Annotated in this window: 56 protein-coding genes and 4 pseudogenes (2 of these 60 cut by a window edge); 28 read left to right on the top strand and 32 right to left on the bottom strand. The window is 51.2% G+C overall.

The genetic code is table 11. From position 1 onward, the window contains the following. The 3 genes in view from GF617_RS03755 to GF617_RS03745 are tightly spaced (at most 36 nt apart) and all read right to left on the bottom strand, a layout consistent with a single transcriptional unit that may run on beyond the window. On the bottom strand, positions 1–272 hold the start of the coding sequence (locus tag GF617_RS03755; protein WP_375289536.1) for an ABC transporter substrate-binding protein. 1,258 nt of this gene lie to the left of the window's left edge; only the first 272 of its 1,530 coding nucleotides appear in the window; it begins with the start codon at positions 270–272; its stop codon lies off the left edge, out of view. Between the two features lie 36 nt (positions 273–308). Then, positions 309–884 (bottom strand): D-alanyl-D-alanine dipeptidase, encoded by a 576-nt coding sequence (ddpX, locus tag GF617_RS03750; protein ID WP_203451085.1) that lies wholly within the window; start codon positions 882–884, stop codon positions 309–311. 11 nt (positions 885–895) lie between these two features. Beyond that, a complete protein-coding gene (locus tag GF617_RS03745; protein ID WP_203451084.1) occupies positions 896–1,750 on the bottom strand; it encodes a MurR/RpiR family transcriptional regulator in 855 nt (284 codons plus the stop codon). A 266-nt stretch (positions 1,751–2,016) separates the two neighbouring features. Here GF617_RS03745 and GF617_RS03740 point away from each other — a divergent pair, with 266 nt between their 5' ends. The 11 genes and pseudogenes from GF617_RS03740 (at position 2,017) to dsbG (ending at position 15,155) form a co-directional block, all read left to right on the top strand. Further along, positions 2,017–3,513 carry a carboxylesterase gene (locus tag GF617_RS03740; protein ID WP_203451083.1) on the top strand — a complete coding sequence of 499 codons (1,497 nt, stop codon included), beginning with the start codon at positions 2,017–2,019 and terminating at the stop codon, positions 3,511–3,513. 132 nt (positions 3,514–3,645) lie between these two features. Further along, positions 3,646–4,860: pseudogene (locus GF617_RS03735) on the top strand (diguanylate phosphodiesterase). Between the two features lie 112 nt (positions 4,861–4,972). Then, positions 4,973–5,878 carry an aminoimidazole riboside kinase gene (locus tag GF617_RS03730; protein ID WP_181623528.1) on the top strand — a complete coding sequence of 302 codons (906 nt, stop codon included), beginning with the start codon at positions 4,973–4,975 and terminating at the stop codon, positions 5,876–5,878. A gap of 175 nt (positions 5,879–6,053) precedes the next feature. Continuing rightward, positions 6,054–7,571, top strand: coding sequence for a carbohydrate porin (locus GF617_RS03725; RefSeq protein ID WP_181623527.1), 1,518 nt, complete (start codon positions 6,054–6,056; stop codon positions 7,569–7,571). Positions 7,572–7,638: 67 nt separating this feature from the next. Further along, a complete protein-coding gene (locus GF617_RS03720) occupies positions 7,639–9,009 on the top strand; it encodes a sucrose-specific PTS transporter subunit IIBC (protein WP_181623526.1) in 1,371 nt (456 codons plus the stop codon). Then, positions 9,009–10,418, top strand: coding sequence for a sucrose-6-phosphate hydrolase (locus GF617_RS03715; RefSeq protein WP_181623525.1), 1,410 nt, complete (start codon positions 9,009–9,011; stop codon positions 10,416–10,418). Before GF617_RS03720 ends, GF617_RS03715 begins: the two co-directional genes overlap by 1 nt. Before the next feature lie 28 nt (positions 10,419–10,446). Further along, positions 10,447–11,463, top strand: a complete 1,017-nt coding sequence (locus GF617_RS03710; protein ID WP_181623524.1) for a LacI family DNA-binding transcriptional regulator — start codon at positions 10,447–10,449, stop codon at positions 11,461–11,463. Between the two features lie 256 nt (positions 11,464–11,719). Continuing rightward, entirely contained in the window at positions 11,720–13,270 is a 1,551-nt protein-coding gene (locus tag GF617_RS03705) for a methyl-accepting chemotaxis protein (RefSeq protein ID WP_181623523.1), read from the top strand. Between the two features lie 124 nt (positions 13,271–13,394). Then, positions 13,395–13,802 (top strand): hypothetical protein, encoded by a 408-nt coding sequence (locus tag GF617_RS03700; protein ID WP_203451082.1) that lies wholly within the window; start codon positions 13,395–13,397, stop codon positions 13,800–13,802. Between the two features lie 5 nt (positions 13,803–13,807). After that, positions 13,808–14,368: an RNA polymerase sigma factor gene (locus GF617_RS03695; protein WP_181623753.1), complete on the top strand. Its 561-nt coding sequence runs from the start codon at positions 13,808–13,810 to the stop codon at positions 14,366–14,368. 28 nt (positions 14,369–14,396) lie between these two features. Then, the gene (gene dsbG, locus GF617_RS03690; RefSeq protein WP_203451081.1) at positions 14,397–15,155 is read left to right on the top strand and encodes a thiol:disulfide interchange protein DsbG; all 759 of its coding nucleotides are present in this window, start codon (positions 14,397–14,399) and stop codon (positions 15,153–15,155) included. Positions 15,156–15,200: 45 nt separating this feature from the next. Here dsbG and GF617_RS03685 read toward each other — a convergent pair whose 3' ends face one another. Both GF617_RS03685 and GF617_RS03680 read right to left on the bottom strand, forming a co-directional pair. Continuing rightward, positions 15,201–16,493, bottom strand: coding sequence for a glycoside hydrolase family 10 protein (locus GF617_RS03685; RefSeq protein ID WP_181623520.1), 1,293 nt, complete (start codon positions 16,491–16,493; stop codon positions 15,201–15,203). Between the two features lie 7 nt (positions 16,494–16,500). After that, positions 16,501–16,788 (bottom strand): VF530 family DNA-binding protein, encoded by a 288-nt coding sequence (locus tag GF617_RS03680; RefSeq protein ID WP_203451080.1) that lies wholly within the window; start codon positions 16,786–16,788, stop codon positions 16,501–16,503. Positions 16,789–17,020: 232 nt separating this feature from the next. On the opposite strand from GF617_RS03680, the gene GF617_RS03675 reads away from it, so the two are divergent. Both GF617_RS03675 and GF617_RS27035 read left to right on the top strand, forming a co-directional pair. Beyond that, complete coding sequence (locus GF617_RS03675) at positions 17,021–18,598, top strand: methyl-accepting chemotaxis protein (RefSeq protein ID WP_181623752.1); 1,578 nt, start codon at positions 17,021–17,023, stop codon at positions 18,596–18,598. 220 nt (positions 18,599–18,818) lie between these two features. Continuing rightward, positions 18,819–18,929, top strand: a pseudogene (locus tag GF617_RS27035) (LysR family transcriptional regulator); the annotation flags it as partial. 297 nt (positions 18,930–19,226) lie between these two features. On the opposite strand, the gene GF617_RS03670 reads toward GF617_RS27035, so the two are convergent. Then, on the bottom strand, positions 19,227–20,534 hold the full coding sequence (locus GF617_RS03670; RefSeq protein ID WP_203451079.1) for a type II toxin-antitoxin system HipA family toxin: 1,308 nt from the start codon (positions 20,532–20,534) through the stop codon (positions 19,227–19,229). Beyond that, positions 20,534–20,803: a type II toxin-antitoxin system antitoxin HipB gene (gene hipB / locus GF617_RS03665; protein WP_181623515.1), complete on the bottom strand. Its 270-nt coding sequence runs from the start codon at positions 20,801–20,803 to the stop codon at positions 20,534–20,536. The genes GF617_RS03670 and hipB overlap by 1 nt, the downstream gene beginning before the upstream one ends. Before the next feature lie 136 nt (positions 20,804–20,939). Between hipB and GF617_RS03660 the strand changes: the two are divergent. The 3 genes and pseudogenes from GF617_RS03660 to GF617_RS03650 form a co-directional block, all read left to right on the top strand. After that, a pseudogene (locus tag GF617_RS03660) lies at positions 20,940–21,206 on the top strand (zinc-binding dehydrogenase); the annotation flags it as partial. Between the two features lie 116 nt (positions 21,207–21,322). After that, positions 21,323–22,174, top strand: a complete 852-nt coding sequence (locus GF617_RS03655; protein WP_181623513.1) for an aldo/keto reductase — start codon at positions 21,323–21,325, stop codon at positions 22,172–22,174. Between the two features lie 166 nt (positions 22,175–22,340). Beyond that, a complete protein-coding gene (locus GF617_RS03650; protein WP_203451077.1) occupies positions 22,341–23,327 on the top strand; it encodes an aldo/keto reductase in 987 nt (328 codons plus the stop codon). A 49-nt stretch (positions 23,328–23,376) separates the two neighbouring features. Here the strand turns inward: GF617_RS03650 and GF617_RS03645 are convergent, their stop codons facing one another. Continuing rightward, positions 23,377–24,285, bottom strand: a complete 909-nt coding sequence (locus GF617_RS03645) for a LysR family transcriptional regulator (RefSeq protein ID WP_203451076.1) — start codon at positions 24,283–24,285, stop codon at positions 23,377–23,379. A 207-nt stretch (positions 24,286–24,492) separates the two neighbouring features. Between GF617_RS03645 and GF617_RS03640 the strand changes: the two genes are divergently transcribed. Continuing rightward, on the top strand, positions 24,493–25,320 hold the full coding sequence (locus tag GF617_RS03640) for an SDR family oxidoreductase (protein ID WP_203451075.1): 828 nt from the start codon (positions 24,493–24,495) through the stop codon (positions 25,318–25,320). Here GF617_RS03640 and GF617_RS03635 read toward each other — a convergent pair. Together GF617_RS03635 and GF617_RS03630 are read right to left on the bottom strand one after the other, a co-directional pair. Next, entirely contained in the window at positions 25,317–26,486 is a 1,170-nt protein-coding gene (locus GF617_RS03635) for a serine hydrolase (RefSeq protein WP_181623511.1), read from the bottom strand. The two genes, GF617_RS03640 and GF617_RS03635, sit on opposite strands and share 4 nt — an antisense overlap. 92 nt (positions 26,487–26,578) lie before the next feature. Beyond that, positions 26,579–27,358 carry a DeoR/GlpR family DNA-binding transcription regulator gene (locus tag GF617_RS03630; protein WP_203451074.1) on the bottom strand — a complete coding sequence of 260 codons (780 nt, stop codon included), beginning with the start codon at positions 27,356–27,358 and terminating at the stop codon, positions 26,579–26,581. A gap of 87 nt (positions 27,359–27,445) precedes the next feature. Here GF617_RS03630 and GF617_RS03625 point away from each other — a divergent pair, with 87 nt between their 5' ends. Then, positions 27,446–28,030, top strand: coding sequence for a GDP-mannose pyrophosphatase (locus tag GF617_RS03625; RefSeq protein ID WP_181623509.1), 585 nt, complete (start codon positions 27,446–27,448; stop codon positions 28,028–28,030). An 83-nt stretch (positions 28,031–28,113) separates the two neighbouring features. Beyond that, a complete protein-coding gene (gene tam, locus GF617_RS03620; protein WP_181623508.1) occupies positions 28,114–28,872 on the top strand; it encodes a trans-aconitate 2-methyltransferase in 759 nt (252 codons plus the stop codon). An 8-nt stretch (positions 28,873–28,880) separates the two neighbouring features. Here tam and ompC read toward each other — a convergent pair. From ompC to GF617_RS03600, 4 genes and pseudogenes are all read right to left on the bottom strand, one after another. Then, a pseudogene (ompC, locus tag GF617_RS03615) lies at positions 28,881–29,994 on the bottom strand (porin OmpC). A gap of 325 nt (positions 29,995–30,319) precedes the next feature. Continuing rightward, a complete protein-coding gene (locus GF617_RS27355; protein WP_249415137.1) occupies positions 30,320–30,556 on the bottom strand; it encodes a CPBP family intramembrane glutamic endopeptidase in 237 nt (78 codons plus the stop codon). A gap of 30 nt (positions 30,557–30,586) precedes the next feature. Beyond that, entirely contained in the window at positions 30,587–31,027 is a 441-nt protein-coding gene (locus GF617_RS03605; protein ID WP_181623506.1) for a GNAT family N-acetyltransferase, read from the bottom strand. Between the two features lie 12 nt (positions 31,028–31,039). After that, a complete protein-coding gene (locus tag GF617_RS03600) occupies positions 31,040–31,510 on the bottom strand; it encodes a GNAT family N-acetyltransferase (protein WP_203451073.1) in 471 nt (156 codons plus the stop codon). Positions 31,511–31,627: 117 nt separating this feature from the next. Between GF617_RS03600 and GF617_RS03595 the strand changes: the two genes are divergently transcribed. Next, positions 31,628–32,176: a GNAT family N-acetyltransferase gene (locus GF617_RS03595; protein ID WP_203451072.1), complete on the top strand. Its 549-nt coding sequence runs from the start codon at positions 31,628–31,630 to the stop codon at positions 32,174–32,176. On the opposite strand, the gene GF617_RS03590 is transcribed toward GF617_RS03595, so the two are convergent. The 9 genes from GF617_RS03590 to GF617_RS03550 all read right to left on the bottom strand — a co-directional run bounded on the left by GF617_RS03590 (position 32,164) and on the right by GF617_RS03550 (position 42,154). Beyond that, complete coding sequence (locus GF617_RS03590) at positions 32,164–33,078, bottom strand: bestrophin family protein (RefSeq protein ID WP_181623503.1); 915 nt, start codon at positions 33,076–33,078, stop codon at positions 32,164–32,166. The two genes, GF617_RS03595 and GF617_RS03590, sit on opposite strands and share 13 nt — an antisense overlap. Before the next feature lie 202 nt (positions 33,079–33,280). After that, the gene (locus tag GF617_RS03585; protein WP_203451071.1) at positions 33,281–34,732 is read right to left on the bottom strand and encodes a tagaturonate reductase; all 1,452 of its coding nucleotides are present in this window, start codon (positions 34,730–34,732) and stop codon (positions 33,281–33,283) included. Between the two features lie 116 nt (positions 34,733–34,848). After that, entirely contained in the window at positions 34,849–35,376 is a 528-nt protein-coding gene (locus tag GF617_RS03580; protein ID WP_203451070.1) for a GNAT family N-acetyltransferase, read from the bottom strand. A gap of 82 nt (positions 35,377–35,458) precedes the next feature. Continuing rightward, positions 35,459–36,424 (bottom strand): sensor domain-containing diguanylate cyclase, encoded by a 966-nt coding sequence (locus tag GF617_RS03575; protein WP_203451069.1) that lies wholly within the window; start codon positions 36,422–36,424, stop codon positions 35,459–35,461. Positions 36,425–36,477: 53 nt separating this feature from the next. Then, a complete protein-coding gene (locus GF617_RS03570) occupies positions 36,478–37,470 on the bottom strand; it encodes a sensor domain-containing diguanylate cyclase (RefSeq protein ID WP_239006319.1) in 993 nt (330 codons plus the stop codon). 180 nt (positions 37,471–37,650) lie between these two features. Then, positions 37,651–39,105: a GGDEF domain-containing protein gene (locus GF617_RS03565; protein ID WP_203451067.1), complete on the bottom strand. Its 1,455-nt coding sequence runs from the start codon at positions 39,103–39,105 to the stop codon at positions 37,651–37,653. Between the two features lie 114 nt (positions 39,106–39,219). Continuing rightward, positions 39,220–39,576, bottom strand: a complete 357-nt coding sequence (locus GF617_RS03560; protein ID WP_181623497.1) for a DUF4186 domain-containing protein — start codon at positions 39,574–39,576, stop codon at positions 39,220–39,222. Continuing rightward, entirely contained in the window at positions 39,576–40,502 is a 927-nt protein-coding gene (glsB, locus tag GF617_RS03555; protein ID WP_181623496.1) for a glutaminase B, read from the bottom strand. Before glsB ends, GF617_RS03560 begins: the two co-directional genes overlap by 1 nt. A 62-nt stretch (positions 40,503–40,564) precedes the next feature. Next, positions 40,565–42,154: a methyl-accepting chemotaxis protein gene (locus tag GF617_RS03550; RefSeq protein ID WP_181623495.1), complete on the bottom strand. Its 1,590-nt coding sequence runs from the start codon at positions 42,152–42,154 to the stop codon at positions 40,565–40,567. Between the two features lie 201 nt (positions 42,155–42,355). Between GF617_RS03550 and GF617_RS03545 the strand changes: the two genes are divergently transcribed. Beyond that, positions 42,356–44,122 carry an alpha/beta hydrolase gene (locus tag GF617_RS03545; protein WP_181623494.1) on the top strand — a complete coding sequence of 589 codons (1,767 nt, stop codon included), beginning with the start codon at positions 42,356–42,358 and terminating at the stop codon, positions 44,120–44,122. A 43-nt stretch (positions 44,123–44,165) separates the two neighbouring features. Here the strand turns inward: GF617_RS03545 and sad are convergent, their stop codons facing one another. Continuing rightward, positions 44,166–45,554, bottom strand: a complete 1,389-nt coding sequence (gene sad, locus GF617_RS03540; protein ID WP_203451066.1) for a succinate-semialdehyde dehydrogenase — start codon at positions 45,552–45,554, stop codon at positions 44,166–44,168. Positions 45,555–45,653: 99 nt separating this feature from the next. Between sad and GF617_RS03535 the strand changes: the two genes are divergently transcribed. Further along, entirely contained in the window at positions 45,654–46,532 is an 879-nt protein-coding gene (locus tag GF617_RS03535; protein WP_203451065.1) for a LysR family transcriptional regulator, read from the top strand. On the opposite strand, the gene GF617_RS03530 is transcribed toward GF617_RS03535, so the two are convergent. Beyond that, positions 46,486–46,968 carry a GNAT family N-acetyltransferase gene (locus GF617_RS03530; RefSeq protein ID WP_181623491.1) on the bottom strand — a complete coding sequence of 161 codons (483 nt, stop codon included), beginning with the start codon at positions 46,966–46,968 and terminating at the stop codon, positions 46,486–46,488. The two genes, GF617_RS03535 and GF617_RS03530, sit on opposite strands and share 47 nt — an antisense overlap. Positions 46,969–47,119: 151 nt before the next feature. Here GF617_RS03530 and GF617_RS03525 point away from each other — a divergent pair, with 151 nt between their 5' ends. Continuing rightward, on the top strand, positions 47,120–48,064 hold the full coding sequence (locus GF617_RS03525) for an L-lactate dehydrogenase (RefSeq protein ID WP_203451064.1): 945 nt from the start codon (positions 47,120–47,122) through the stop codon (positions 48,062–48,064). Between the two features lie 2 nt (positions 48,065–48,066). On the opposite strand, the gene GF617_RS03520 is transcribed toward GF617_RS03525, so the two are convergent. Beyond that, entirely contained in the window at positions 48,067–48,864 is a 798-nt protein-coding gene (locus tag GF617_RS03520) for a PhzF family phenazine biosynthesis protein (protein ID WP_203451063.1), read from the bottom strand. 176 nt (positions 48,865–49,040) lie between these two features. On the opposite strand from GF617_RS03520, the gene GF617_RS03515 reads away from it, so the two are divergent. Then, positions 49,041–50,237, top strand: coding sequence for a sugar transporter (locus GF617_RS03515; RefSeq protein WP_181623487.1), 1,197 nt, complete (start codon positions 49,041–49,043; stop codon positions 50,235–50,237). A gap of 82 nt (positions 50,238–50,319) precedes the next feature. On the opposite strand, the gene GF617_RS03510 is transcribed toward GF617_RS03515, so the two are convergent. Beyond that, the gene (locus GF617_RS03510) at positions 50,320–50,985 is read right to left on the bottom strand and encodes a MarC family NAAT transporter (protein ID WP_181623486.1); all 666 of its coding nucleotides are present in this window, start codon (positions 50,983–50,985) and stop codon (positions 50,320–50,322) included. A gap of 255 nt (positions 50,986–51,240) precedes the next feature. On the opposite strand from GF617_RS03510, the gene marR reads away from it, so the two are divergent. From marR to marB, 3 genes are read left to right on the top strand one after another with little or no spacing between them, the layout of a single operon-like run. After that, positions 51,241–51,675, top strand: a complete 435-nt coding sequence (gene marR / locus GF617_RS03505; RefSeq protein WP_181623485.1) for a multiple antibiotic resistance transcriptional regulator MarR — start codon at positions 51,241–51,243, stop codon at positions 51,673–51,675. Between the two features lie 18 nt (positions 51,676–51,693). Then, a complete protein-coding gene (gene marA, locus GF617_RS03500) occupies positions 51,694–52,074 on the top strand; it encodes an MDR efflux pump AcrAB transcriptional activator MarA (protein WP_001303241.1) in 381 nt (126 codons plus the stop codon). Positions 52,075–52,106: 32 nt separating this feature from the next. Continuing rightward, positions 52,107–52,325 (top strand): multiple antibiotic resistance protein MarB, encoded by a 219-nt coding sequence (gene marB, locus GF617_RS03495; protein WP_181623484.1) that lies wholly within the window; start codon positions 52,107–52,109, stop codon positions 52,323–52,325. 38 nt (positions 52,326–52,363) lie between these two features. Here marB and eamA read toward each other — a convergent pair whose 3' ends face one another. Further along, the gene (gene eamA / locus GF617_RS03490) at positions 52,364–53,263 is read right to left on the bottom strand and encodes an O-acetylserine/cysteine exporter (protein WP_181623483.1); all 900 of its coding nucleotides are present in this window, start codon (positions 53,261–53,263) and stop codon (positions 52,364–52,366) included. Between the two features lie 191 nt (positions 53,264–53,454). Between eamA and ydeE the strand changes: the two genes are divergently transcribed. After that, a complete protein-coding gene (gene ydeE / locus GF617_RS03485) occupies positions 53,455–54,645 on the top strand; it encodes an efflux MFS transporter YdeE (RefSeq protein WP_181623482.1) in 1,191 nt (396 codons plus the stop codon). Positions 54,646–54,687: 42 nt separating this feature from the next. Here the strand turns inward: ydeE and zinT are convergent, their stop codons facing one another. The 4 genes in view from zinT to urtC are tightly spaced (at most 52 nt apart) and all read right to left on the bottom strand, a layout consistent with a single transcriptional unit that may run on beyond the window. Beyond that, complete coding sequence (gene zinT, locus GF617_RS03480) at positions 54,688–55,329, bottom strand: metal-binding protein ZinT (protein ID WP_181623481.1); 642 nt, start codon at positions 55,327–55,329, stop codon at positions 54,688–54,690. Positions 55,330–55,381: 52 nt separating this feature from the next. Further along, a complete protein-coding gene (urtE, locus tag GF617_RS03475) occupies positions 55,382–56,080 on the bottom strand; it encodes an urea ABC transporter ATP-binding subunit UrtE (protein ID WP_203451192.1) in 699 nt (232 codons plus the stop codon). A gap of 9 nt (positions 56,081–56,089) precedes the next feature. Next, positions 56,090–56,887, bottom strand: a complete 798-nt coding sequence (gene urtD / locus GF617_RS03470) for an urea ABC transporter ATP-binding protein UrtD (RefSeq protein ID WP_181623480.1) — start codon at positions 56,885–56,887, stop codon at positions 56,090–56,092. Next, positions 56,887–57,671: the 3' portion of an urea ABC transporter permease subunit UrtC gene (urtC, locus tag GF617_RS03465; RefSeq protein ID WP_181623479.1), read on the bottom strand. The gene runs 289 nt beyond the window's last position; only the last 785 of its 1,074 coding nucleotides appear in the window; the start codon falls outside the window, past its right edge — the gene reads right to left on this strand; the stop codon is at positions 56,887–56,889. The genes urtD and urtC overlap by 1 nt, the downstream gene beginning before the upstream one ends.

Genomic DNA, 57,671 nt, shown 5'->3' with positions numbered 1-57,671 from the left:
GTGAAGGTCCACTCTTTTTGATCGTCTGACGCTTTCCAGCCCGTGGATAAATCACCTTCCACTTCAGTGGTTCCTGGTTTGTACTGCACCAGACGCTGATAAGCCGGATAGGTCACGGTCCAGTCATTGTTATCAATGGTGACGGCGGGATCGAGGGTTTGCGGATCGGCCGCTTTCCCGATAACCAGCATATCTTTTGGCACTGCCGCCTGGGCAGCAGAAAGGCTCAGGCCCATCGCTGCGGCAATCAGGGCTGGACGAAACAGAGACATAAATGCGTTTGATGTTTTCATGGCAGAGCTCCGGGATTAAAGGGCGGTGTGTGTTGTCGAAAAACAGGCAAATTGGTCGTCCAACAGGGGATAACTGGCCGCCTGAGGCAGTTCAAAATGCCACCATTCACTGCAGATCCCGACAAAGCCGCCGCCAAACATAATGGCGTTGAGCAACAGGCGATGACGCTGCGCCTGCGGGGGGACAGAAGGGTGATACGGATGCGAACGGTCGTGCATTTCGTCAAACCCCGCGCCCATATCCAGCACGGTGTTGTGTTCATCCATCAGCGTCACATCGATGGCGGTTCCCCGACTGTGGTTGGAGCCAATCGCCACATCCACCACATATTCCGGATCAGGACAAGCCTGCCACAATTGCGCCTGGGCCTGCTGCGGACGATAGGCGTCGTAGACCACCAGTTTGAGTCCGGCCAAAGTGGCGATGCCGATCGCTTTGGTCAGTGCAGTGATGGCATCAGGGTGAAGCAGACACAGGTGTTCCTGGTAAATCGGCCGACCGGTAATGTTGTCGGCGGTGGCGTATTTCAGATCGATATGCAGCGCAGGAAAAGTCTTCGCGACATCAACCAGTTGACACTCTTCGGGCATAGCTCCGCTCCTTAGCGTTCGAATTGACCAAACTCTTGTTGTAATTGCCGGTTTGCCGCCAGTCGGTCAGGAAGTGCATCACCCAGCGCCTCCACCACGCCCGACAACAGCAGGTTAAACAGACAACTCACAGGGGCTAATGAATCCCAGAAATGTCCGGTATCCGTTTTCACCTGCAATAAATCAATGGGGTAGTCCCGCGCCCACGGACACCAGATATCGGTGATGAGCGCCATTGCGATCCCTTTGTCGGTGGCAACCCGACAGTACTGACGCGCGATAGCGGAGTAAGCACGCGTATCCGTCAGCACAACATAGGGATGTGAAAAACCAGAGTTCAGCGACTCGACCCAGCTCCCGGATAACCCTTCGGAATAGCTGACGCGTGGACGCAGATATTCCAGATGGCTGAAGAAGGCGTTGGCGATCCCGCGCGTGGACTGAATGCCCAGCACAAACACGGCGTCAGCATGCGTGAGCTGGTGCACCACGAGCTTAAACGCGTCGCTTTGCGCCAACTGGTACACATGCGATATGGCATCGACTTCCAGCGAGAGGGAGTGCTGAACCCTGTCTGACAGCGGGCGTTGCTGCTGCCAGGAGTCGAGGCGCTCGTTCATTCCCCAGGGCTGATAAGGATCGCGCAGACTGTTTTTGGCATCGTCCAGATTGCGAAACCCGAGCTTACGCAGGAATCGGCCTACGGTGATCCCGCTGGTTCCTGTGGCCAGAGCAACGCTTTCCGCCGTTTCAAACGGAATTTGCGCAGCATGCGCCAGCATCCAGCTTGCAACCCGTTTTTCACTGGGCGTGAGCTGGCTAAAGGTGGCCTCGATCCGGGTCAGCAGTTCTGGTTTTGTCGTCATACCGCCTCGCTGTTAACAGTCTGTCAAATGCCCGATATTTGTTATCTGATTAACAATGCACGACGCATGCCATGTCCACATGGGCCTGTAAATCGCCTGTGCTGCAAAGTTAATGCAATATTTACTTAACCAATGATCAACATTTGTGCAGCGTAGTTCACTTTTGGTGCAACGTTGGTCTCTGTAACGATGTATTTGGTGAATACGTCAGTGCCTTCACATTTTTGTTAAGATAAAGACATGATGGAAAAGGAAGGGAAATCGGCATGGCGAACTTGCCCTGGCGTGTCAGTGTGCGGCTGGTGCTCCTCACAAAAAAAATCGTGCTGGTGCTGGGTATTGTGCTGGTTGTGTTGCTCGCAGTCCGAATTTATCTTTCGCAGCAGGGACCTGAACTGCATCTATGGCACACCTGGACGGCGGATGAAATGTCCGTTCGGGAGATCGATAAAGCCAGCTTTGCGCAGTACCTCGCCCGTGAAAGCAAAATTTTTGCCGATTTGCAGACCAGGGTAACGAACAAAACAGCGGGAGATGATCGTACCCCTCTGAACCGCTATTACCGGGGTAGCCTGGTCTGGCCTGGGCGGTTTACGCCTGATACCAATCGTTCGTTTGTGCTGATGCCGGAAGGGACACCGCGTGGGGCTGTGGTACTGCTTCATGGTCTGACGGACTCCCCCTACAGCATGAAACATCTGGCCGTTGATTATCAGCGCCGTGGGTTTGTGACCGTCGTGCCACGCCTGCCGGGTCACGGGACTGCGCCCGGCGCGCTGACGCGTGTGGACTGGGAAATGTGGCTGGCGGTGACCCGTCTTGCGGTGCGGGAAGCGACGCGACTCGCCGGGAATGATGTGCCACTGCATCTGGTGGGTTATTCCAATGGCGGCGCGCTGGCAATGAAATATACGCTCGATACACTGGAAACCCCTGCGCTGCGTAAGCCTCAGCAACTGGTGCTGTTGTCCCCGATGATCGGCGTGACGACGTTTGCCCGTTTTGCTGGCCTGGCAGGTTTACCTGCCATGTTACCGGCCTTTGCCAAAGCAGCCTGGCTGAACATCACGCCTGAATATAACCCTTACAAATACAACTCCTTCCCGGTTAACGCCGCGCGGCAGTCCTGGCTACTGACACAAGTTTTGCAGCAACAGCTCAGTCGTGATGCACGTAATAACACGCTGACAGGATTGCCTCCGGTGTTGGCTTTTCAATCGGTGATGGATTCAACGGTAAGTACTCGCGCAGTGGTGGAGTCACTTTTTAATCAGTTGCCTGAAAATGGCAGTGAGCTGGTAATGTTTGATATCAACCAGGCCGCCAGCTTTCGTCCACTGTTCAAACCCTCATCATGGACTGCGGTGTCCGAATTGCTGCCAACGGCAGTGCGTCATTACACTGTCACTATAATCACCAATGCCTCAGCGAATACCTTTAACACCGTGGCGAAAACCACGCTGGCTGGTAGCAAACAGGAGACGGTTTCTTCTCTGGACACGCGGTATCCACAGGAGATCTACTCGCTTTCGCATGTCGCCGTTCCATTCCCCCCTGAGGATGATTTGTACGGCAGTCACCCTGCGGCGAAAAACCGCTACGGGGTTAGTCTTGGAACGGTTTCGCTCAGGGGTGAAACCTCAGTATTAATTGTTAGCAAAGATGCGCTGATGCGAGTGACATCAAATCCGTTTTATGACGATATGCTTTCGATGATCCATCAGCATAATGGGACGATATCCCTGAACAGAAAAGCACCGTAACGCATTCATTTGACTTATGTTTAATGAGGAAAATCTTTAAATATTCTATAGCGATAATATCATTAGTCGGCAATGGTAAATTATGCTAAACAATACGTTATAGGTGCACCCTCCAATTCAGGAACAGTTCTTGTGCTGACTACACTCATTTATCGAAGCCAGTTGAATTCATCCTGTAAATCTATCCACCAGGCTTCTCTGGTTGAGAAAGCCCGGCATCGGAACGCAAAACTGAACATTACCGGGATTTTGCTTTTTAACGGCTATGACATTTTGCAAGTGCTGGAAGGCTCGGAAGAAAGCGTCATTCAGCTTTTCCATAAAATCCGTGAGGATAAACGGCACAGCGACGTGGTTGAACTGATGCGCGACTACGGCCCGCGCAGACGTTTTGAAAACGTCGGTATGCTGCTGTTTGATCTCCAGGTTAAGTCACCGAAATCGGTGCTTGAATCTGTTTTGTGCTACAGCAAACTCGAAAGTTACCTGGCTTCTGATGACCGGGTGTTTAAATTCATCCAGACGTTTATTACCCAAAAAAATCCGTCGCCACCAGACACGACGTACAATGCGGATAAATGGACGCTCTCGCGGGAAAATGCCCCCTTTGGTGAGTGCATTAACGGTGTGATTGCGCATCAGTCTTGCCAGTTTGCGCTGCAACCGATTGTTGAACCCGGAGAGGGGAAGATCACCTCGCTTGAGGCACTCATCCGTGGCAACGATGGCGGTAGCCCGGAACGATTTTTCTAGGCGATCGATCAGGACAAAGTGTACGAAATAGATTTGCAAACCAAAGCCTATGCGTTTGCGCTGGCCGAAAAAATCGGTATTGGGGGGCACAAAATCGCGGTGAATCTTCTGCCGATGTCTTTGGTTAACGTACCGGGGGCGGTGGAGTTTCTGGTTGATCAAATTAAGCTTCACGGTCTTCAGCCAGAGCAGGTGGTGATTGAGGTGACGGAAAACGAGATGATTTCCGGGTTTAATCAGTTTAACAGTGCGATCAAACACCTGCGGGCAGAGGGAATAGGCCTTGCGATTGATGATTTTGGTTCGGGTTATGCCGGGCTTTCCCTCCTGACCAAATTCCAGCCGGATAAGATCAAGATCGACCGCGAGATCGTCAGTAACATTCATTTGAGTGGCCCCAAACAGGCCATTGTGCGATCTATCGTGAGTTGTTGTACCGATATGGAAATCTCGCTGGTGGCGGAAGGTATCGAGAAGATAGAGGAGTGGTGCTGGCTGGAATCTGCCGGTATTAGACGTTTTCAGGGTTTTTTGTTTTCCCGTCCTCAGCTTAATGGCGTTGGCGATATTCACTGGCCACAGGTAACGCGTTAACAGGGACACCCTTCGTTTCAACGCGCTATTTATACCCCGTATATTTCCCGTTCGTCTGGCCTGTGCTTAAATAGCTAAAACGGTTTAATTATAGTTTAGCTAAGAGGTGTACATGAAAAAGGTCTGGGTACTTGGCGATGCCGTCGTGGATTTGTTACCGGATGGAGAGGGTAAATTACTGCAATGCCCAGGAGGGGCGCCGGCAAATGTCGCGGTAGGTATCGCAAGGCTTGGCGGGGAGAGTGCGTTCATCGGCAGGGTTGGCGACGATCCCTTTGGCCGATTTATGCAAAAGACATTAGCGGCTGAAAAGGTAGATGTGAAGTGGATGCGGCCCGATCCTCTTCATCGCACGTCAACGGTAGTGGTCGACCTCGACGAGCAGGGCGAGCGTTCGTTTACCTTCATGGTGCGCCCGAGTGCCGATTTGTTCCTGGCGTCTGCCGATATTCCCGCGTTTCACGCGGGAGAATGGCTTCATGTCTGCTCCATCGCCCTAAGTGCAGAACCCAGCCGTAGCGCGACGTTTCAGGCGATGGATGCGGTAAAACGCGCGGGCGGCTATGTCAGTTTTGACCCCAACATTCGCCCCGACCTCTGGAATGATAACGATACGCTGCGCCAGTGCCTGGAACAGGCGATGAGCAAAGCGGACGTGGTGAAACTTTCCGTCGAGGAACTTCACTTTGTCAGCGGTTATCAGGCCGTAGAAGAAGGGCTGGTGGAGCTGATGCGGCATTGTCCCGCCAGACTGGTCCTGGTCACACAGGGTAAAGACGGGGTGATTGCCTGGCATGACGGAAATGTCGTGCTTTATCCGGCAACACCTGTAGAGAGCGTTGATACAACCGGTGCGGGGGATGCATTTGTTGCCGGACTGCTCTACGGACTCGCCAGCAACGGATTGTCTGCGGCCCAGGACCTCGCTTCCCTCATCGGTTTAGCACAACGCTGTGGAGCGCTGGCTACCACGGCAAAAGGTGCGATGACCGCCTTACCTTACCATCACGAACTGTAAGTTTTCCCTTCACAGGCCGCGCTCTGGCGGCCTGAATTGTCGCCCAGGTCACAATTACTAAATCGGTTTAGCAAAAAACATTGCTCATCTAAAATTCGCGGGTTTAGTATCATCAACCTAAACCGGTTTAGCAATTTAGCAACTATCAATGACTTCTTTTTAGGGATGCGACAAAATGTATAAAAAACGCAGACTTGCCGTGATGATTGGCATGCTGGCCGGTAGTACCTCTGTTTTTGCCCAAACGGATATGACAAGCATCGAAACACGCCTTGCCGCGCTTGAGCAGCGTCTTCAGGATGCTGAAACGCGAGCCCAGGTTGCAGAAAAGCGCGCGACGGTAGCAGAACAAAAAACACAGCAGCTGGTGGCCGCTCAACAAAAAGCGCAGACCACAACTCAGGACGTCGCGCAGCGAACCGCCATGCTGGAGAAAAAAGCCGACCAGAGCAGTGGTTTCGAGTTCCACGGCTATGCGCGTTCCGGTCTGCTGATGAACGATGCCGCATCCAGCAGTAAAAGTGGTCCATACCTGACACCAGCCGGTGAAACAGGGGGCGCAATTGGGCGTCTGGGTAATGAAGCGGACACCTACGTTGAGCTCAATGTTGAGCATAAACAGACGCTGGATAATGGCGCGACGACCCGCTTTAAAGCCATGCTGGCCGACGGGCAAAAGACGTATAACGACTGGTCCGCCGATACCAGCGACCTCAATATTCGCCAGGCGTTTGCTGAGCTGGGCAATCTGCCCGATTTTACCGGCGCGTTGAAGGGCAGTACGTTCTGGGCCGGTAAACGTTTTGACCGTGATAACTTCGACATCCACTGGCTGGATTCCGATGTGGTGTTCCTGGCCGGGACCGGTGGTGGTGTGTACGACGTGAAGTGGAATGACACACTGCGCAGTAACTTCTCGATTTATGGGCGCAACTTCGGCAGTGAAGAACAGATCGACAATAACGTTCAGAACTACATTCTGAGCATGAACCACTTCGCCGGGCCATTCCAGTTGATGGTGAGCGGACTGCGCGCCAAAGATAACGATGACCGCAAAGATGCTAACGGCGACCTCATCAAAACAGATGCGGCAAACAACGGTGTTCATGCTCTGGTCGGCCTGCATAACGACAGCTTCTATGGCATGCGTGAAGGTTCCGCCAAAACGGCTCTGCTGTACGGCCATGGGCTAGGGGCGGAAGTTAAGAGTATCGGTTCCGACGGGGCACTGTTATCGGATGCTGATACCTGGCGCTTTGCCAGCTACGGTGTGACCCCGCTGGGCGGCGGCTGGCACATCGCTCCGGCGGTGCTGGCGCAAAGCAGTAAAGATCGTTATGTGAAAGGTGACAGTTACGAGTGGGTCACGCTTAACACACGCCTGATTAAGGAGGTCACGCAGAACTTTGCCCTGGCCTTTGAGGGAAGCTATCAGTACATGGATTTAAACCCGGAAGGGTATAAAGACCGTAACGCCGTAAATGGTAGCTTCTACAAACTCACCTTCGCCCCGACGCTGAAAGCGGGCAAGATCGGTGATTTCTTCAGCCGTCCTGAACTGCGCCTGTTTGCAACCTGGATGGACTGGAGCAGCAAACTGGATAACTACGCCAGTGATGATGCCTTTGGCAGCAGTGGTTTCAACGCCGGCGGGGAATGGAACTTTGGGGTACAGATGGAAACCTGGTTTTAACCCTTCACGCTCCCGCACTGCGGGGGCGTTACTTACATCATAAAAATGAGGTCAGGCAGAGGTGTCTATGGATTTTGATAATATCGCCCGTGAGCTTATTCCGCTGCTCGGTGGCAAAGAGAACATCGCCAGTGCTGCGCACTGTGCTACGCGTCTTCGTCTGGTACTGGTCGACGATGCGCTTGCCGATCAGCAGGCCATCGGCAAGGTGGAAGGGGTAAAAGGGTGTTTTCGTAACGCCGGTCAGATGCAGGTGATTTTCGGTACGGGTGTGGTCAATAAAGTCTACGCCGCGTTTATTCAGGCGGCAGGGATCAGTGAATCCAGTAAGTCGGAAGCGGCCGATATGGCGGCGCGTAAACTGAATCCGTTCCAGCGAATCGCGCGTCTGCTGTCGAACATCTTTGTTCCGATCATTCCGGCGATTGTGGCCTCCGGTTTACTGATGGGCCTGCTGGGCATGGTGAAAACCTACGGCTGGGTCAATGCCGATAATGCGCTCTACATCATGCTGGATATGTGCAGCTCGGCCGCGTTTATTATTCTGCCGATCCTGATTGGTTTTACCGCCGCCCGTGAATTTGGCGGTAACCCTTATCTGGGGGCGACCCTGGGCGGTATTTTGACTCACCCGGCGCTGACCAACGCCTGGGGTGTGGCCTCCGGTTTCCACACCATGAACTTCTTTGGGTTAGACATCGCCATGATTGGTTATCAGGGAACGGTGTTCCCTGTGCTGCTCGCCGTCTGGTTTATGAGCATTGTCGAGAAACAGTTGCGTCGCGTTATTCCTGATGCACTGGACCTGATTTTGACTCCGTTCCTGACGGTCATTATTTCCGGTTTTATTGCCTTGCTGATTATTGGCCCTGCAGGGCGTGCGTTAGGGGACGGGATCTCATTCATTCTGAGTACGCTGATTGAACACGCGGGCTGGCTGGCCGGGCTGCTGTTTGGCGGCTTATATTCGGTGATTGTGATTACCGGCATTCACCACAGCTTCCACGCGATTGAAGCAGGTTTGTTAGGTAACCCGGCCATTGGCGTTAACTTCCTGCTACCTATCTGGGCGATGGCGAACGTTGCACAGGGCGGGGCATGTCTGGCCGTGTGGTTCAAAACCAAAGACGCAAAAATAAAGGCCATTACCTTACCGTCAGCATTTTCTGCAATGCTTGGGATCACCGAGGCGGCGATTTTCGGTATTAACCTGCGTTTTGTGAAGCCTTTCATTGCAGCCCTGATTGGCGGTGCAGCAGGCGGGGCATGGGTTGTTTCCGTACATGTTTACATGACGGCTGTCGGGTTGACGGCAATCCCTGGAATGGCAATTGTACAGGCAAGCTCACTTCTGAATTATATTATCGGCATGGTGATTGCCTTCGGGGTGGCGTTTATCCTCTCGCTTCTGCTGAAGTACAAAACGGACGCTGAATAATGACATTACCTTCACGCTGGCCTGCTGTATTGCAGGCCGTAATGAAAGGCCAGCCACGCGCACTGGCTGACAGCCATTACCCGCAATGGCATCCCGCGCCTGTCACAGGGCTGATGAACGATCCGAACGGCTTTATCTGGTTCGCCGGGCGTTACCATCTGTTTTACCAGTGGAACCCACTGGGATGTGACCACCGCTATAAGTGCTGGGGTCACTGGAGCTCTGTCGACCTGGTACACTGGCAACATGAGCCTATGGCGCTGATGCCGGATGAAGAGTACGACCGCAGCGGATGTTATTCCGGCAGCGCCGTCGATAACAACGGCGTACTGACTCTGTGCTACACCGGCAACGTGAAGTTTGACGACGGTAGCCGTACGGCCTGGCAGTGCCTGGCTGTACAAAAAGCGGATGGCAGCGTTGAGAAACGTGGCCCCGTAATGGCCCTGCCGGAAGGGTATACCGGGCACGTGCGTGATCCAAAGGTGTGGCAGCACAATGGCGAGTGGTTCATGGTGCTGGGCGCACAGGATCTGCAAAAACGCGGCAAAGTCCTGCTTTTTAAATCACCGGATTTGAACACGTGGCATGCCTGCGGTGAGATAGCCGGTCATGGTGTGAATGGCCTTTCCGATGCAGGCTATATGTGGGAGTGTCCGGATCTGTTTGCACTCGACGGCACACACATTCTGATCTGCTGTCCGCAAGGGCTGACGCGCGAAGCACATCGCTATCTCAATACCTATCCGGCAACCTGGATGAGTGGAGCGTTTGACTATGATCGTGCGACGTTTGATCACGGCGCACTGCACGAGCTGGACGCGGGCTTTGAGTTCTATGCGCCGCAAACCACGCTGGCCGCCGACGGGCGACGAATTCTGATTGGCTGGATGGGCGTTCCTGACGGGGAAGAGATGTTACAGCCGACTCGCACGCAGGGCTGGATCCACCAGATGACCTGTCCACGCGAACTGCGGTATCGCGACGGAAAATTATGGCAAACCCCGATTCGTGAACTGGAGCAACTGCGTCAGGAGGAACAACGCTGGCAGGGCAACGCGTGTGATGCTCCGGGTCTGGATGCGACAGGCCTGGAGTTTGAGCTAACGCCGTCGTCATCGGTCAGTGTGGATTTTGCACATACGCTGCGGTTAACGGTCGATCGTGACGGGCTGCGTCTGGAGCGAGCCAGTCTGCAAAACGGAGAAACGCTGACACGCTACTGGCGAGGTGATGTCCAGCATTTACAGGTTCTGTGTGACCGTTCCAGTGTTGAAATTTTCATCAACCACGGCGAAGGTGTGATGAGCAGCCGCTATTTTCCTGACCATCCTGCACGGGTGAACTTCGAAGGTGCGTCCGACATCACATTACGGTACTGGTCGCTGCGCGGCTGCATGATAGAATAGAGGTTTTGGCAGCCGGATCTAAGTCGTTGTGAGAAAAACAAAACGCGTCACAATAAAAGACATCGCAGAACTGGCGGGGGTATCAAAAGCCACCGCCAGCCTGGTCCTGAACGGACGCAGTAAAGAGCTTCGTGTAGCGGAAGACACCCGTGAACGCGTGCTGGCCATTGCGAAAGAGCACCACTATCAACCGAGCATTCATGCACGTTCTTTGCGTGATAACCGCAGCCATACCATCGGACTGGTCGTTCCCGAAATCACCAACTACGGTTTTGCCGTCTTTTCTCATGAACTGGAGACCTTGTGCCGTGAGGCGGGTGTTCAGTTGTTGATCTCCTGTAGTGATGAAAATCCGGGGCAGGAAACGGTGGTGGTCAACAATATGGTGGCGCGGCAGGTTGATGGTCTGATTGTCGCATCCAGTATGCTCAATGATACCGACTATCAAAAGCTGAGCGAACAACTGCCGGTTGTTCTGTTTGACCGTCACATGAACGACAGCTCCCTTCCTCTGGTCATCACGGACTCCATCAGGCCAACGGCTGAACTGGTGGCAGAGATTGCCCGTGAACATCCTGATGAAGTCTATTTCCTTGGTGGTCAGCCGCGTCTTTCCCCTACACGCGATCGTCTTGAAGGGTTTAAGCAAGGCTTGCACGATGCAAACGTTGAGTTACGGCCGGAATGGATTATTCACGGTAATTATCACCCAAGTTCCGGCTATGAGATGTTTGCTGAGCTGTGCGCGCGGTTAGGCCGTCCTCCCAAAGCCCTGTTCACAGCAGCATGCGGATTACTGGAAGGGGTGCTGCGCTATATGGGTCAGCACAATCTGCTGCAAAGCGAGATGCGACTGGCCAGTTTTGACGATCACTATCTGTATGATTCCCTGACCATACCTATTGATACGGTTCGCCAGGATAACCGGCAACTGGCATGGCACTGCTTTGATCTGATTGGTAAATTGATCGAAGGGGAAACCCCGGAGCCATTACAGCGTAAATTGAATGCGACGTTGCAGCGGCGATATAAAAAGGCAGAGTAAATCTGCCTTTTGTTTATTAATTGCTCAGCCAGGGGGGGGTTAATTAATAGCCTAAAAAACAGTATAAATGGTTAGTCGTCAAATAGATAAGCTACAGTCATTAAATATCCCACTCACACTATGGCACTTTCACCTAACCCATTGATATTAATTATTTTAATGTTATGTTAATTTTATTTAATAATGTAGTAACTTTAATTAAATAATAGTCCCATTACGCCGATAACCTTTAGGAATATTTATCCCTGAGGTGTCTATGTCGTTGAAAAAATCGTCTCTGATTATTTTGTTTACACTGCTGTTTTTCTTTGTTGCCAGTACGATCACAAGTGTCGGGTTAATCATCAAGAGCAACAATTCGCTCGATAATGTGAATAAAGAAATTCAGGTTGTCCTGTCGATAATTGACCCTATCAACCATAGCCGTACGCTACGTGTAAGAGCGATGGAGTATGTGAAGATGGTGGAAGCGGGCGATTCAGCGGATCTCTCTGAGAAGCTGATGGCGGTCAAAACGGCGCTGACCAAAGCAGACAGTGCGTTTGCTGCGTTTATCGCTTCGCCGCGTCTTCCAGATGAAGCGCCAATGGTTAATGCCTACGCCGATGCCTGGAAAAACTACCGCGATCAGGGTCTTGAACCTTTAATCAATGCTGCAGAAGCGAAAGACTCTGCAAAATTCAACGCGTTAATCCCGGTTGTCTCTCAGCTTGATCGTCAATATGAAATTGTGCTCGACCAGGTACTCTCTGTACACCAGAAATATGCCAGGAGCCTGAATGAAGATGCGAGCAGTAATTTTGTCTCTGGCCTCGCGATTATCGCCGCATTCGCGTTACTGTTTGTGGTGGTGATTATCGCCGTCAGTCTGCTGATGAAGCGCCTGGTATTTGCCCCGGTAAATCTGGCCCAAGAGCACTGCAGTCAGATTGCTGCCGGTAAGCTGAACATCCCTGTCCCGGTGAAGGGAAGTGCCAATAACGAAATTGACCACCTGATGGGGTCAATGGAGCAGATGCGTCAGGCGCTGCTCTCAACGATTTCACAGGTGCGTGATGCCAGCCATACGGTGACCTATGCCGCCCAGGAAATTGCCTCCGGGAATATCGATCTGGCGTCACGAACAGAGCAACAAGCCTCTGCGTTGACACAAACAGCGGCCAGCATGGAAGAGCTGAGTGCTACGGTGGCGAATAATACCGACAACGTTCATCAGGCCAGCCGACTGGTTCAGGATGCGGTGAAAAATGCCCATACCGGAGAGTCAGTCACCCGCGAGGTGATTGAAACCATGAATACGATTGCCGCAAACTCTAAGCGTATTGAAGATATTACCAGCGTGATTAACAGTATCGCCTTCCAGACCAATATTCTGGCCTTAAACGCCGCCGTTGAGGCTGCTCGTGCCGGAACGCAAGGGCGCGGATTTGCAGTCGTGGCAAGCGAAGTACGTACACTGGCGCAGAAGAGCGCCGTTGCGGCGAAGGATATCGAAAACCTGATTGCCCAGTCAGTGACCAGCGTGAAAAACGGTGCTCAACTGGTAAACCGCTCCGGAGAGGTGATTGATTCCATTATCACGTCAGTCAATAAAGTGAACACGTTGATGGAGCAGATCTCGGTTGCCTCAGAAGAACAAAGTCGGGGGATTGGCCAGGTGGGTCAGGCCGTTACGGAGATGGACGGGGTAACTCAGCAAAATGCCGCTCTGGTTCAGGAGTCTGCCGCTGCCGCTGCATCTCTTGAAGAGCAGGCGCAGCATCTGACACAGAGCATTTCGAGCTTTAGTTTACCCGCGCACGCCTAACCCTTCTTCCAGGGGGAGTGGTCCCCCTGCATAAAAATAAAGTCACTTTTTTAGCAATATTTCCCCCGCTCATTCGTCTACCTCATCACAAGCCATAATCAGTTACTGTAATGAGGTAAATACAATGAGAGATTGTGATATGCGTGGTCATGGACGGGGTTTTGGTCGTCATCGTATGGGGAAAGCGCTGGTCATAGGCGCTGTGTTGTTTGTGGTGCTCGGCCTTCTGGTGATGAGCTTATGGAATGCGTTGTTACCGGCCATTCTGGGGGTTAAAGCCATCGGGTTCTGGCAGGCGCTGGGCATTCTGGTGCTGAGCCGCATTCTGTTTGGTGGACTGGGTTTCCGTCCGGGGATGTTTGGCGCGCACCGTCGGATGCATGAACGCTGGATGCAAATGACACCCGAGCAGCGTGAAGCCTTTATTCAGCAACGGCGCGATGGGTTTGGTCGTCACGGACATTGTCATTGGCGCGGTCATCGTGATGACAAGCGTGAGGACAGTACACCGAAAGCGCCGGAAGCAGAGTGAGTGAAATGAAGGCCGGGATGGTGGGGGAATCATTGCTGATGTCGGCGCTTAATGCCTGCCGCTCCCGGCTGAAAGCCTTTATTCGCGGACGAACTTCCGTACGCGATGACGCCGACGATATCTTGCAGGAAGTGACATATCAACTGATGACCGTGGAACAGCCCGTGGAGAATGTCGCGGCCTGGCTGTTTCGCGCGGCGCGTAATGAGATGACCGATCGTTCGCGCAAGAAGCGTGAAGTTTCGCTTTCCGGATATTTCACCGAAGAGGATGAAGGGCATGACCCGGAAGATGAATTAGCTGAAACCTTGTTTGGCGTGCCGCAAACACCAGAGGAAGAGTACCTGAAAATGCTGTTGTGGGAAGAGTTGGGACTGGCGCTGTCAGAATTGCCGCAAACGCAACGGGAGGTCTTCGAAAAAACGGAACTTCAGGGTTACAGCATGAAGTCACTGGCGGAGGAAAGCGGGGTCAGCGTACAGGCACTGTTATCCCGTAAACATAAAGCAGTGCTTTTCCTTCGAACTCGACTGCGGGACGTTTATGATGACCTGACCGACTCGTGACGCAAAAACACAATAAGTTGAGGTATAGATGAAGAATACATTGTTAGCGTCTGTGCTGATGATACCCGGACTGGCAATGGCGGCAGAGGCCGTTCCTGACGCGGTGAAGCGTTTCAGTGAGCAGCAAGGGATTAAGATCATCAAAAAAATCAATGCTCCCGGCGGAGCGCCAACCTGGCTTGGTCAGTATCAGGACATGGGCGTTACCATTTTTCTGCTGCCTGACGGAAAGCATGTGGTTTCAGGCTATCTTTATGATGAAAAAGGTAAAAACCTCAGCGAGGACTATTTTAAAAAAGAGATCTACGTGCCTCTTGGCAGAGAGATGTGGAAGCAATTGAATGCAACACATCCCCTGAAAGAAGGGGCGGATACCGCACCGCGTAAAGTGTTTGTTTTTGCCGATCCATTTTGCCCTTATTGCAAAACCTTTTGGTCTGAGGCTCAACCGTGGGTGAAGGCAGGTAAAGTCCAGTTAAACACGCTTCTGGTGGCGTTTCTGAACCCCAACAGTGGACGCAATGCCACGGCAATATTGAACGCGAAAGATCCGGTAAGCGCCTGGCGAGAATACGAGCTTTCTGGCGGGAAAACATTGCCTCAGGGTGAGACAAACGCCTCCCGGTCGACCTTTACACTTCTGCAGCAGCACCAGAAGTTAATGGACGAACTGGGGGCGAATGCCACCCCGGCCATTTATTATATGAATAACCAAAACGAACTTCAGCAGGTCGTTGGAATGCCTGACGAGAAGCAATTGCAGGAGATGTTTGGTCCGAAACCATAAGCCTCAATGTCATCAGGCAGAAACAACGCGTTTCTGCCTGACACATTAACTTCCCCAGCGACTTTTGAGATAACTGACCGCATCCTGCGTCTGGGGCTGATTGAGGTAATCCTCGCGGAACAGGATCGTGCCGCTAATGCTGGGCAGCGAATCGTTTAAATCGAGCTGTTTTTTCAGCTCCGGTACGCCGCCATTGACCGTCCAGTCAGGCTCGTTTTTCGATGGCTCACCCACTTTGTACAATGCCACGCCGATGTAGAGGCGTGTATGTGTTGGTTTCACCACATCAGCCCACCATTTTGCCAGCACGTCATACCGGGCCGCACTGCGGGAGAAAGGCCAGTAGATCTGCGGGGCGATGTAATCCAACAATCCTTGTTGTACCCAACGACGGGTGTCAGCATAGGATTCATCGTATGCTGCTGCGCCGCGTGTGTCAGAGCCGGCCGGGTCGAAGGAGAGGTTACGCCATACGCCTGCCGGGCTGACACCAAACTCGACCTGTGGTTTTTGCTGCTTGATGGCCCGTGAAACCTGCTCGATTAACTGCTGGGTGTTATGCCGCCGCCAGTCTGCTTTCGATACAAATCCCTGTCCGTACTGTTTATATGTCAGGCTGTCATTCAGGGCTGAACCCGGCGTTTCGGCATAGAAGTAATCATCAAACTGCACGCCATCAATCGCATATTGCGCCACCACTTCTGTCACAACCTGTGTGATCCAGTCGCGTACCGCCGGAATTCCAGGGTCGAGAACAAAACGATCGCCAGCGGTGCGTATCCAGTCAGGATGTTGCACAAATACGCTGGAAGGGAGTTGCGATGACGTCCGGTTAAGCTCTGCAATGGTGGAGGGTTTCGTGTTTACAGAAACCCGATATGGATTCAGCCAGGCGTGGACTTTCATTCCGCGTTTATGCGCTTCATCCAGCATAAACTGCAGCGGGTCATAACCCGGATATTCACCTATGTTGCCCGTTAACATATCGGACCAGGGCAGTATTTTGGATGACCACAGTGCCGTGCCATCGGGTTTGACCTGGAAAAACACGGTATTAATGCCCAGGCTTTTGAGCCTGTCCAGCTTGTCTTGCAGGGCCTGTTTCTGCTGGCGAATTCGTGTTTCAGCGCTACTGGCATTGATTGAGGTCACCGGCGGCCAATCCAGGCGGGAAACCGTTGCCAGCCAGATGCCACGCATCGGCTCGTTTGCCTGTTGGGTTGGTTTCTCCGCTGGAGGACGCGGAGTGATAAGGGATTTGGGTGGTTTTGAGGAGCAACTAACAAGTAAAAGTGCGCAGCCAATAAGCGCACCTGTCCGTTTTACGTGTAGCGACATTGACGTTTTAGCTCTTAGTAATCCGACTATTTGCCCAAGGGTTAAAGGTGAGAACATCCGGTTCTTCGGTGGCATCATCACTGAGAGAATCAAGATACAGTGCTTCAACTTCTGCACGCGCCCATGGGGTGCGACGCAGAAATTTCAAACTCGATTTGACACTTGGATCGTTCTTAAAACAGTTGATACTGATCAGTTTGCCCAGCTCACTCCAGCCATATCGTGCAACCAGCGCGTTGACTTGCATCTCAAGCGTTACGCCGTGCAAAGGATCTTTAGAAATGTGTGCAGTCATGTGGCGTCCGGTTATCTCATATTCAGGGGTGGTGTAGCCCTGAAAGGGTACAAGAAACGGGGGAGTGCGGCAATGGGATGCGTTTTTCCTGCTGTAATTTTGCTTATGGAAAAACTGACGAAAAAAGTAGGCATAAGATAGTGATAACTTGTGATTGAGATCATAAATGGAACTCAATGTTTTCCGAGTTATTGCCGTTATTACTATAACCATTCCTTATATAGTGATAATGATGAACAGACTTGCACAAACCACCGTCCTGACCAAATTGCTGATCGGCTTCTCCATCCTCATCGCCATGATGTTGCTGTTAGGCGGTGTTTCCATCTACCAACTCAATAGCAGCAAACACCATATTGATGAATTTCTGAAAACCCGCATGCCAGACATTCGCTACTCACTTGAAATGCGTGGTGTTTTGTCCGAAATGCGTCTGCAACAGATCCAGTATATTTCTTCGCCAACGCCAGAGGAACGTGAAAAACACCGTGGGGAACTGTTGCAAAACCAGGCCATTTTTCTCAATGCACAGCAGCAATATGCGAAAACGTCTGCAGATGCGCCCAGGGAGATGCGTGACCTTTTTGCAACCGTTGTCGACAACTTTAAAAACTTTGTGGATGTGAATGCCAAAGTGATTGAAGCCGTAAACAACGGAAATACCGAAGAAGCTTCCAAAATTAGCGGTGCAGTATCGTCTAAATACCGTACGCAATTGATGAAAGATCTGGCCACGCTGGTGGACATGGAGGTGGCCAATGGTGAGAGTGCAGGGGAAGAGTCACAGTCTGGTTATATTCAGGCGTTATACCTGTTAAGCGGTTTGTTGCTGTTGGCACTGATTGCCACCGGCGTCATTGCCCTGCTTATTTCCCGCAACCTTTCACGCCAACTGGGCGGAGAACCCGCCTATGCGGTATCGATCATGAAAGAGATTGCTGCCGGTAATCTGGCCGCAGAGGTGGCTATTCGTGAGCGCGATACCCAAAGCCTGCTGGCAACCGTCAAGTTTATGAACGCGAAACTGGCGGAGATCATGAACGGCATTACCCACGGCAGTGAATCCATTTCGCTGGCAGCCAACGAGATTGCACAGGGTAACAGCGACTTGTCTCAACGCACCGAAGAACAAGCGGCATCATTAGTGCAAACCTCAGCGAACATGCAGCAGATTACGGAGAACGTAAAAAGCAATGCTGAAAACGCGCATAAAGCGAGTGAGCTGGCGCGTTTGACCTCACAAACCGCGGTGAAGGGCGGGAAAGAAGTCCACGACATGCTTTCGCGGATGCAGGAGATTTCCGATAGCTCGCAGAAAATCGTCGATATTATTTCGGTGATTGAGGGGATTGCCTTCCAGACCAACATTCTGGCGCTTAATGCCGCTGTTGAGGCAGCTCGCGCCGGAGAGCAGGGTAAAGGTTTCGCGGTTGTGGCTGGTGAAGTCCGTAATCTGGCACAAAAAAGTGCCGATGCCGCCAAACAGATCAAATCGCTTATTGAAGGCACGGTTGAGAAAATTACTGATGGCTCGCGTTTTGCTGATACTGCCAGTCGGGCAATGAAAGAGATCGTCACCTCGGTTAATCAGGTTACGGACATTGTGGCGGATATTTCAACCGCTTCGACGGAACAGCATCAGGGGATCAAAGAGATCAGTGTCGCAATCGAGCAGATGGACCAGGTGACTCAACAGAACGCCGCATTAGTGGAGCAAGCCGCCGTCGCGGCACAGTCCATGACGGAACAAAGCGAAATACTGCGTGATTCAGTGCGCTTCTTCCAGTTGAGTGCGCAAGCAGCACGTTAATCATAAGAATATTGCCCAATCGCGACAGGGCGATTGGGCAATGGCGTAAGAAATGTTACCGGGCAGTGTTTTTATGGGCCATTCTGGCAATGGCATTATCATTAAGGCTGTACTTACGCATGATCAGCACCAGTAACGCGACCAGAATGCCAGGGAAAACGGTAATTTTTTGCCTCTGTCAACTCAAGCGACGAAACTTACGGGAGGCCGGTGCGGAAAAAATCCTGTTCCAGCCAGGACATTATCCGTACTGTATCCACATCGCCATATCTCACCGAAGGTTCGCGTGTTTACGCAATGGCTGGAGACGTTGCTCAAGGTTTTATGCTGAATGGGAAATATTGAGGGCGGGGATGACAGAACAGGTTAATAAGGATGGATTGCATTATGGCTGGTGCGGTTCTGATATCGCATTAACATAATGTCAGCAAACGAAAGATGTGGAGGGGACGTAACCCTATGATTTTATGTAAGCCATTCAGGTTCAGAAGTCATTTAACATAATATACATTATGCGCACCAAAGTAGACTACGCAACAATCCAGTATTTTGTGGTTATGATTATGCTGGTCGCTGAAAGTCTTCTGAAGCCATTTTTTGGCATCTCCATCATCTCTTCCTCTATGTTTTACTTACACAGACGAGCATGCAGTCTCAGAACATTTGAGCGGATTGACGTGACCACTTTCGTTGAGAAATCGTTGGGCAACGAACTGATGACTGTATCAAGTGCCAGAGGAACATGTTCAGCCAGCGTCTGCATGATCTCCTGCATCTGCTGCTCAGGAAATTTCAGTGCTTTTGCCGTTGCCAAAAAATGTCGCGGATAGATTTTGTCGATAGCCGTTTTTCGGCCTTTTGATGCGCTAAGACTCATCGCCAGTTTTAGATCGCTGATGTGCATTCCAGCTCCGCCAAGTACGGGAAACGCCGAAATGATGTCATAAAATGGCGTTAGCTTGTAACTCCCTCCAGCCTGAATAAAAACAGAAAAATTCTTCGCATGTCCGTCTGTAGCACCAAGTAACCACTGGAACACCTGGAATTTCATAAAATTGTGGCGATCTTTAAGCGCTTCGCTGGAACCGAGTAAAAACGTCATGATATGAGAAATCCCCGGCCCACCATCCGACTCATATTTCACTGATGACGGAAGTCCGAATGTCTGGCACATATCCTCTTGCGGTAGCCGAAGTAACATTGAATGGGTTGTGTTCCATCGCCTGTCAAAACGTTCGACGGCAAGTGCCCGAATTGCACCGGCCTTGATTATCTCCGCATTTGGGACATCAAAACCCAGCGCCTTGGCCAGCGACAGGCAAAAGTATTCATTATCAACACTATCACTAAGATCCAGTGTTGCATTTGGCTGCTTAATTTCCCCGATAGGCAGTTTGATAATGTGCGTTGTCGGTGTAATTCCTGTGGGTATACACCAGCCTTCGTCTGACCTGAGAAGCGCTGTTTTTTCCTGAGCTCCGGCAACAGAAATACGAAAGTTATCCTCCTCAGCGATCATGCCGAGAGGAATATCAGATTGGTATGCCGACAGGACACGCTCAAGTTTCTTCTCACTCAAGGTTTCCCAGGTCATTTCCTGGGTGCTTACCGTTTCATCAGGGGGCAATAATGTCACTGCGCCAACACTGTCTCGCCCTACTTCTGACAATAAATCAAAGGGTTGCTTAGAACGGGCATGATAGCGCTTTACGATACGATCCCGAACAATCGGGCTATCAGGCAGCAGGTTATCAAAGAAATTAAACACAGCATCAGAGGTGATATTGCCAACCTGTAACGGCAATGATAAGGACAACGGCCTGGCATGGCGATTGAACAGCCACTCTTTTTCATACTTAAAGGTATGCGCCCCATTCGGCAACTTGGTCAGCTCGCCTACCCGTTCGTTGTTCATCCACGTCACTAATTTAGGCATTACCAGTCCAGATCCTGTTGTTCATCTTTTTCAGATTGCGTTGACATCTCGTCACTTTCGTACAACGCCATTTTCATTTCAAGTGACTGTAAAATCTTAAAAAAAGTGGTCAGCGTTGTGTTGTCGGGCGAGTTTTCAAAGTTCGATATCGTGGCTTGCTTGATCCCGATTTTTTTCGCCAACTCGCTTTGAGTCCAGTTATTTTTTTGACGAATCAGCTTCATCGTGTTTGCCAGTTGAACCGGGCTATAAATCATCGGTGGTTTCATGCGCTCATCTCCACAGGAATTTATCCCCTTGCGGGGATATTGCAAGTATTATCCCCGCAAGGGGATATTGTCAACCTGTGTAGCAGGAATATCCCTTTCAGCGGATAAAGACTGATTTATCCCCTTCAGGGGATATGTCGGAATTGCCGCAATACAGATTGCCAACATGGTTGGGGCTCATCCCATCGCTCTTTCCCGTACCAGCCGTAAAAACAAAGTGTTAATGCAAGCAGGTGCGGCAGCGGTCATTGCCACAACCGAACAAGATGTGACGCAAGAGCTGAACGCAATCACGCAAGATAACGGGGTTAACGTGGTTTTTGATCCTGTTGGCGGGCCTGATGTGGCTAAACTGGCAAGTTGCATGGCACAAGAGGGGCAATTTTTCCAGTATGGTGCTCTAACAGGTGACCGCCACTTTTATGAACTCAGCTAATAAACCCTAGAAAATTACCCTCCCTAATCAAATAAATCGTTCTGCGTTATGCTTTTCCACTACAACAGCTAAAGGATAACGTCATGCACACAGTAAAACTGAACAACGGTGTAGAAATGCCCCTGCTGGGCTTTGGTGTTTTTCAAATGACAGACACCGCAGAATGCGAGCGTGCGGTTATCGAGGCGGTCGAAACGGGCTATCGCCTGATTGATACGGCAGCCTCCTATCTGAATGAAACTCAGGTTGGGAACGCGCTGAAACAAAGTGGTATTGCGCGTAATGAATTGTTTGTCACCACCAAACTCTGGTTACAGGACACCTGTTACGAAGGGGCAAAGGCGCAATTTGAGCGTTCGCTGAACCGCCTGCAGATGGATTATGTTGACATGTATCTGATTCATCAGCCTTATGGCGATGTCCATGGCGCATGGCGGGCCATGGAAGAATTACACCAGGCTGGTAAAATTCGGGCCATTGGTGTCAGTAATTTTCATCCAGACAGGCTCGCCGATCTCATGGCATATAACCATGTGATACCAGCGGTCAACCAGATCGAAGTCAATCCGTTTAACCAGCAGTTACATGCTGCGTCCTGGATGAAGAGCCGTGGCATTCAACCTGAAGCGTGGGCTCCTTTTGCCGAAGGGAAAAATGCCCTCTTCCAGCACCCGGTATTAACCGCCATCGGCCAACAATATGGTAAAAGCGTCGGACAGGTCATTCTGCGCTGGCTCTACCAGCGCGGCATTGTATCCCTGGCAAAATCGGTACGCAAAGCGCGGATGCAAGAGAATATCAACATCCTCGACTTTGAGCTTAGCCAGGATGACATACTCAACATCACAGCCATTGATACGGCGACCAGCGCATTTTTCTCTCACCGCGATCCGGCCATGGTGGAATGGTTGACCGGTCGTAAACTCGACGTCTAACCTGCAATATCAGGCACACGCGGGGTGAAAATCGCCTCGTTTGTGTTCGCGTTAATTATTCCATAATCATGAATTCTGAAAGCAAAACAAATCCACATACAGGAACAATAAGAGCCCTTACACTCTCCTTACGTTAAGCAATATATTCATTTAAAAAAGGTGCAATATGAAATATCGAACGTTAGGACGCAGTGGATTAACCGTCTCTGCTTTGGGGATGGGAGCCATGAATTTGAGTTTCGGTACAGGGAAAGCGGTTGACGATAATACCGGTATAAACGTGCTGCATGCGGCGGTTGATCGTGGGATTACATTTTTCGATACTGCTCAGGCCTACGGCCCCTATATAAATGAAAAACTGGTTGGCAAAGCCCTTCAGCCCTACCGGGATAAGGTCGTTATTGCGACTAAATTTGGCTTCAAACTGGAAGATGGCGTGACTACGGGCCTGGATAGCCGGCCAGAGAATATTCGTGCGGTGGCCGAAGCATCATTGAAGAGCCTAAAGACGGACTATATTGATCTGTTTTACCAGCACCGCGTCGATCCCTGTGTTCCCATTGAAGAGGTGGCAGGCACACTCCAGGACCTTATTAAAGAAGGGAAAATACGTCATTACGGTCTCTCTGAAGCAGGGGCTGATACGATTCGCCGTGCTCATGCGATCCATCCTGTAACCGCCGTTCAGAATCAATATTCCCTGTGGACACGCGAACCCGAAAACGATGTTCTTCCCGTCTGCGAAGCGTTAGGCATTGGGTTTGTTCCCTGGGGGCCACTCGGAACCGGTTTTTTGACCGGAACAATTGATGCCTCAACCACATTCGATGCCGATACCGATTTGCGTGCAAGTTTTCCACGTTTCACCCCGGATGCAATCAAAGCAAATATGCCTCTGGTTGAGATGCTGCGGGATGTCGCGGCCCGTAAGCATGCCACCCCAGTACAGATTGCGCTGGCCTGGTTACTGGCCCAGAAACCCTGGATTGTTCCAATCCCAGGCATGGACAAGGTGGCCTATATTGATGACAACCTGAAATCTGTCGAACTGGAACTCAGTTTCCGTGATTTATCTGACATGGATACATTACTCTCAGGCATTCAGATACAGGGAAATCGCCTGGATGACGGGTTACTATCACTGTCAGAATGATGCGACAGAGCCGGAGTCAAGGTTACACCCACTGCCTCGTCGTTCCCCCTCACTGTTCCTCAAATACCTCACTGAGGATCTGAGTCAGCAATTCAAATACCAGGCGAACACGGGACGGTAGCAACGGCTGATGGGGACGGAAAATATACAAATGCCAGGGATGGAAATTGTATTCAGGCAAAATATTGACCAGCTCACCACGACGCAAATAAGGACGAACAGTCATATCCGGCAGTTGGCTGTAGGTTCTTCCTGCCAGTGCGGAGGCTAATTCACTGCCGATATCCGCAGAAATAAACGCGGGCTGCTCCGGAAAGAAACTACTGCCATCAGCGAACTGCCACGGCCAAATCCGGCCTGAATTACTGTTATTTAACGCACTGAGTGGGAAATGATATTGCAGATCATGCAGAGAGACCGGCATGCCCTTACGGGCAATTAAATCAGGTGCAGCCACAATATTAATACCAACGGGTCGTATCGTTCTAACGATAAATCGATTATCCGGTATTGCGCCAATCCGAATACCGATATCGATTTGCTCATCAATAATATTGAGATGGGAATCACAAGGCAGCCACTGAATATTGATTGCGGGATAATCAATCAGTCTTTGCAGTAAACGGTGCAGGATATCCTGGTTTTCAAAAAGAGGCGGCAGCGTCACGTGTACACTCCCTGCCATCTCCTGAACATTTTTGCGTTTACCCTCCGCAAAGAGAGCATCACTATTGGCCAGCAGTGCTTCCGCTTTTGGCCAAAAATGCAGGCCAAAGGTCGTCAATTTCATCTGCCGTGTATTACGTATAAACAACATCTCCCCAAGCTGTTGTTCAAGCTCTGCAATACCCCGGGTTACCTGCTGGGGCGCGATCCCCAGACGGGTTGCTGTCTCCCTGAATCTCAGGGTTTCTGCTGCGGTACAGAAGATTTTCAGGGTATCAAGTTTATCCAGCATCGACACGCTCAGAGACCATATTTCAATACATTATTATTCCAAAAATAGCCGATTCTGTCTGCCTGGAACTCGTTCTCATTCATGAATGATACTCATAAACGCATACGGATTTACGCTCTCACTCTCAACGATTTCTCGCGCTATCCTTTGTTATCTCAGACAACACCCCAGGCGTTGGGTTGTCTCAGTGATTCTAAGGTGAAATCAATGAAAGAAATTATCGTTGTGATTGGAAGCGGCTCAATCGCACAGGCTATCGCCCGCCGGGTCAGCGTTGGGAAGACTATTTTGCTTGCCGATATTAACCCGGAAAATGCAAAAGAAGCCGAACAGACTCTCTCCCGGGCTGGTTTCGAGGTTAGAACAACGGGAGTTGACGTGTGTTCCCGCGAATCAATTCAGGCACTGGTCAAAACGGCCTGTGAGCTCGGTGAAATCAAGGGCGTTATCCATACCGCAGGTCTTTCACCTTCCCAGGCCAAAGCGCAGGATATCATCCGCGTTGATCTCTATGGTACGGCGGTCCTGTTTGAGGCGTTTGGTCGGGTCATTGCGCCTGGCGGCGCAGCCGTTGTTATCGGTTCTCAGTCCAGCCATCGTCTTCATGTTGATGCCCTTTCTCAGCACCAGGCAGATATGCTCGCGACGCTGCCACCGGAAGATTTACTGGCCTTGCCCTGGATTTCGGCAGTCGACGACAGCCTCTATGCATACCAAATTTCTAAACGAGGCAATGCGTTACGGGTTATGGCGGAAGCCGTTAAGTGGGGAAAACGGGGCGCCAGAATCAATTGTATTAGTGCCGGTATTGTCTACACGCCTCTGGCGTATGACGAGCTGAACAGCGCAGAGCGTGGCGAGTTCTATCGGAATATGCTGACAAAATCTCCGGCTGGCCGTGGCGGCACACCGGATGAAATCGGTGAATTAGCGGCATTTATGTTTGGTCCTGGCGGAACTTACATTACCGGTAGCGATATTCTGATCGATGGTGGTGCGACAGCGTCATATAAATATGGCGAATTAAGGCCTTAATCTTTCGGCGGTAAATGCATCAGGATCGTTTGGCCCAGATAATTACTCCAGTTAAAGCTATTTTGTAGAACGATTACCGCATTTTGGTTTTTTTGGTCAAAGCCAATGTAACTGGAATATCCGCCAATATAGCCCACCTGATAGGTAATTTTGCGATCCGGAGATGAGTCGCTTACCCACGCAATATTGGCGGCCTCTTTCTGGCGATAGAAATAGGTTTGGGTAACATCCCTAAACGCGCGATCAAGCTCTGGGGATCTTGTGGTGGAAAAATGCGCCCGGGCATATATCGCAAGATCTCGCGCGCTGCTGTATAAGCTTGCCGCGCCCGCCATATTCTGCTGGAATACCCAGTCAGGCGTCAGTTCACCGCGCGATATCAACTTAGGTTGATCGCCTGCATGGCCCAGCGCGCGATAAGAATAACGCCTGAGCTGCATTGGGGTATAGCTGCTGTTTTGCATCATTAAAGGTGTAAACAACGTGCGCTGAGCCAGGCTTTCGATGGACTCGCCCGTGTGTTGTCGCAGAATATAACCTAGGATGGCATAGCCGAGATTAGAATATTGTGGGACACGGGGTTCAGGGGCGGTAAAGTCACTGAGGTAAGTCAGTACATTATCGCTGTCCAGTTGGGTGTAAAAATTCTCGCCGGTACTGAAATAACCGACCAGATGTTCCAGCGTCAGCAAGTCCATTGGCTGACGAGGTAACCCAGAGGTATGAGTTACCAACTGCAGTAACGTTATCTTCTTCGCATCCGGGCTGAGTGTTGTCGATTCTGGCAACAGCGTTTCCAGCGTATCCGTCCAGCGGAATTTTCCCTCGTTAACCAGCATCGTCGTGATTTCAGCCGTCACGCCTTTACTCAGCGAACCTAGCGCGAACAGAGTATCAGGAGTAATGGCATAACGATGTTTATCGTCAGTAATACCGTAGGAATGAAATTCAGCCGCCCCATTATGCTGAATAATGGCCACGATAAGACCTGTCACCTGTTTGTCCTGCATATATTGCTGGATCATCGGGTCAATGCCACGGCCATAGTACCCCACCACAATGGGGGTATTGTTTTGCTCCGGAATTTCCATTTGTGAAAGTGTACTGGTGCTACACCCCGTCAGTATCACAACAGGAAGGAGAGAAAACGGCGCGTTAATTTTCATTGTCAGGGGCAGACATGGATGATTCACGTTCCAGGTGAAAAGAGGCGCGCATTATATAACAGTCTCAGGTTAGTTTTGAATTCATGATGGGATCAACGTGATTCATTATCATGATCGGCGGTCATGATAACCGAAACGCCCTTCTCGCTGACCGCGTTGATCCAGTCAGCATCTGTACCATTTTCTACGACAACGGTATTAACCAACGACACGTCACCAATCACAAATGACGATGCTGTGTTAATTTTCTCTGGAGAGGCCAGCACGATGGTTTCTGCAGCTCTGCCGGAAAATGCACGTTTGATGCACGCTTCTTCATAATCGCCAGTGGTAAGCCCCGCCTCAGGATGAATACCGGTAACCCCCATGAAAAACAGGTCGGCATGGACGGTGTTGATCCCTTCGATGGCCGCCGCACCTACCGTCACAATCGAATGTTTATACAGACGACCGCCAATTAAAATAACCTCAATGGAGGGATGATCGACCAGGCCCAGCGCGATGCCGGGGCTGTGAGTGATGACGGTAATGGCGAGGTGGCGTGGTAAAAATGTGATCAGTTCTGAAGTGGTTGTTCCGCCGTCAATAATCACGACCTGACCTGATGAGATCAGCTGTGCCCCTCTCTGAGCCACGCTTTTTTTAGCCTCTATTTTCAGTGATTTGCGCTCAGAAAAGGGGGCGATAGCGGATGAGGCGGGTAATGCACCGCCATGCACGCGCTGCAAACGCCCTTCGGTTGCCAGCTCGCGTAAATCGCGACGAATGGTATCTTCGGAAACGTCAAACTGGATACTGAGTGCGCCGGAAAGAACCTGGCCTTCGGCTTCAAGTTTTTCAAGGATTAACTGCTTGCGCTGACTGGTAAGCATCTCTCTTTTCCTGTTAATGCACGATTTATCTTGAATATGCACGATATTGCTGATTATGATACTTACTCTACGTAAGGAGAAAGTATCGTGCAATCAAAACGTGCAGAAATACGCATTATCGAGAGCCAGACGCTGTCCGATAACTGGTACGTCCTGAAGAAATACACCTTTGATCAGCAGCGTCGCGATGGCGAATGGCAGCGGCAAGAACGTGAAGTCTACGACCGGGGGAATGGTGCAACGATCCTGCTCTATAACCGTGACAAAAAAACGGTGATCCTCACTCGTCAGTTCCGCTTCCCGGTGTTTATCAATGGGCATGATGGCTATCTCATTGAATCCGCTGCGGGATTGCTCGATAACATGGATCCTGAAAGCCGAATCAAGGCCGAGGCGGAAGAAGAGACCGGTTTTCGGGTGTCCCGCGTTGAAAAGGTGTTCGAGGCATACATGAGCCCCGGCTCAGTGACCGAGAAGCTGTTCTTTTATCTGGCGGAGTATCACCCACACGATAAAACCAGCGCTGGTGGTGGGTTAAAATCAGAGGGAGAAGACATCGAAGTGCTTGAACTCTCACTGAATGAGGCACTAGAGGGCATCGCGAAAGGGCTGATCGTCGACGGGAAAACCATCATGCTGCTTTACCATGTTGCACTGAAAGGCATTTTATAAGCGTCAGAACCCTCGATACCCGCCACAATGCGGGTATCGGCGTGTGCTATTCTTGCTGGAATAGCCAAACTGGAGATGTGTCAATGTCCGACTGGAATCCTTCTCTTTACCTGCAATTCGGGGCAGAGCGTACCCGTCCCGCGGCTGAACTGCTCGCCAGAGTCTCTGTCGAAAACATCACTTCCATTGCCGATCTCGGTTGCGGGCCAGGGAACAGTACGGCTCTGTTAAGACACCGTTGGCCGTCGGCACAGATTACTGGGGTGGATAATTCCCCCGCTATGCTGGAAGAGGCGCGCAACGCGTTGCCAGATTGCCACTTCGTTGAGGCCGATATTCAGCAATATAAGCCTCATCAGCCGCTGAGCCTCATTTACGCCAACGCCTCCCTGCAATGGATACCGAACCACTATGAGCTTCTGCCTCATCTTGTCTCTCAGCTCAAATTAAACGGTGTGCTGGCCATTCAAATGCCCGATAACTGGCTGGAGCCCACGCACGTGTCGATGCGGGAAGTGGCGTATGAACAAGGTTATCCCGATCGCGGACGTGAACCGTTGCCTGGCGTACATGCCTATTACGATATTTTGACTGAAGCCGGATGTGACGTAGATATCTGGCGAACCACCTATTATCACAAAATGCGTTCACATCAGGCGATTATTGACTGGGTAAGTGCCACGGGGTTGCGTCCCTGGTTACAGGAGCTGAACGAGAGTGAACAGAAGAACTTCCTGAAGCGGTATCATCAGTTACTGGAAGAGCAGTATCCGCTCCAGGAAAACGGGCAGATACTGCTGGCATTTCCACGGCTTTTTATCGTCGCGAAACGTGAGCCATGAGCCGATTATCAGAATTGATAAACGACGCCTACGGCGACAACATCGTCAGTGTTAATCCCCGCTTCGCGGGTAAATTTATCCTCATCGACGAGGTTAACCATATAATCAACAAACACATTGATGTTTTTGTTGAAATTATAGGTTGCACCAAAGTCGACATATTTTATTAAATCTTCATCGCCATAGGTATTTCCTGCGGCGGCTTTGCCCAGGTTTTTGCCTTTCAGTACGTCATACGCGACAAAAGGTTGCAGACCGAAATCAAATTGGTATCCGGCATAGAATTCCATGATTTGGGACTTATTGGCATATCCGTAGGCGCTATCACTTGAATGAGAGCCAAAGCGTGAAGCGTTATACGCCTGCGTGAACATCGCGGCCAGATAGATATTATTGGCATCATATTTAATTGCGCCAGAATATGCCTCTGCGCGTTTACCCTGCCCCATAATACCAACGGTGTTATTTTGCTCATTAGAGCGATCGGCGCTCATCAATGAACCTGCAACACTGAAGCCCGCACCAATATCATAGGTGACAGATGCGCCAAAACCGTCGCCATTTTGACGTAAAACGTCACGCACACCGGGTTCGCCACCACCATCATTTTTACCCTGGTATTGCAGGGCAAAATCAAGACCTTCTACGGCGCCGAAGAAATCGGTATTTCGGTAAGTCAGTAAGCCATTAGCACGGCTAAACATGAACTGGTCTGAGCCATAACTCTGGCTGCATATCCGTATAGCCCAGGGAATCATACAGCACGCCTTTATTACGCCCGTAATCGACAGAACCAAAATCGCTCACTTTCAGACCGGCAAAAGCATAACGAGTGCGCGGGTTATTGCTCTCAGACTCCGCGCCATTGGCATTAATATGCATCTGCCATTGACCGTAACCTGTGACTTTATCGTTAATTTGTGTTTCACCACGGAACCCAAGACGCATATAGGTCTGATCGCCATTCCAGTCGCTACTGTCATTATCAGAAAAATAATGCTCGGCAGAAACCAGACCATACAGATCAAGTTTATTACCATCTTTATTATAAATTTCTGCTGCGTGTGCGGTTGTGCAGAGCAATGAGGCACTCACCAACATGCTCAGTTGATTAATTTTCATTTTTATACCCTGTTATATGCCACTTATTATTTTTACAACCCTAAAAGGAGTTGCAGGGCAATATAGTTATCATCGATGTAAAAACAAGTAAAACATTTAAATCATTAGCGCACAAATCGTTAATTTATCATGTAACCAAATTCAATTTTTAAAAGCACATATTGCGAACGTAATTTAACTCAAAAAAAGATATTAGAATTTAGTTACTCTGGCGCATTCTATGGTATTGCTGTCTATCTCGGGAATGATATTCTGTGGTGCTGCTCAAGCTCATCATGTACCCGCAGGACATGCAAGAACGCGCCTCCTTCCAGGGTCAGGGCTGTTAACGTTGAGAGGCTAAAAATATGTAAGCTGCATACTGTGTACCGGTAACTACGCCATTCATCAGCATATGAAGTATCACTGGCATAAGAAGCCCTCCGCTCTTCACCCGTGCCACCGTAAACGTTAAAGACACCAGAAACAAGATAATAAATGTTCTTATTTCAGTATATTGCAAATGGACAGCCGAAAATATCAGGGCTACTTTTCTGTGTATGTATCTCAGGTACAAATACACTGCGATACATGCACAGGAAAATACCGGGTGTCAGAGTGAAATACGATAACGGACGTAATCGTCGGCTTCGCCGAATTTGTCATATAACTTACGAGCCGGGTTATTTTCTCGCGTAACCCAGTACAGTTTTGACCAACCCTCCCGCTTACCTTCAGCCAGAAGCGCGTCGATTAATGCATGCCCCGCCCCAGCCCCTCGGAAATTCTCATCCACAAAGAGATCTTCCAGATAGCATATTGGGGCCGTTGACCACGTACCTTCATGCAGCAGACACATGGCGAATCCTATAACCTTTCCATCATTCTCCGCCACACGGCAAAAAAGCGAGGAATGAGGGTTAAGCGCCCTTTCCCACGTAAATGCAGTCACAGATTCATCCAGTTCACACTCATAAAAATGCGTGTAACCATCCCATAATGGACGCCACTGTAGGTAATCTTCTGCACATAACTCTCTCACAATTACAGCCATATTTTCCTCATCCTACAGGTCTATTGCCATGTCAAAACAACGTAATTCAGCTTCTGCCAGCCTGGAGGGATAGCGATTTTCACCTAAGGTTACAAACCCATGTTTTTGATAAAAAGAGTGGGCATTGGGTGTCGAAGAGAGCGTCAACCGCGTCATACCTCTCGCTTTCGCCTCCTGCTTAATGGCATCGAGGATCTGCGTTGCCAGCCCTTTTCCCGCTGCGTCTGGCAGGGTAAACACCGCTTCAACACAACAGGTTTCCAGATCCAGATATCCCGTGGCCACAGCCTCGCCGTTTTCATCTTCGACGACATAAAAAGGGTTGATTTGTATCATTTTCCGGTAGTGTTCTGGCATATTTTCGGGCGTCCAGCGCCGAATAACAGCCTCATCGTAACTGGTTTGACACCCAACCCGGATGGCTAAATTGCGAATCAGCCAAAGCCTTTCAGCTTCCTCCGGCACGGCGAGTCTTACGCTCATAAACCCTCTGCTATTTTTGGTAGTCAAAACTTACAGCCAATCTTCGGCGTATGTGGTAATCATGAAAATAGCAGAAGACAAACAAAAGCATAACGCCAAAAAAAGGAGATCTGTGCGATGCCAATCCCGACGTTAACAACCGGGCGACTGTTACTCACCCCTCTGGTTGCCGAAGATGCCAGACAGATTCAACAACTCTATCCTCGCTGGGAAATTGTCCGGTATATGGTGGCAACCGTTCCCTGGCCTTATCCGGACAACGGGGCAGAACACTACGTGAACAATGTAGCGTTGCCGGATATGGAAAAAGGAATCGCCTGGTTCTGGACCATTCGCCGTCGGGAAGCGCCGGATGAACTGATGGGCCTGATCTGTTTATACGATGTCGAGGACAATAACCGTGGATTCTGGTTAGCACCGGAATGGCAAGGCCAGGGCTACATGCGCGAAGCCAGTATTGCCGCAACGGATTTCTGGTTTAATACGCTAAATAAATCGGTGTTACGTGCCCCTAAAGCGGCACTCAATAGCCGCTCCCAGCGCATTTCAGCCAGTAGCGGCATGCGGATTGTCCGGACAGAGAAGAAAGAATATGTCAGCGGATTGCTGGACTCAGAACTGTGGGAAATAACCCGCGATGAATGGAATGCCCGTCACGTCAGTTGATAGTGCTTGTCTGGTAACACGCGATCCGGCAATACCTCTTCATCGTTCATCTGTAACAGGTCTCTCTCCATCGCGTTACAGATGGCATCCAGCGGCAAATCGTTATCTTCTGTACCGAAGGGATCTTCCAGCTCTTCTGCCAGCGTATCCAGCGAGATGAAGGTATAAGAGATCAGCGCTGACACAAACGGCGTCATGTAGTGCAGATCGACCACTAACGCAAACGGCAACATAATGCAGAAGAGATACACCGTACGGTGAAGAATCAATGTATAGGCAAAGGGTACGGGCGTACTGGCAATACGCTCGCAGCCCGCAAGGACGACCGACATATCGTTTAGCCGGTTATTGAGGCTATGGAACAGAATGTCAGATAACTGCCCTTCCCGGCGTCTTACTGCCAGCCATTCACCCATGATCAACACTATCCGGTTCGACGGAGAGCAAGAGTCCATCGCCAGGCGGAGATTGTGCGCGGAGAGGTAACGTGAAAGCTGCTCGGCCTGCGGCTGACGGCGCAGTGCCATGCGCAGACAATGGGCAAAAGCGATTTGCAGGCGAACAAATTCCCCCAAATGTGGGTCGTCCGGTAATGTGTTTTTTACCTCGCGAAAGAGTGACCGCGCCGCTATCATCAGTTGCCCCCATAAAAGCCGCGCCTCAACGTAACGCGAATAGCAGGCGTTATTCCTGAAACCAAGGAAAATGGCGATCGCAACGCCGAGAATACTGAACGGCGCAACGGTCAGTTTGATACCGAGGGATGAGTACCACGGCAGCATCAGGATAACGGCGATTGACAACAGGAAGTTAAGAAACAACCGGGTATAGATTTTGGGTAGAACCGAGCCGTGCCAGACAAAAATCAGACGTAGCCAGTGCTGTTGAGGACGAACAATCATAGTCAGCTTCAGGAAAATAAAGAGCGTGACTATTAAACGTGATCGCCTTCACAGTTGCAAGCATGTTAATAGAACATTGCATTTTCTGTTCTGCAAAGCGAAATGCGCACGGTGCTTCTCCGTATTTTTTAAAACAGAGCGCGATAGTATGTTGTAACTAATAGATCACCGATAAAAACCCGGCCGAAGCCGGGCTGAAAAATTAGCAGAGTGGTTTAACCGCTGCGCGCATGCCCTGAAGCAAAATCGCATCCAGATCAAGCGTAACTTGTTCTACCAATCCATTAACCTGAGTGAGATCTTGCTCCCAGTGCTCGCTTACAGCCAGTACTGCTTTCACCAGTTCACTGGTGCTGATCTGTTTATCATGGTGTTTCGCCCACAGTTGCTGGAAACGCTCAAGCCAGTGAGCATCATCCTGAACCGGATAGCTTTCGCCATTACGTTCTGCGCGATAGAACGCAATCAATGCCGCCAGAGCAAAAGTCAGACGCGCAGGCAATTTACCGTTCGTCTTCTGCCCTGCCAGCAGTTGCGGAAGAATACGCGTGCGATATTTGGTCATCCCGTTGAGGGCAATCGACAGCAGCTGATGTTTGATATACGGGTTGCGGAAACGCCCTGTTACCGCACTGGCGAAGGATTCAAGCTCATCGCGCGGCAAATCCAGCACAGGAATAATTTCCTGGTAGATAGCTTTCTCAACAAACGCGCAAATTTCAGCGTCGTTCATCGCTTCGCCAACGGTGTCCAGCCCTGCCTGGAATGCAACCGGAACCAGTGCTGTATGCGCGCCATTCAGGATCGCCACTTTGCGCTCTTTGTACGGTTTGATGTCATCGACAATCAGGACGTTCAGCGGGAATTTATCCAGACGCAACTCACTGGCAAGTGATTTAGGACCCTGAATAACAAACAGATAGAAATGTTCGGCGGTATCAAGGAATCCATCGTGGTAGCCCAGCTCGGTTTCCAGTGCAGCCACTTCATCACGCGGATAGCCCGTCACAATACGGTCAACCAGCGTCGAACAGAAGCTGTTTGCATCATTCAGCCACTGAGTAAATGCCGCAGGCAGTGCCCATTCCTGCGCATAGCGCAGCACCAGCTCACACAGGGCATCACCATTATAATCAATCAGTTCGCACGGAATAATGACCCAACCCTTATCCGCCGCACCATTAAAGTGGCTAAAACGCTCGAACAGAAGGCGCGTCAGTTTAGCGGGATAACTCACCGCTGGCGCGTCCTCAAATTTATCGCCGGCATGGTAACTGATGCCCGCTTCCGTGGTATTGGAGAAAACAAAACGCATGTCAGGATTATGCGCCAGTTTCAGAAACTCATCGTATTGACCGTAAACGCTGATTTCACGGTTAACAGAACGGATAAGACGCGCATCGCTGACCGCTTCGCCCTTCTCGTTAAGGCCGCGAATGATGGTGGTGTAGAGACCATCCTGCGTGCTCAGTGACGGCGGGAAATCGCTCTGAATAGGACGAACAATCACCACACCAGAGTTAAGATCGGTGTTTTCATTCAACAGGTCGATTTGCCAGTCAATAAAAGCACGCAAAAAGTTGCCTTCACCAAACTGAATGATACGTTCTGGGTAGAGAGCACCGGGGAAATCACGACGGTTGAGTGTGTTCACAATGGGGTCCTTTTTTGATTAGTCATACAGCCTGATAAGATTGGTGTAATAACTTACCAAAACTTTTCGACCAAGACCCCTGTTTTGATCAATTCATGATGCAATTGTGAAAATAGTTATAAAAACTTATAGAAAACTGAAGTCGCCGTCATCGCACCGTCTGGCATTAACGCATAACGAGGGATTTCCCCTACTTTCTGCCAGCCGGCACGCTGATAGAACGTCTCAGCGCCGCTACCAGTAGCGGTATCGAGCACCAGAACCGTAATCCCGCACGCTCTGGCGTGAGTTTCAAGTGACGCCATCAACGTCAGTGCGGCGCCTTTACGGCGTGCTTTCTCACGCACCAACAGTTTAGCCACATCGGCACGGTGCGGCTGATTTTCAGGCTGGTCGGTAACCAGCTGTACCGTGCCGATGATTCCGTCGTGCTTATCAATGCAGGCCAGGACGGTGCGCTCATTACGATCAACGCTTTGCGCAATACCAGTCCAGAAAGCGCGTGCTTTCTCGCGCGTAAACGGCGACATAAAACTGACAGATGCGCCGCCGTTCACACAGTTTTCGAGGATATCGGCCAACACATCAATGTGGGTGAGAATTGCTTCCCGCGAGAGGGTTTCGGTGTGCAGTGGGGTATTCATTCGGTTTCCTTGTAGTGAATCCCCTCACTTTGCAGTTAACATTTATTTAACGCAATCCTGGTAAGCATAGGTTTTTGTTATGTCACCGGACAAGCCCACGATGCTGCTTCATGGTGAACATGTTCTCATCGGCTTTTTTCAGCCACTGTTGCTGGTCATTACGGTTATGATCGAACTCACTGACGCCCCACGAAAATTGCAATGTCCAGGGGTGAAGTTTCCGTTCGTTATAATGAGCCACCTGCTCGGTAAGATAGTGCATCGCTATCCATGCCCCCTGCTCATCCGTATCTGCGAACAGCACCGCAAATTCATCTCCACCAAAGCGGACCAGAAGATCGGCTTCACGGAAAGATGCACGCAAAAGACCAGCCATCACCTTAAGTGCTTTATCCCCCTCTTCATGACCATACTGGTCATTGATCTGCTTGAAATGATCCAGATCCATCCACCCCAGAGTGAGAGGTTCTGCCCGCCGCCTGGCAACAGAAAGAGTAAAGCGGGCAAACTGATTAAACCCACGGCGATTGAACAACCCCGTTAGTTCATCTGTCGTGGCTGCGCTCACTGCCGCAAACTCATCTTCTGCCAGCGCGCCAAGGTCACACAGTACCGACAGATCGGTGTCCGTAAATTCGCGGGGGGCATAATCGAAAATGCATAACGTACCAACGCTTGCCCCGTCACGTAATCGCAGTGGAAATCCGGCATAAAACCGGAAGCCTGGCTGTCCGATGACGAATGGGTTATCCGCAAAACGCGCATCCCGAAGCGTATCGACAACCACCAGCGCAGTTGTGCTCAAAATGGTATAACCGCAAAACGAAACATTACGCGGATATGGCGTCACCGCCTCGCCATCTACAGATTTAGCAATGAGCTGTTGATCGTCAATGATATTGACCATCGCCAGCGGGACGTTAAAAAAACGTTTTGCAAGCCGTGTCAGTCGATCAAATGCCGGAGAAGTGTCAAGTTCAAGCAATCCGGACTCTTGCAAAGAGTGCAGACGTTCCGGTTCATTAGCGGGAATTACAGGTGCTTTCATAACATCTCCTGGCGCTTCGCTTTCTTAAAAGCGTAGCCTAAACAACCGTATTGTCAGTGTGCGAAAATTCGGTTTTTACCCTCTCGTTTGGCCCGGTACAGTGCGTTATCCGCAGCCTGTAGCCAGTCCGTTACGCTCGCCATGTCGCGGGTGGCACATGCAATACCGATACTGAGCGTACAATGCACGGCCTCCTGAGCAACATCTTTCATCACTGCAGCCGCCTCCATAATACGCGTTGCAACAATATGAGCCTCATCAAGCGTGGTACTGGGGAGCAAAATAACGAACTCATCCCCACCCAGACGAGCAGGTGTATCCGTGGGGCGTGTGGCGATATGCAAAATTTGTGACACGGCAGCAAGCATTGTGTCGCCAACTTTATGACCGAAGCGGTCGTTAACATCTTTGAAGTTATCGATATCGATGAACATCAATGCAGATTCACGGCACGACAACTGGAGTTTTTTCAACTCGTGATCAATCCGCTTTTCAAGAAGCCGTCGATTGGCGATATCCAGGAGAGGATCCATCATCGCGATCCGCTCCAGCTCCCGACTTTTGATCCGCAGACGCAGCGCAATACTGTCAGTCAAAATACTCAGGGCCATGAGATAAATGGCAATCAGCGGTAACGTGGCAAACATGGTTCGTTGCGAGACAAAGAGATCAACCGCCATGCCCTGCGTCAGCCAGCTCACGAGGAAAACGCCCAGCATCACCGCAGCCGCTTTTTTCATCAACGCAACGCCACCAGCGGAAAGCCTGTCTGCAAGCAAAATAGTGGCAATGACGACCGACGCCAACGGATTAACCGCCATCATCGCGATCCAGAAACCACCCGCGCCAGCATCCAGCACCAGGTTTTGGTGCTCGGCCATCAGAGGTGAAGGTGAGTTACGGGCGCGTAGCCAGGCCAGCGTAGGCCAGACAAAAGCGTTCATAGCCAGCAAAATCATTAGCCAGACTGAACGTTGATGTTCGATCAAAACGGAAAGTACAGGGAAAAAGACCAGCAACGTACCGAGAATACGCATCAGATACATACGTTTGACAAACCGACTTCCTGGTAAGCGAGTTTTTTTACTGAGTTTGTCAGTTCCGTTCATGCTGCGAATATTCCGATATATTTCTCCCGGTATCTTATTGAGCTTAAAAATACGTAGCAAGCGATTTATCAGCAAAGTGATAACATCCACGCCGCATTCTGCCTAATGTGGTTACGTTTACACCTGGGATGCCCCGTCCTGAGATTCGGCCATTTTCAGGTTGTCGGGCAAACGTGCGCGCGTACGGTTTCGCCCCTCTTTTTTCGAACGATAGAGATACTCATCCGCTTCAGCCATCAGCTTATTAAACACGTCTGTCAGTTGCCATGACTCTGACTTTCCACTACCCAACCCAATACTGACCGTGATAAATAGCGTTTGCTGTTGCCAGGTAAACGGATGATTTGCAATCGATATTCTTATACGTTCTGCCAGTTCAAAGCCCTTTTGCGCATCGCCGGAATTCACCACTACCGCAAACTCTTCGCCGCCCATCCGCGCCACCAGCCCTTCTTCTCCGACAACCTCCTGAACCTGCCTGGCGAAGCTCGACAACACTCTGTCACCACACTCATGCCCGTAGTTATCATTGATATTTTTGAAGTAATCGATATCCAGCAGCATTACCGTCAGAAAGCGCGTATGTCGATGGGTCTCTTCCCGTTTGAGCGCCTCATACAACCCTGATCGTGAATAGACATGAGTCAGGAAGTCATAATCGGCCCGCAGCGACACTTGTTGAATCAACGAGTTGATCGCCGCCACACTCACGGAAACCATCACCGGACAAATCGCCATCGTCGCAATACCCAGACGAGCCGAGAACATCATCGGAGTCGAGAGCGGTGTCGCAACTGCAATATTAATAATCGAGTTTGCTACCAGAATAATCTCGACCGCGCCCGTGACAAACGTCAGCAGGCAAGTGACGGGGAGTGAGTAGCGAACTGCACACCAGATCAGCGCCGGCAATGGAAATGCCAGGCTCCCCGCTCCGCCAATCACTACCGATGCCATCACAGAGACAATCAATGCCAGAACCGGGAACAGATGCTCCAGACGCGGCTCCAGCGGTCTCATACGTTCAGGCATTCGCACCGTCAACATACACGGCAGGATCAACACACCTGTCGAGAACTGTTCGCTGAACCAGTCTGCAAAAAGTGGCCAGAAGGTTTGACTGTCAATCCCTACGGAACCCACCGCCCCCAATAGCGCACAGAGTAACGCTGCAATCAGGCAGTAGTTAAACAACCGCAACGCATTAATAGGATCGGGCGTTTTCCTCATCAGTTGCTTATCACGCAGTACCAGCAAGGCCACCGTGATAATAAACACCATATTCGACAGATTGATGACAAGCGACGCCACTCCCCAACTGGTCGTTACCGCGTCATACACGAGCATAGCCACATACGACACAGCATAATAATGCAGGCGGTTCAGGAAAGCGTAGCGGGCAAATACCCCCGCCATGACACCATTAAGGGGCCAGAAAAGGGATAACGCTTCTACCAGACGTAACTCCGCACCGATAAAATAAAACAGCGTGGTCAGGAGAAATATCCCCGCAGCATTTCGCAGCGGGCTTTCTGGTCGAAAAAGTGTGAACGCAGAGAGAGAAGAACGCATTAAATATCAATCCATATAATTGCTTATCGCAATTATTTGCGGTCGTCAGGATGAATAAGAATAACCTAACATGCATCTATAACACATATACGACAGGATCATAACTCGTCAATTTTAGGCGTTCATTTGGAGCACCAGCCAGTGATGGATAACGCTGACAATATAGTGCTGCTGTTGCGCACTGAGCGGCACGTCTTTTGGGAGCCCGTGCCATTTTTCCAGACACCCCCGACAGCAGGTTGCCGTCGCGTGTTGAGCGATAAATACGGGATGCCCGCGCATGGGCGTCTGTTTGCCGTCGTTTGCGGGATGCGCTGGCGCAAGGCGCTGGGCGACGAAATCAGCGGCATGCTGATCGATAGTCTCAGCCCCTTTGTCCCAACAATATTGCCGCTCTTTCGCCCCTAAGCGAAAACGTGAACGAAACGTCGAACGTGCAAGCCTTGCGAATAAAAGATCGAAGCCGGACATCAGTAAACAGACCGCCCCAGACGTTGGGTCAGTTGTTCTAGTACCGCGACGCCCGCAAGCGAATTTCCGGTATTGTCCAGTTCAGGACTCCAGACGGCAATCGCCATCTCATGTGGCACAATTGCCACTACACCCCCGCCGACACCTGATTTTGCAGGGAGGCCGACACGCCAGGCAAACTCCCCGGCATTCTGATACATCCCGCTGGTCGCCATAAGCGCGTTGATCTGGCGAGCCTGTAACGGGGAAACCACTTCCTGGGAGAGATGCGGCGCATAACCCTGATGGGCCAGAAACAGAAATGTCTTTGCCAGTTCGACACAATTCATTTTCAGCGCACAGTAGTGAAAATAGTTTTGCAGGACGGTGGCCACATCATTATGAAAATTGCCAAAGGACTTCATCAGCCAGGCAATCGCCGCATTACGGGCTGAGTGTTCAAACTCAGAGCGCGCCACCACTGCATCATAGGCAATATCCTGAACACCACACAGCAGGCGTACAATTTCCAGCATCCTCTGGCGAGGCGCACTAAGACGGCTTTGCAGCATGTCACACACCACCAGCGCTCCGGCGTTGATAAAGGGATTGCGTGGTTTTCCCTGCTCAATCTCAAGCTGTAGCAGAGAGTTAAACGGCTGGCCGGACGGGTCTTTCCCGACACGCTGCCAGATTTCCTCTTCCGGGTACTGGCGCATGGCCGCCACCAGACTCAGTACTTTTGAAATTGACTGAATGGAGAAGCGCTCCGTTGCATCTCCGGCCTGATAACGTTGCCCATCAACCGTACAAATGGCGATACCCAGTTTGTTGCCACTGACCGACGCCAGAGCCGGAATATAATCCGCAACCTTCCCTTGTCCCAGTAATGGACGCACCTGCGCCAGAATCTCGTCCAGCATCTCATTATGGATGACCGCAGCCACTCGTTACTCCTTGCCCTCAGGCTAAATCGGGCTGCGAGTATAACAGAGGCGAATATGTCACGTCAGGCCGGAAGGCGAAAACGCGAAACAGCCTGCAGCAATAGATCCGACTCGAGATGCAGGCGATCGGAAGCCTGTGAAGCGCCAGATACCAGCGCATCCGTTTGTCGTGACACCTGATTTAGCGCCTGAAGCTGACGCGTCATCTGATGAATACTTTCCCCCTGGCTCAGGGTGGCGGCCGAGATATCATTCAGTAAACTGCTCAGATTCCCCACCAGTCCAGTGACCTGCTGCAGATTATCCTCAAGACGAGTCACGGCTTTCGACCCGTCTTCAATGCCCTGCAACGAGTGGTTAATCAGCTCCTGAATCGTCTGCGTTGAGTGACTGCTTTTTCGGGCCAGCAGCCCAACTTCTCTGGCAACCACCGCAAAACCGCGTCCCTGATTGCCGGCATGCGCGGCTTCAATCGCTGCATTGAGGGCCAGAATATTGGTCTGAAACGCAACGCTATCGATCATCGCGACGATGCCGCGCATCTCAGAGGATCGATCCACAATCGCCTGCATGGAGGCATTGACGGTCGACATCATCATGTCGCCACCCGCCGCAGCCTGACGCGCTTCATCTGCACGTGAACTGGCGAGTTTCGCATAACCGGTATTGCCTTCTACGTGCGTTTCCAGGGCCGCGATATGGGCCGTCACATCATCAAGCTCTTTCGCCTGGCGAGCCGACTGTTGATAAAGCTTCTGGTTCCCTTGCGCCAGCGAACCGATATTATCGACCATCGAGGTGGTCGCATCGCTCACCTGGGTAACCAGTTGCTGAAGCCCCTGCTGCATGGTCATCACGCTGTCGCTAAGCTGTCCCATTTCACGGTTAAATCGCATCACGCCCGGAGGATGTCCAGACAAATCACCTGCCGCAAGTTGATCGATATGCGCAATCAGTTTCCGAAGCGGCGTAATCACCCATTTCGCCATCCCAAACCAGACTGCAACCGCAATGGCCAGCAACACCAGCGGCGCGAATAAAAAAAGCGTTTGCAGCCCAGAGAGTTGTTCCATCAGGGATTGTCTGCCCTGCATCGCCTGTTGCTCACTCATCTGCTGAAAGCGCGCATAGTTGTCGTTGAAATCGGTCTGAAACGCCTGAGCCGGCACAGCAAAAAAAGCATCAATCGAATTGGTTTTGACCAGACCTTCCGCCTGCTCTTTAATGGCCCCGTAAAAAAGCTGATAGCTATTGACCAGAGCATCATCCTTTGGCGGGTTAAGTGCCAGCCACGCATTCCACGCCTGCTGAGAAACCGCCAGTGCCTTTTGCGCTTCATCCATCAGGCTGTGCCAACTCCCGTCGGAACCCGTCTCTTTATCCTGCATGAAGTAGACACCGGAGCGGTTGAGCAGATCGCTCGCCGCCAGAAGTGAAACGCGCGCTAAATCCAGTTTCCCCTGCTGCTGATAGGCGAGCTGATTATGTTGTTCATTACGCTGGGCTTCCCGTAAGGAGGCGGTAAGCAGGACTGAAGAGGAAAGTTGCAGTGCGGAGAACAGCCCAATAATACAAAAGATGCCTGCCAGCAGACCAAACTGACGCGGAATGAGGCGCTGCGCAATACGGCGGAAAATTTGCGTTAGGTTCATAATATTCTTCTGTAACAATGCGTTAGACGCGAGGGAGTCTACGAAATGAAAATGACAGAACCATTGCAGAAAAATGACAAAGACCTTCTCATCGCAGGTCTATTCCAGACAGAAAACTGCACTCAAGACTCCGGTATGATGGAAAAGAGAGGCCTTCCGGCTATATATGATCATTAACTCACATAGTGCCGGGGGTCAGATATGTCTGCCAGGAACGATAGTCCTGTAATAGAGGGGAATGGGACCTTAGTCCTTCTTCTTCACGCTTATACCAAAAACGCATTGTCACTTTCATCCCTGAAACAAGCCGTCAAAAAACAATGGCCGCACGCATTAATCTACTCTCCTGATTTGCCTCTGGAACTTAGCTCAACGGCCGATCCTAACCAAATCGCGGCAGATGTATTGCTCTCCCTTGAGAATGAAATTAATAATGCAGGACACCCCATCACGAATATTGTCTTTGTTGGCCACAGCTTTGGTGCATTACTGGCCCGGAAAATCTATGTTGTAGCATGCGGCGAAACGGCTGAAGCACCTTTTGAATCTCCTTTTCATGCCCGCGGTGAGCACTTATCCGACGGACGACTTGCCAGCAGGCCTTGGGCAACAAACGTCTCCCGGTTAATTCTGATGGCAGGCATGAACAGAGGCTGGCGTATTAACCATCATTTACACCTTTTCAGAGCAGCAGGATGGCTGTTGGGTATAGCGCTGGGCAATGCCATGAGAGCCGTGACAGGACGAACCTTCACGATTTGCTCCATCCGTCAGGGAGCAGAATTTATCACCCAACTGCGTATTCAATGGATTAGAATGCGCCGCAACAGCGTTATTTCTCAGACGCCAACTGGCAATGCAACAACGATCCAGTTGCTGGGGTCACGTGATGACATTGTCGGTCCGGACGATAATATTGATCTGGTCTCAGGCGGTGAATTTATCTATCTGGATGTTCCATATTCTGGTCATGCTGATGTCGTGAATTTTGATGACCCCCAATATGGGGCAGGCCGGAAAAATGTTTTTATTGATGCGCTAACGGATCCCATACCACAGTTAAAACAAAGCAGCATTCTCCCTGCGGATGATCCCTTTGCCAGCCCTAATCCGTTGGTCACACGGGTCGCATTTGTCATTCACGGCATCAGAGACAAAGGTTACTGGACGCAAAAAATTGCCCGTCATATTAAGCAACGCAACAAAAACAGCCCCAATATATGGGCAACTGAGACATCCACTTATGGCTATTTCCCTATGTTGCCCTTCCTTTTCCCCTGGTATCGTCGGCAAAAAGTTGAATGGTTGATGGACCAATACACGCAGGCGTTAGCGAGATATCCTAATGCAACATTTTGCTATGTCGGGCACAGTAACGGTACCTATATGCTGGCCAAAGCGCTTGAACTTTATCCATGCTGTTTTTTCGAAAATGTCGTCTTCGCGGGCAGTGTGGTTCATCGAAACTATAACTGGGATCGCTACCTGAATAGCTCACCCCCCAGAGTTAAAGCCGTACTCAATTTTGTTGCCACAAGAGATTGGGTCGTCGCTTGTTTTCCAAAATTCTTTCAGTTTATGGGGTTTCAGGATCTCGGAAGCGCTGGTCATGATGGGTTTACTCTGTCCCCACAATCAAATGCACACCAGGTGACTTACATTCCCGGGGGCCATAGTGCGGCTATTGAGGAGCCACTTTGGGAGTGTATTGCCAGCTTTATCGATAAGGGGACTGTTGCATTAGGCCAAAACAATAAACTCAGCCGCTCTCGCGTCATATTACTGGTTTTGATTGGTCTGTTCCCGCCCATTGTTTGGGCAATGATTGCACTCATCGCCTGGGGAGGATGGATGCTACTTGCCTGTATTATTACAGCTTTAGTCCCACAATCCATTGAAGCACAGACAACAGGGTTCGCACTGGCAACTTACCTGTTATTTCTTTGGCTGCTACTGACACGGATATAGTCTGTTGTACGCCAATGGCCTCCACGGGAGGCCATTGGTTTTATCAAACGCGATCTTTCCATACTGTCTGCACATTGCAGAATTCATGCAAACCGAAGTGTGAAAGCTCTCGCCCAAAACCGCTCTTCTTCACGCCGCCAAACGCAACGCGGGCATCGCTGGCACTGTAGCCATTAATAAACACCCCGCCACACTCCAGCTCACGGGAGAACCGATCAGCCAGAGCGTCGCTGGCAGTAAAGACCGTAGCCGACAGACCAAAATCGCTGTCATTCGCCAGTTGCAGGGCATGTTCCGCATCCTTTGCCACGCTAACAGCGGCGACCGGACCAAACAGCTCCTGACGGAACGCCGTCATGGCAGGAGTCACGTTAGCCAGTACGGTTGGTGCATAGTAATTGCCTTCCCCGGGGATCTTCTCGCCTCCGATCAGAAGTGTCGCACCTTCCGCAAGCGTTGCCTGTACTTGTTGATGCAGTTCATCTCGCAGATCAAAGCGTGCCATCGGCCCGACATAGTTATCCTCCTGGTCCGGAGCGCCCATCTTCAGGGCAGCTACCGCCTCAACGAAACGTTGCGTAAAGCGGTCGGCAATCCCCTCCTCGACAATGAAGCGTTTCGCTGCGGCACACACCTGTCCGGTATTTTGATAACGTCCGGTGACAGCGGCTTTCACAGCCAGATCCAGGTCGGCATCATTCAGTACAATAAAGGGATCGGAGCCGCCCAGCTCCAGCACGCATTTTTTCAATGCGGCTCCTGCCTGCGCACCGATGGCCGCCCCCGCTCTCACACTGCCCGTCACGGTAATGGCCGCAATACGACGATCGTTAATCGCCTGGCTTACACCGTCGTTCGTGGCATTCACCCAGCCAAATACCCCCTGAGGGAAATCAGCATCGGCAAAAATCTGCGCGATAAGCGAAGCCGAACCCAGAACGTTTGGCGCATGTTTGAGCAAATAGCTGTTTCCGGCCAGCAGAATAGGAACGGCCCCGCGCAGCACTTGCCACAGCGGGAAGTTCCACGGCATGACGGCCAGAACAGGTCCCATCGGACGATACTCAATGACTGCCTTATTATTGTCGACCTGGGTGGGTTCAGCCTTCAGCATCTCCGGGCCATGTTCCGCATACCAGTCGCACAGGCTGGCTGATTTCGTCACTTCAGCACGTGCCTGCAAGATGGGTTTACCCATTTCACGGGACATCATTTGTGCCATCTCTTCAGCGCGATGACGCAGCGCAGCGCCTAAGTCACGCAGTTTCTGTGCCCGGTGCGCGACAGTCGTCCCGCGCCACTGACGAAAACCGGCATCCGCCAGGGCGATGGCACGATCAACCTGTTCCTGGGTTGCCCACGGATAAGCGGCCAGCGTCTCGCCATTGGCCGGGTTCACAGACTGTGCATGTGTAGCAGGTGAATGAGTCATGATGGTCTCCTTGCGATAACAGTTGATTCATTGTGACCCACTCTGCTATTTCTTAAAAATGAATAATACTAACCACCTTATTCACGAATCGAGAATGCTATGGACTTAACTCAGCTTGAAATGTTTAACGCCGTCGCACAAACCGGCAGCATCACCCAGGCGGCACAGAAAGTGCATCGTGTCCCGTCGAATCTGACCACCCGCATCCGCCAGCTTGAAGCCGATCTTGGCGTGGAATTATTTATTCGCGAGAACCAGCGTCTGCGTTTATCCCCCGCCGGGCACAACTTCCTGCGCTACAGCAAGCAGATACTGGCCCTGGTTGATGAGGCGAGAATGGTCGTTGCCGGTGATGAGCCTCAGGGGCTGTTTGCCCTTGGGGCGCTGGAAAGTACCGCCGCGGTGCGCATTCCTGAAACGCTGGCACAGTTCAACCAGCGTTATCCCCGTATTCAGTTTGCTCTCTCTACGGGGCCTTCCGGAACCATGATTGATGGCGTGCTGGAAGGAACGCTCAGTGCGGCCTTTGTCGACGGTCCTTTATCGCACCCTGAGCTGGAAGGTATGCCGGTCTATCGGGAAGAGATGATGCTGGTTGCCGCAGCGGGACACCCGACGGTATCTCGCGCAACTGATGTAAGTGGAAGCGATGTGTACGCGTTTCGCGCAAACTGCTCCTATCGCAGGCATCTGGAGAGCTGGTTCCATGCAGACCGAGCAACGCCTGGGCGTATTCATGAGATGGAGTCGTATCACGGCATGCTGGCCTGCGTCATTGCTGGCGCAGGCATTGCGCTGATGCCGCGTTCCATGCTGGAAAGTATGCCGGGACATCATCAGGTGGAAGCCTGGCCACTGGCAGAAAACTGGTGCTGGCTCACGACCTGGCTGGTATGGAGACGCGGCGCACTGACCCGTCAGTTAGAGGCATTTATAGCACTGCTAAACGAACGTCAGCCACCAGCGCCTTCTCCATAAACAGGCTGAGCGGATCGTCAACATAGGGAGCAAATGCCGGGCGTAACGCGTAGCCGCCCCGCTCATACAGACGAATAGCGGCAGGCTGTTTGATCCCGGTTTCCAGACGTACTGTATGGCAATGACGGCTCAGAGCCTCATCTTCCAAGGCCGCAAGTAGTTTTTCACCTAAATGTTGCCCACGGTGCGTCGGGTCAATATAAACACGCTTCATTTCGCCCGTGCCGTCGCCATTCAGCACCACCGCGCCACACCCTACCGCGGTGAGGTGGTGGTCGCGAATGATCATCAGTATCAGCGAAGCCTCATCAAGCTCAGCCAAATCAATAAGATGATTGCTCTCAGCGGGATAGAGGTCACTCTGATAGCGATCGAGCGCCGCGATCAGGTTCAGGATATCAGGATGGTGTGCAGATTCAGAGGTAATGGAATACATGGCAGGCTCCTTGTCGTTTTTATTTCAACATAGCCTCGCCCACTTAAGGGTGCATCATAGTATTAACTTATGCTTCCTTTCGCCTGTTGCACGACGCCTGCCCCGGCAGTATTTTTGTCCAAAGTCCGCGTTTAATCAGAATGGAAACAAAATGAACACCAAAGCCCGTAAAGTGATGATCATTGGCGCTGGCAACGTTGGCGCATCAGCAGCCTATGCCCTGCTTAACCAGAACATTTGTGAAGAGCTGATCCTGGTCGATTTGAACCGTGAGCGTGCCGAAGGCCATGCGCAGGACCTGAGTGACGCCGCCGCCTATATGCCAGGCATGATGACCATCTCAACGCGTGAAGCCCGTGACTGTGCAGATGTGGATATCGCTGTCATTACCGTCTCGGGCGGTGCACTGAAGCCCGGGCAAACACGGCTGGATGAACTGAACAGCACCGCGCGAATTGTAAAAAGCATTGTCCCGCAGATGATGGAGAACGGTTTTAAAGGCATTTTTCTGATTGCCACTAACCCGTGCGACATTATTACCTGGCAGGTATGGCAACTCTCCGGGCTGCCGCGCAGTCAGGTCATCGGGACGGGCGTCTGGCTGGATACAACCCGCCTGCGCCGCACGCTGGCGCAGGCTCTGGATATTGGCGCGCAAAGCATTGATGCCTTTATTCTGGGTGAGCATGGTGACACCCAGTTCCCGGTATGGTCGCATTCATCGGTGTACGGTTCGCCCATTGCTGAAGTGTACCAGCGTCATACAGGACATGCCCTGGACCGGGAACAACTGGCCGAAAGTGTACGTAAACAAGGCTTTGAGATATATAACCGCAAAGGCTGTACGGAATACGGTATTGCCGGAACCATCGCCGAGATCTGTCGCAATATCTTCACCGGCAGCCATCGTGCTCTGGCGATCTCCTGCATTCTGGACGGTGAATACGGTGTGGAAGGGGTTGCAACGGGAGTTCCGGCCGTTCTGGCGCAAAGTGGTGTTCAGCAGATTATTGAGCTGCAACTGGCGGAAGATGAACAGGTCAAATTCCGCCATTCTGTTGAGATGATTAAAAGCAATATCGCTCGTTTACCCTGATGTCACTCCGGTCGCAGGAAAATTTTGCCTTTCAGGTATAACGTTGCCTGACCGCCAATCAGTACGCGGTCGCCCTGTAATTCACAACGCAGATCCCCGCCACGGGCAGAAACCTGGCGGGCATTCATCCGCGTTTTCCCCAGTTTTTCACTCCAGTACGGAATCAACATACTGTGCGCTGAGCCAGTCACGGGATCTTCCGGTACGCCTTCCCCAGGACAGAAGAAACGGCTGACAAAATCGTACTGCTCACCGGGAGCTGTGACACAGACCATTTTCCCCAGTGGGATCATGGCGGCGATATCCGGTGTTAACGACTCAACCTGCTGCTGACTCTCCAGCACCACCAGATAATCCCGTCCGACACGAACCTCTTTTGCCTCACTCACGCCTAACGCACTGAAAAGCAACGCAGGTGGGTTGTCGACCGCTTCCGCTGACCACGCCGGGAAATTCAGCGTTAACCAGTCACCGTTGCGTTTGACCGTCAGGTTGCCGACAAAACGTGTGGAGAAAGTGATTTCCGTGTGTGGGTAATCAAGATATTCAAAGATGACGTGTGATGCGGCAAGCGTTGCATGACCGCACAGGTTGATTTCGTATTGTGTCGTGAACCAGCGCAGTTCGAATCCATCATCCGTTCGCACAAAAAACGCCGTCTCAGACTGATTATGCTGCTGGGCCATCCTGAGTAATGTCTCATCCGGCAACCATGCCTTGAGCGGGCATACCGCCGCCGGATTCCCCCCAAACGAAGCATCACTAAACGCATCAACCAGATAAAAATCAATCTCCTGCATTGCCTTACCTTTCGTTTTTGCTGTGTTGTTCTTTATATTCAATGAAAACAACATCCTCCGCTACCGCTGTCATAAGGTAAATTTTGAGATCTAAATCACATAATGATTGAGTTTTAACCGTTTAAAGCTTTAAGATCGCCTTCTCCTCATTTAAACAACGACCCCCAGATATCTCTATGACAACGAACACTGTTTCCCGCAAGGTCGCGTGGCTACGTGTGGTCACGCTTGCCATTGCCGCATTTATCTTCAACACCACGGAATTCGTTCCCGTCGGACTGCTGTCTGACATCGCTGCGAGTTTCCAGATGGAAACCGCTCAGGTTGGCATCATGCTGACCATCTACGCATGGGTGGTGGCACTGATGTCGCTACCGTTTATGTTACTGACCAGCAAGATGGAGCGGCGCAAACTCCTGATTGGCCTGTTTGTGTTGTTTATTGCCAGCCACGTCCTGTCGTTCATGGCATGGAACTTTACCGTTCTGGTGATAAGCCGTATCGGGATCGCTTTTGCGCACGCTGTGTTCTGGTCTATTACTGCCTCGCTGGCTATTCGTCTCGCGCCGGCCGGCAAACGCGCCCAGGCGCTGAGCTTGATCGCGACAGGTACAGCACTGGCGATGGTATTAGGTTTGCCGATTGGCCGCGTTGTCGGGCAGTATTTTGGCTGGCGTACGACCTTCTTCGCTATCGGTGTCGGGGCATTAATCACGCTTCTGTGCCTGATTAAATTGTTGCCGAAACTGCCAAGCGAACATTCCGGCTCGCTGAAAAGCCTGCCGCTGCTGTTTCGCCGTCCTGCCCTGATGAGCATTTATCTGCTTACCGTGGTAGTGGTTACCGCGCACTACACCGCCTACAGCTATATTGAACCCTTTGTTCAGACGGTCGCCGGATTCAGCGCCAGCTTTGCCACTCTCCTGTTGCTGCTTCTTGGCGGCGCAGGCATCATCGGCAGCCTGTTGTTCGGGAAGCTTGGCAATCACCATGCCTCTGCTCTGGTGAGCAGTGCCATTGCGTTGCTGACGGTATGTCTGGTTCTGCTCATGCCAGCTGCAGAGAGTGAGATGCATCTGGCGGTACTGAGTATATTCTGGGGCGTGGCGATCATGATCATCGGGCTGGGTATGCAGGTAAAAGTACTTGCGCTTGCACCAGATGCAACGGATGTGGCGATGTCGCTGTTTTCAGGGATTTTCAATCTGGGAATTGGCGCAGGTGCGCTGGTGGGGAATCAGATAAGCCTGCATATTTCGATGTCAGCGATTGGCTACCTGGGGGCGATTCCGGCACTCGCCGCGCTTATCTGGTCAGTGCTTATCTTCCGTAAATGGCCTGTGAAACTGGAAGAACAGGCACATCACGGGTGAATTTTTTGCCCGACGGCGCTTTGCTAGCACGGGCCTGTACGTCTTCCTGGCCGGGTAAGCGAAGCGCCACCCGGCAATAAACTCAGTGGTAAGTCTTAATAATTTCCAGCACGCCATTAATAATAAACTGCACGCCCATACACACCAGCAGGAAACCCATCAAACGGGAAATGGCCTCGATACCGCCCTTGCCCACCCAGCGCATAATTGCACCTGAACTGCGCAGCGAACCCCACACAATAATGCCAATAAGTGCAAAAATGACGGGCGGCGCGACGGTCACTACCCAGTCCGGGAATGTCGTCCCGTCACGTACCGTGGAGGCCGAGCTGATAATCATCGCTATTGTCCCCGGCCCCGCCGTACTTGGCATGGCTAATGGTACAAAAGCGATATTGGCGCTCGGTTCTGTTTCCAGCTCTTCTGATTTACTTTTCGCTTCAGGTGACTCATGTGCTTTTTGCGCCGGGAACAACATTCTGAAACCGATAAACGCCACAATCAGCCCACCCGCAATACGCAAGCCGGGAATAGAGATCCCGAAGGTATTCATGACCAGTTGTCCAGCGTAATACGCGACCATCATGATGGCGAACACGTACACAGAAGCCATCATCGACTGATGATTACGCTCCGCGCTGTTCATGTTTCCCGCCAGCCCCAGAAATAACGCCACTGTCGTTAACGGGTTTGCCAAAGGCAGTAACACCACCAGCCCAAGACCAATTGCTTTAATCAAATCCAACATAGTGCGTCGCTGTCCTTATCCATAATCAACTTCGCAATTATAGGGGGAAACTGTAGGTTTGAGCCATCAGCACAAGGTAAGGATTATTTACACTCCGTACGATAACTCTTCGTTATGTTTCTGATTTGAAAGCACTCAAGAAAAGTTCATGAAACGTTTTAGCAAATCGTGGCATCGGCCAATTCATTCAGTTGACTTATACTTGCCTGAGCAATAATATCTGCCGTGATTAAACTACTTGCCAGGGCAACCATTGTGAAAAGCACCAGTGATCTCTTTAACGAAATTATTCCACTGGGACGTCTTATTCACATGGTAAACCAGAAAAAAGATCGCCTGCTCAATGACTATTTGTCACCGCTTGATATCACAGCGACACAGTTCAAAGTGCTGTGCTCCATTCGCTGCGAAGTGTGTATCACACCGGTTGAGCTGAAAAAGGTGCTCTCTGTCGATCTGGGTGCATTAACCCGCATGCTGGATCGTCTCGTCTGCAAAGGATGGATAGAACGAAGCCCTAACCCGAATGACAAACGTGGCGTGTTGGTGAAACTCACCCGCGACGGCGCAGCAATGTGTGAGCAATGTCATCAGTTAGTAGGACAAACACTGCACCAGGAACTAACAAAAAACTTAACGGCGGATGAAGTGGCAACGCTTGAGCACTTGCTTAAGAAAATCCTGCCGTAAACAGAAAGAGGTATGACGATGTCCAGACGCAATACTGACGCTATTACTATTCATAGCATTTTGGACTGGATCGAAGATAACCTGGAATCGCCGCTCTCCCTTGAGAAAGTGTCAGAGCGTTCAGGTTACTCAAAATGGCACCTGCAACGGATGTTCAAAAAAGAGACCGGGCATTCATTGGGTCAATACATTCGCAGCCGCAAGCTGACAGAAATTGCCCAGAAGCTGAAAGAAAGCAATGAACCGATCCTGTATCTGGCGGAGCGTTATGGGTTTGAATCGCAACAAACTCTGACGCGGACGTTTAAGAACTACTTTGACGTGCCGCCTCATAAGTATCGCATCACCAGTATGCCGGGTGAATCCCGATACCTGTATCCGTTAAAACACTGTAGCTAATCATCGCCTGTAAAGACGTAACCGAGGAAATCATGAAAGTTATCGCCTCCGCCGCCCTCACCTTGCTGGTGCTGGTCTCCGGCCAGACCTTCGCGGAGCAAACACCCCGTGTAGCACAGCAGAACAATCGTGATGCGATGATCCTGCCCTCTGCACATGACCAGTCACCTTTTGATTTCAATCATATGGGTGCTGGCAGCGACAAATCCGACGAATTAGGCGTGCCATATTACAATCAGCACGACCTCTGATTCGTTTTTGCCCCGCTGATGCGGGGCTTTTTTATGCCTTAATGTCTCACCTGCGTCGCTCGACGCACGCGCAATCCAAAAACGTTAATGTACAGACCGGCCATAATCAGCGCCGCCCCCAGCAACTGCAACGCACTGAGCTGCTCTCCCAACAGTAACGCCGCACTGGCAATCCCCACCACCGGAACCAGCAATGACAGCGGGGCCACGCGCCAGGTTTCATAGCGCCCGAGCAGCGAGCCCCAGATACCGTAACCCACAATCGTGGCGATAAACGCCAGATAGATCAGCGACAAAATGGTGGTCAGGTCAATATTCACCAGGCTGTTGATCATCAACGTCGGGCCATCAAACACAAAAGAGGCTACCATGAACGGTACAATCGGGATCAGTGCACTCCAGACCACGAGTGACATGACGGGAGGACGCGCTTCATGCTGCATGATCAGTTTGTTGAAAATATTCCCGCACGCCCAGCTCAGGCCCGCCGCCAGCGTCAGCATAAAACCGAGCAACGCCACATGCTGGCCGTTCAGGCTTGCTTCTACCAGCACCAGCACACCAAAAACCGCCAGCGTGATCCCTGCCAGTTGCTTGCCCTGTAAACGCTCACCAAAGAAAAACGCCCCGAGAATGATGGTAAAGAAAGCCTGGGCCTGTAACACCAGGGAAGCAAGCCCCGCAGGCATACCAAACTTAATCGCGCAAAACAGAAAGGCAAACTGGCCAAAGCTAATTGTCAGGCCATAACCCAACAGCAGACGAAATGGAATTTTAGGGCGGGCAACAAAAAACAGCGCCGGGAAGGCCACCAGAAGAAAACGTAACCCCGCCAGCATTAATGGCGGCATATTGTGTAAACCGACTTTGATTACGACGAAATTAAGCCCCCATACCACGACCACCAGCAACGCCAGCAGCCCGTCTTTACGCGTCATACCCTGCCCCTGATTATTAAATTTTTGTAAACAGATTCAAGGTAACGAAAAAAAGCGCGAAGGAAAAGATCATTAATTCTGGCAGTCAGGCGAAGCACTTACGGATAAATTAGGTGCTATACAAGCCCCTTATGGCGTGTTACTCCTGATAAGACACAACAAAAAATCATAAGCACATGTCGGACAGGAATATGAAAACATCTCTCAGGCGCTCAACCGCAGCGTTGTTGGCATCCTCATTGTTATTAACCATTGGTCGTGGCGCGACATTGCCGTTTATGACCATCTATCTCACCCGTGTTTACAACATGAGCGTTGAGAATATTGGTTATGCACTGACCATCGCACTGACCATCGGTGTGGTGTTTAGCATGGGCTTTGGCATCCTGGCAGATAAGTTCGATAAGAAACGCTACATGTTGATCTCCATTGCGGCCTTTATTGCCGGGTTTGTAGCGATTCCGCTGGTAGATAACGTCACGCTGGTGGTGATGTTTTTCTCCCTGATTAACTGCGCTTATTCCGTCTTTTCTACCGTACTGAAGGCCTGGTTTGCCGACGTGCTCACACCGAGTGAAAAAGCGCGCGTCTTTTCACTCAACTACAGTTTTTTAAATATCGGCTGGACGGTCGGGCCGCCGATTGGCACGTTACTGGTGATGTACAGCCTGCAACTGCCATTCTGGCTGGCGGCATTTTGCGCCGCGCTGCCCCTGGTCTTTATCCAGCGGTATGTGCAGAGTATTGCAGCAGATACGGTTCAGGAGACAACGCCGTGGCAGCCTTCGGTGTTACTGCGCGACCGCGCCCTGTTCTGGTACACACTCTCTGGCCTGCTCGCGTCATACGTAGGCGGTTCTTTTGCAACCTGTATTTCCCAGTATGTTCTCGTCGCCAACGATGACAGTGATTTTGCGCAAAACGTGGTGGCCGTCGTGCTTCCGGTTAACGCAGCAGTTGTGGTGACGCTTCAATACATCATTGGCCGCAAAATTTCCGACCGTAATATTCGCCCGTTGATGGCCATCGGCACGCTGTTCTTTGTGCTTGGGCTGGGCGGGTTTATGTTCTCTGGCAGTAACCTCATTTACTGGGGCGTCGCGGCGGCGGTCTTTACGCTCGGGGAGATTATTTATGCTCCGGGTGAATACATGTTGATCGACAACATCGCCCCTCCCGGTATGAAAGCGAGTTACTTCTCCGCACAAGCGCTGGGGTGGCTGGGTGCGGCGGCAAACCCGATGATTACCGGTATCATTCTGACCCATCTGCCACACTGGTCGCTATTTGTGATTATGATGGCGGCGATTGTGATTGCCTGGCTGATGATTTTACGCGGAATGAGCGTGAAGGCGTGGCGCGAAGAGGTAAAAACAGCCTGAACGGCATGCGGGGTGGCGCGGTTACCACCCCGTATGCGTGGATTAGTGGTGGAGCATCTCGTCCACAACCTGCTCTTTGTACATCTCGTTCGGGTAGTACGTCGGCCAGTTATCCATCTCTTTTAACAACGCTTCATGGGATGTGTTGCCCATAAAGATATGGAAATGGCTGGACGCTTTCGGCCCAATGATATGATCGCTGAACTGGACAAACTTCGGTGCTTTACTGGTGGAATCCTTACATTCGAACAAATAACGAACGCCTTTCTTCCCTGAGGTATAGGTCAGGATTTTGTAGCCGCTGTAATCGTAATGACAGCTGCTCACCTCTTTGCCTTTGTGGAACTCCATGACATTGTTTTCAATACCAATGGTTTCCACGTCGGTCGCATACCCTTTGCGGTAATAGGCTTTAACCTCATCAAAGGATTTGCTTTTATCCTTTTCCGCTTTCTTCTTAAACACCGGGTCCAGCGCACCGTCAACTAAGTAAGGATAAACGGACTGCCAGACACCGTCCCAGTCAGACAGCTTCCGGTCTTTAACGTCTTTATCTTCAAACACGCCGTTCGCCGCTTTCTGTTCCGCTTCGGTCATCTGGTGACCGTGTGAATGGGCAAACAGCTGGCCGCTGACCAGCAGCGCCCCCAGAGTCATTGCAAATTTCCCAATATGTGCAGCCAAAACAAAACCCTCACTCCGTTTTATAAGAGCGAGAATGTTATATTATAACATCTCAGATCGCAACCCGTCCGCGCACACCTTCCTGCTCCATATTTTCACCCCGGCCACGCTGAATGATCGTCCCTCGGGACATGAGCAAGTAGCTATCGGCCAGCTCTGCTGCAAAATCGTAAAACTGCTCCACCAGCAGAATCGCCATATCGCCCCGGTCAGCAAGTTTACGGATCACCAGGCCAATCTCTTTGATTACTGAAGGCTGAATGCCTTCCGTGGGTTCATCCAGAATAAGCAGTTGAGGACGACTTGCCAGCGCACGTCCAATCGCCAGCTGTTGCTGCTGCCCCCCGGAAAGATCGCCCCCCCGGCGATACTTCATCTCTTTTAAAATGGGGAACAGCTGCCAGACCTCCTCCGGTACGTTTTTCGCTTCCCGCGCCGAAAACCGGGACAACCCCAGCAGAAGGTTCTCTTCAACGGTTAAGCGCGGGAAGATTTCGCGCCCCTGAGGCACATACGCCACCCCCGACTGCACCCGCTGGTGCGGTTTACTGTGCGTGATGGGTTTCCCCTGCCACATCACCTCTCCGGTACGTGCCGGGATCAACCCCATCAGACATTTAAGCAGCGTGGTTTTTCCAACCCCATTACGCCCCAGCAGACACGTAACTTCGCCAGTCACCGCCTCAAAACTTACACCCCGCAGGATATGGCTCCCACCGTAATACTGATTCAGTTCGTTAACCTGTAACATCATGGCTCCTTAGCGTCCCAGATAAACGTCTATTACCTGCTCGTTGGCCTGCACGTCGCGAAGCGAGCCTTCTGCCAGCACCCGCCCCTGATGCAGGACCGTCACATGATCGGCAATGGTTTCCACAAAGCCCATATCGTGCTCCACCACCATCAGGGAATGTTTTCCCGCCAGCGTACGAAACAGCTCTGCCGTGTACTCGGTTTCGGCATCGGTCATTCCTGCTGCGGGTTCATCCAGGAGCAACAGATGCGGGTCCTGCACCAGCAGCATTCCGATTTCAAGAAACTGCTTTTGTCCATGAGAGAGCAACCCGGCGCGCCTGTCCCGTTCACTGCTCAAACGCAACAGCACCAGCATCTCATCGATGCGATCAATCTGTTCGCTATTCAGTTTTGCCCACAAACTTGCCCAGACAGATTTGTCACTCTTCATCGCCAGTTCAAGATTTTCTGATACCGTCAGCGCTTCAAACACCGTCGGCTTCTGGAATTTCCGCCCGATGCCCTGGCGGGCGATGGCGGCAGAATCAAGGGCCGTCAGATCAACCGATTGATCATAAATCGCCCGCCCGCTCTGAGGCCGGGTTTTGCCGGTGATGACGTCCATCAGCGTGGTTTTGCCCGCACCATTTGGTCCAATCACACAGCGCAGTTCGCCAACACCAATATTCAGAGAAAGATCCGTCAGCGCCTGAAATCCATCGAAATTAACGTTTATCGCCTCAAGCTGTAGCACGGGATCGGTCTGGTCACGAAACCGATCACCCGGCAACTGACGGGTAAACAATCCTTCGGCTGGCTGCATTATTTCTCTCCCTTACGAAACAGTCCGTAGACGCCGCGCGGTAAAAACAGCGTGACGGCGATAAAAATCAGCCCCAGAAACAGTTGCCAGTATTCCGGCATCGCAACGGTAAAAATACTTTTCGCACCGTTTACCAGTGCCGCGCCAATAACGGGACCAACCAGTGTGCCACGCCCGCCCAAAGCCACCCAGATGGCGGCTTCTATCGAGTTAGTGGGCGACATTTCACCGGGATTGATAATGCCAACCTGCGGGACATACAGCGCCCCCGCCAGGCCGCACAACACGGCGGAAAGCGTCCATACCAGTAGCTTGAATCCGCGCGGGTCGTAGCCACAAAATGTCAGCCGGTTTTCAGCATCGCGCACGGCCGTTAAAATCCGGCCAAACTTGCTTTTTGCCAGCGCAAACCCAACCCCCAGAGCCAGGAGCAGTAACACGACGGTCGCCAGAAAAAGCGCGATACGCGTTGAGGTGGCGGTGACGGAAAAGCCCAGCAGTGTCGTGAAACCGGTAAAGCCGTTATTGCCGCCAAAGCCCGTTTCATTGCGAAAGAACAGCAACATTCCTGCATAGGTCAGCGCCTGGGTCATGATCGAGAAATAGACGCCTTTGATTCTTGAACGGAATGCAAACCAGCCGAAGACCAGCGCCAGCAGACCAGGAACCATCACAATCAGCACCAGCGCCCAGGCAAAATGCTGCGTTCCCCACCAGAACCAGGGCAGCTCACTCCAGGAGAGAAATGACATAAATGCGGGAAGCCCTTCACCAGACGCCTGGC

The organism is Lelliottia sp. RWM.1 (assembly GCF_016859735.1).
GTDB lineage: Bacteria > Pseudomonadota > Gammaproteobacteria > Enterobacterales > Enterobacteriaceae > Enterobacter.
Note: the sequence above shows the minus strand (reverse complement) of the source record. Positions and strands in the feature narration are given on the sequence as shown.

Bases quoted from the DNA above. Each gene is read 5' to 3' on its own strand.
- GF617_RS03575 (WP_203451069.1), bottom strand. From the start codon at position 36,424: ATGAAAGCACCTGTAATTCCCGCTAATGAACCGGAACGTCTGCACTCT.
- GF617_RS03645 (WP_203451076.1), bottom strand. From the start codon at position 24,285: ATGCTGGATAAACTTGATACCCTGAAAATCTTCTGTACCGCAGCAGAA.
- eamA (WP_181623483.1), bottom strand. From the start codon at position 53,263: ATGACGCGTAAAGACGGGCTGCTGGCGTTGCTGGTGGTCGTGGTATGG.
- GF617_RS03590 (WP_181623503.1), bottom strand. From the start codon at position 33,078: ATGATTGTTCGTCCTCAACAGCACTGGCTACGTCTGATTTTTGTCTGG.
- GF617_RS03695 (WP_181623753.1), top strand. From the start codon at position 13,808: ATGAAGGCCGGGATGGTGGGGGAATCATTGCTGATGTCGGCGCTTAAT.
- GF617_RS03675 (WP_181623752.1), top strand. From the start codon at position 17,021: ATGAACAGACTTGCACAAACCACCGTCCTGACCAAATTGCTGATCGGC.
- GF617_RS03570 (WP_239006319.1), bottom strand. From the start codon at position 37,470: ATGTATCTGATGCGTATTCTCGGTACGTTGCTGGTCTTTTTCCCTGTA.
- GF617_RS03655 (WP_181623513.1), top strand. From the start codon at position 21,323: ATGCACACAGTAAAACTGAACAACGGTGTAGAAATGCCCCTGCTGGGC.
- GF617_RS03560 (WP_181623497.1), bottom strand. From the start codon at position 39,576: ATGTCCGGCTTCGATCTTTTATTCGCAAGGCTTGCACGTTCGACGTTT.
- marB (WP_181623484.1), top strand. From the start codon at position 52,107: ATGAAAGTTATCGCCTCCGCCGCCCTCACCTTGCTGGTGCTGGTCTCC.
- ddpX (WP_203451085.1), bottom strand. From the start codon at position 884: ATGCCCGAAGAGTGTCAACTGGTTGATGTCGCGAAGACTTTTCCTGCG.
- GF617_RS03525 (WP_203451064.1), top strand. From the start codon at position 47,120: ATGAACACCAAAGCCCGTAAAGTGATGATCATTGGCGCTGGCAACGTT.
- GF617_RS03605 (WP_181623506.1), bottom strand. From the start codon at position 31,027: ATGGCTGTAATTGTGAGAGAGTTATGTGCAGAAGATTACCTACAGTGG.
- sad (WP_203451066.1), bottom strand. From the start codon at position 45,554: ATGACTCATTCACCTGCTACACATGCACAGTCTGTGAACCCGGCCAAT.
- GF617_RS03640 (WP_203451075.1), top strand. From the start codon at position 24,493: ATGAAAGAAATTATCGTTGTGATTGGAAGCGGCTCAATCGCACAGGCT.
- GF617_RS03510 (WP_181623486.1), bottom strand. From the start codon at position 50,985: ATGTTGGATTTGATTAAAGCAATTGGTCTTGGGCTGGTGGTGTTACTG.
- GF617_RS03680 (WP_203451080.1), bottom strand. From the start codon at position 16,788: ATGACTGCACACATTTCTAAAGATCCTTTGCACGGCGTAACGCTTGAG.
- GF617_RS03515 (WP_181623487.1), top strand. From the start codon at position 49,041: ATGACAACGAACACTGTTTCCCGCAAGGTCGCGTGGCTACGTGTGGTC.
- GF617_RS03550 (WP_181623495.1), bottom strand. From the start codon at position 42,154: ATGAACCTAACGCAAATTTTCCGCCGTATTGCGCAGCGCCTCATTCCG.
- hipB (WP_181623515.1), bottom strand. From the start codon at position 20,803: ATGAAACCACCGATGATTTATAGCCCGGTTCAACTGGCAAACACGATG.
- GF617_RS03565 (WP_203451067.1), bottom strand. From the start codon at position 39,105: ATGCGTTCTTCTCTCTCTGCGTTCACACTTTTTCGACCAGAAAGCCCG.
- GF617_RS03725 (WP_181623527.1), top strand. From the start codon at position 6,054: ATGTATAAAAAACGCAGACTTGCCGTGATGATTGGCATGCTGGCCGGT.
- urtD (WP_181623480.1), bottom strand. From the start codon at position 56,887: ATGCAGCCAGCCGAAGGATTGTTTACCCGTCAGTTGCCGGGTGATCGG.
- GF617_RS03705 (WP_181623523.1), top strand. From the start codon at position 11,720: ATGTCGTTGAAAAAATCGTCTCTGATTATTTTGTTTACACTGCTGTTT.
- ydeE (WP_181623482.1), top strand. From the start codon at position 53,455: ATGAAAACATCTCTCAGGCGCTCAACCGCAGCGTTGTTGGCATCCTCA.
- GF617_RS03630 (WP_203451074.1), bottom strand. From the start codon at position 27,358: ATGCTTACCAGTCAGCGCAAGCAGTTAATCCTTGAAAAACTTGAAGCC.
- GF617_RS03530 (WP_181623491.1), bottom strand. From the start codon at position 46,968: ATGTATTCCATTACCTCTGAATCTGCACACCATCCTGATATCCTGAAC.
- GF617_RS03580 (WP_203451070.1), bottom strand. From the start codon at position 35,376: ATGAATACCCCACTGCACACCGAAACCCTCTCGCGGGAAGCAATTCTC.
- GF617_RS03730 (WP_181623528.1), top strand. From the start codon at position 4,973: ATGAAAAAGGTCTGGGTACTTGGCGATGCCGTCGTGGATTTGTTACCG.
- urtE (WP_203451192.1), bottom strand. From the start codon at position 56,080: ATGTTACAGGTTAACGAACTGAATCAGTATTACGGTGGGAGCCATATC.
- GF617_RS03520 (WP_203451063.1), bottom strand. From the start codon at position 48,864: ATGCAGGAGATTGATTTTTATCTGGTTGATGCGTTTAGTGATGCTTCG.
- GF617_RS03685 (WP_181623520.1), bottom strand. From the start codon at position 16,493: ATGTCGCTACACGTAAAACGGACAGGTGCGCTTATTGGCTGCGCACTT.
- GF617_RS03650 (WP_203451077.1), top strand. From the start codon at position 22,341: ATGAAATATCGAACGTTAGGACGCAGTGGATTAACCGTCTCTGCTTTG.
- GF617_RS03600 (WP_203451073.1), bottom strand. From the start codon at position 31,510: ATGAGCGTAAGACTCGCCGTGCCGGAGGAAGCTGAAAGGCTTTGGCTG.
- GF617_RS03720 (WP_181623526.1), top strand. From the start codon at position 7,639: ATGGATTTTGATAATATCGCCCGTGAGCTTATTCCGCTGCTCGGTGGC.
- marA (WP_001303241.1), top strand. From the start codon at position 51,694: ATGTCCAGACGCAATACTGACGCTATTACTATTCATAGCATTTTGGAC.
- GF617_RS03535 (WP_203451065.1), top strand. From the start codon at position 45,654: ATGGACTTAACTCAGCTTGAAATGTTTAACGCCGTCGCACAAACCGGC.
- GF617_RS03745 (WP_203451084.1), bottom strand. From the start codon at position 1,750: ATGACGACAAAACCAGAACTGCTGACCCGGATCGAGGCCACCTTTAGC.
- GF617_RS03715 (WP_181623525.1), top strand. From the start codon at position 9,009: ATGACATTACCTTCACGCTGGCCTGCTGTATTGCAGGCCGTAATGAAA.
- GF617_RS03545 (WP_181623494.1), top strand. From the start codon at position 42,356: ATGTCTGCCAGGAACGATAGTCCTGTAATAGAGGGGAATGGGACCTTA.
- dsbG (WP_203451081.1), top strand. From the start codon at position 14,397: ATGAAGAATACATTGTTAGCGTCTGTGCTGATGATACCCGGACTGGCA.
- GF617_RS03740 (WP_203451083.1), top strand. From the start codon at position 2,017: ATGGCGAACTTGCCCTGGCGTGTCAGTGTGCGGCTGGTGCTCCTCACA.
- GF617_RS03670 (WP_203451079.1), bottom strand. From the start codon at position 20,534: ATGCCTAAATTAGTGACGTGGATGAACAACGAACGGGTAGGCGAGCTG.
- GF617_RS03700 (WP_203451082.1), top strand. From the start codon at position 13,395: ATGAGAGATTGTGATATGCGTGGTCATGGACGGGGTTTTGGTCGTCAT.
- GF617_RS03635 (WP_181623511.1), bottom strand. From the start codon at position 26,486: ATGAAAATTAACGCGCCGTTTTCTCTCCTTCCTGTTGTGATACTGACG.
- GF617_RS03595 (WP_203451072.1), top strand. From the start codon at position 31,628: ATGCCAATCCCGACGTTAACAACCGGGCGACTGTTACTCACCCCTCTG.
- tam (WP_181623508.1), top strand. From the start codon at position 28,114: ATGTCCGACTGGAATCCTTCTCTTTACCTGCAATTCGGGGCAGAGCGT.